Below are 56,505 nucleotides of genomic sequence, written 5' to 3'. Positions count from 1 at the left end.
TTTTGGGTATAGCGCCTTTCCCAAAGTTACAACTTCTAGCGATCGCAAAATCAATAATCTGCTTTTACTGATCGCTTTTGAGTTGTTCTAACTTTTGTTGTAGTTCTAGAACTTGCTGACGTAGGTGATCCACGTTTTCTTTTGGGGCTTCTTTGACAGTTGGTGCTTCATCTACCTCCAAAATTTCGATGCGACGAGGTTCAGAAGGGGCTGTTTTTTCCGTTGTTTCACCAGATGTTGGGGTCTGCTGGGCTTGCTTCATCATATCTTCTACGAAACGACGAGCTTCTTCTGTATTCATTTCGCCCTTAGCCACCATTTCGTCAGCCAGTTTTTGGACTTGCGATCGCAGTTCGGCTAATTTCCCCCCTGCTTTTTCACCAGCGTAAGAAGCCAAGCCTACACCAAGGTAAAAAGCCTTTTGAACAATATCTCCAAAACCAGGCATTGCTGCAAAGCACTCCTAAAAATGGGGCGACCCGGAGACTACGCCTACCACAAGCATCCCTTATTGCTGCTACCTTCCGGTCCTGACAAGATTTGGGCGTTGAAGTCGCATAGATCCAGGTCTTCCATCATCATAGCATTAAAATTTCATATTTGTGTGTCATTCCGTAACAATTCGCCATTCGTAAAGTTGATAAGTGACACAATCGTTCTGTACCAGGGGATCAGCCGCTACTATTGCCAGGGCTTCATCCATGGACGCTGCCTCAAACAGCATCATACCTCCACCCCGTTGCGCCCAATAGCCAGTTTTGGCTTTGTGGCCTTTATGTATCAATTCCTGTACATAGGCTGTATGGGCAGGTACATATTGATCAAAGGTTGGTTTATCTACTCTACCTGCTTCAATCTTTACAAACCAGGGCATATTAATTTGAAATTTTTGATTTAGGATTGAGAATAAATTATCATAATTTATTAACACATTTTGGGTTTTTTATCTGTTTAAGATATCATTTAACTCAATAATACTCATATTTTTTACTTTTCAAAAAAATCGTTCCTTTACTCCCCATTTAACAGTGACATTTCGGGACTTAACAAAACAGAATTTTCACGATGCTTGGACAGAGTTGAAAGAATGTCAGTTATATTTTGAATTTACCGCCACTTACAGCACTTTACTAATGCACGACGGTAAACGGTGGAACATCAAATCAGAGTTTTCTTTTTCGTCTCCAATTCAAAATCATTAAGATTAAATAAGCTGCTTTTTAAACTTTTTATACAGAATAGACGTATCTAGCAAAATAGGTTTTATGCTCTAGAGTGTCAAATCTTGATCAGGTAAATTCCTATGTCTGAACCTTTTATCGCTGAAATTAGGATGTTTGCTGGCAATTTTGCCCCCAGAGGTTGGGCGTTTTGTAATGGTCAAATTCTTTCCATCTCTCAGAATACTGCTCTGTTTGCTCTTATTGGGACAACTTATGGCGGTAATGGACAGACAACGTTTGCTCTTCCCGATTTGCGTGGTCGTACTCCTATTCATGCAGGTCAAGGACCTGGTTTAACTCCCCGCACCTTGGGAGAAGCAGGTGGTACAGAGGCAGTGACTCTGATAAGCAGCCAAATTCCCGCACATAATCATAGCTTACTGGCAGTTTCTACGGCTGCTACTTCAGGAGATCCAGGTCAGAACCTATTAGCACAATCTAGAGGTTCTGTTTACGCTGCTGGTAGTCCTTCTGCCACCATGAATCCGGCGGCTATTGGTATAGCAGGTGGCAGTCAGCCACATAATAATATGCAGCCATTCTTGACAGTTAACTATATCATCGCCTTAGAAGGAATTTTCCCCTCACGGGATTAGAGCATTTTTGCTTGTGATCGAGTGGTTGAATATCAATTTCCGTTCCCTATTATGTTCAATTTTGGCACTTTAGCTTTTCGTCCTGCTTCTCCAGAAGACGAATCATTCTTATTTGATTTGTATTCAAGCACAAGGGCTGAGGAGTTGAAAAGTTGGGGTTGGGATACTCAACAGCAGTCACAATTTTTGCGAATGCAGTTTAACGCACAGCAGCAATCTTACCGAGCCTACTTCCCTAATAATTACTATCAAATCATTATGAATGATGGTTGTTTAATCGGTAGTATGCTGGTGGTGAGAAATAAGAAAGAGATTCGCATTGCAGATATCGCACTGCTTCCGGCTTATCAAAACCAGGGAATTGGAACATATCTGATTCAAAATTTGCTGATTGAAGCTCAACATATAAAAAAACCTGTTTCACTCCAGGTTGTGAAGTGGAATCGTGCAGTTCATCTTTATGAACGACTTGGTTTCGAGAAGATTGATGATACTGGGATTTATCTGCTGATGGAGTGGCGTAAATTCAGTAATTAGGCTTTCAAAAACTGAAAACTATCTAAAATTAATAGGATTTACTTATGCGATCGCTCTGGCTCATACCTGCTTCAGTTGCTTTATCACTTTCTGCTACTCTGCCTTCTATGGCGCTTACAGTTAGTTTTACAGGGAATTTAACAGGACAACCTGTTTTTGATAGTCCAGATATAATCGGTACTGGTGTGCCAACTACCACCGTTGGTTTTGGTGATATTTTTCCCTATTCCAGTCAGCCATTTTATGTAAATACCAGTGGTAATTATAACTTTTTAAGCACCTCAGTCTCATACACTACCAATCCTAATAATAATCCCGCTCCTCTCTGGAATAATGTCACGATATTGTATCAGGGTAGTTTTAACCCAGCTACTCCTCTCAATAACGCCATAATTGCTAACAATGACTTCCCCACACAGGGATTGTCTGGTTTCAACAATGTAAACTTGACTGCTAACACTCAATATTATTTTGTCACTACAGTATTTAACCCTGACGATGGTTATGGAACATTTAGTAACAGTATCACAGGCGTTGCTCCCGTCTTGGGTACAGTTCCTACTATTCCCTTTGAATTCTCTCCATCACTAGGTTTATTAATATTCGGTGTTTCTGGTGCATTTATTCGATTAAGAAAACAGAAAAAACTATCATTATTGGCAAATAAATATGAACAGAAATCTAAATAGGGTTTGCTGAAAAAGTCTTCTCGTGTAGGCTGGCAAAAGGCAAGAGGCAAGAGTTTGGTCTATCTGTTGGTAACAAATTTTTCTATATTTCATCCTCAAAAAGCTCTATTTTGCCACTCCTACTTTCAAAAACCTTACACGATTTTAACTTAAATAAGCCTCAATCCCTTGATTTATTTATGTTTTGGTTTATATGGCTTACGCCACGCTCCGCTATCAGCATCCCCTAAATAAATGTGGTTGAATTATAATCTGAAGAGGCCTAATTTATCATATTAATTTCAATCATTTTAGTTTAAAATTCAGGATTTATATCCAACTTGAACCACTCTCGGAAAATTATCTTATCAAAGGGATATGACTATGGCAATCGAATTAATTCTCAATCCTAATGAAATTCTTAAATTAGGCTCAAAAGGAAAAAAAGTTGAGCAATTGCAACAAATATTAAAACAACTCAACTTAAACCCAGGTACTATAGATGGTGATTTTGGGAATAAAACTTTAACAGCAGTAAGACAGTTTCAACAAAGACAGGGACTTACATCTGATGGAATTGTGGGTGCAAGAACTCAGAAAGCTTTAAACAAAGCTGTCCAGAATACTGTCAATAATGCTGCCCAAAATACTGTTAATAATGTAAATACTTCCTCAAATAAACCTATTCAAATAAATAAACCTATTCAAACTTTAAGTGCTGGTACTTATGGTGGAGAATCTGGAAAACTTCCACTTCCAGGAGTTGCGCTGATCAAAGAATTTGAAGGTTTATATCTCAAAGCATATCCTGATCCTAGAACTGGAGGTAAACCTATTACGATTGGTTGGGGTTCTACTCGCAAAAAAGATGGTAGTGAGTGGAGATTAGGCGAAACAATTACCAAAGAAGAAGCAGAAGAGTTATTGATGATGCAGCTAGAGAAAAGCTATTTACCACCACTGCTAAGAATTCCTGTCTGGAACGAATTGAACACCAACCAACAGGGTGCTTTATTAAGTTTTGGTTATAACTTAGGTGCTAACTTCTATGGTGCATCTAATTTCCAAAGCATTACTAGAGTCTTGCAAAATAAGCAGTGGGATCAAATTGAAGAAACATTTGTTAAATATAGAAATCCTGGTAGTAATGTGGAAGCAGGTTTAAAACGCAGGAGACTTGCTGAGGCTAAACTGTTTTTGACACCGGTAGATTAGTTTGGCTTGAAAATATCAATTAAGGGGACGGTAAACTCTCAGATTAATCAAGAAGATTTAAGTTGAGATCGTCCCATGAATCATCCAATTGATAGAAAAACTGGCTTCCTATTTTGCTCTTTTGCAAGAAGTTACAAACGAATTCGATATAGCGGTATGCACTTGAATGAGGTACACAATTAACGTCAAAAATTCATACACTAAAAGACTTTCAACTCTGTTCCCTGTTCCCTGTTCCCTGCTATATTAAAATTTACTCATGCCACCAGAACGACGATAAAGCAACCAAATAAACAAGGGAGAACCCAGCAAAGCAGTGACTGAACCTACAGGAAGTTCTACCGCACCCAGTCGCGCTAATAAATCTGCAAACATGAGTAACCATGCACCAGCTAATGCGGAGAATGGTAAAACCAGACGATTATCTGTTCCTATAATTAAACGCACCGCATGAGGAACTAGTAAACCGACAAAACCGATTAAACCACCGATACTAACAGCACCTGCGGCTAATAAAGTGGCAATACCGCCAATTAATAAACGCGATCGCAATAAGGAAACTCCCAATCCTACAGTTAAATCATCACCTAATGCTAAAACATTGAGCGATCGAGCTAACAAACAACCGCACAATAAAGCCACAATAATATAAGGACTAGCTGTAGAAATTTCTGTCCAACCCCGACCATTTAAACTACCCACCAACCAGCTTAAGGCAATTTGTACCTGTCCATCTTCAGCCATTAATAACAACGTACTCTGCACAGAACCAAATAAAGCACTAACAGCAACCCCTCCTAAAATCAATCTTTCCACAGAAATTCCCCCACCAGCACGACCGAGAAAAATAACTATAGCAGAAGTCAAAATTGCACCCAACCATGCTGCAAAAGGAATGGCTATAGGGAAAACTTGTAAAACAATCATAATAATTACAATTAGTCCTGCACCTGCGGAAATTCCTAATATAAAAGGGTCAGCTAAACTATTACGTAACATTCCTTGCAACAATGCGCCAGACATTCCCAACGCCGCGCCAACAATTAATGCGGCGATAATGCGAGGTAGGCGTAAATCCCAAAGTATAGTTTGTTTAATTGGGTCGCCTTGGCGTGTCAGTGCTTGATAAAATTCAGAGATATTAAAAGTAACTGCTCCTTGGGAAAGGGAAAGTACAAGGGTGATTACCAAGGCGCTAGTAAGAAGTACAATTGCCCAGATGAGGCGATGTTTGAGAAAAATTGTCTGCATTTTTTATTTTCATTAAAGAGAGTTAATGTCAGTAGTTTGAGAAGTTATTTTTTCTCTGGATGCAAAAAATATGATATTATGTTAGGCTAAATACTTATCATTAAGTTAGCAAAATAAAGGGTTTTAGTTTTTTTGCACAGATTTGGGAATTATAACTAATTAGCTAGACATGAAATGAATCATAATTGGAATATCTCCCATTTCTGAAAATAATAGCTACATTTTAATTACAGATATCTTAAACTGTAAAGCACAGAACAGTTTTACAAAAATCAAATATGAGTTCTATAGACAGTTATTCATCAATACCAGGAATAATCTAAAGTTCTGTTATTTATAAAACAAAGTAATAATTCTTAAATGTACACTACTAGACATCAAAATCATTTCTTTTTATTTCATAATATTTAAAGAAAGCAAGGGTATTGAAATTATCATATTCCCTTGCTAATACTTGTCGGTTAAATGGGACAATGGCAAGAGTTTAAGGGAAATATAAAACCTGTAACTCGTAAACTTTAACCTTTTCCCAAGCCAAGTTATAATTCCAAGGTGCAGAACAAGCGTGCAGTATTGATTTTCTTTCTTGCTCTCTACTCATTCTAAAAGTTAAACTTTTAGTTTTTTGACAATTTATAAAAATTTACGTAACCTAAAACATAGGTCTAGTAAATCAAAGTCCCAACAGCGATTTAGTTTAGCTATATCGAAAATTGCTGTTGCAGAATGTTTTCATGGGCAGAGGAATTGACCTCAAATCATTCGCTACAAATTGCCGATAAATCACTGATCTAGCAATATAACTTTCACACCAGATTGACTGGATAGCCTCACACAGATATTCTCCACACTCTGGTTTAACTGTAATTGTTAGTAGTAATAGTGATTCAGTTATTTAGCAATTATGCAAGTTTGTTTGAGGAGTAGTAAACAAGTCCAGGAGAATTTTATGTTGGAGTCTTTAACGACACTTAACGACCACAATTTACCGTATCCAGATCCACTGCATCCTATCGTGGTTCACTTTGTAATTGCGATGATATTGTTTGCAGTTTTCTGTGATTTAATTGGCTTTTTAACTGGAAAAACTCGCTTCTTTGAAATAGGTTGGTGGAATTTATTTGTAGCCACAGTATCCATTTTCATTGCCATTATCTTTGGTCAATTTGAGGCTGGTTTAGCCAAGCCTTACAACCTAGTCAAATCAGTATTAAATTACCACACCTTAATCGGTTGGTCACTGTCAGGAATTCTTGCTGCAATTACAGCTTGGCGCTATGTACTTCGCAGTCGTGATCCACAAAGATTACCAATTCATTATTTAGCTGTGGGGCTACTTTTAACCATTCTTGTTGGTTTTCAAGTATATCTTGGTGATGAATTAGTGTGGGTTTATGGAATACACACAGTACCAGTTGTGGAAGCCGTAAAGGATGGAATCTTACCATGAATTCAGAATTAATTGATCAAGTCAGCGCCCAAATGGGAGCAAATGGATTACCTTACACAATTCCTATTCATCCTAACTTAGTTCACCTGACCTTGGGATTATTCATCATTGGTATTATCTTTGATGTCGCTGGTGTACTTTTTCCATTAGAAAACTGGCTGTTTAAATATTTGGGTTTAGCTGTTGAACGCGCCCAATTATTTGAAGTTGGTTGGTACAACATGGTAGCTTCAGCCGTGATCACTTTTTTCACAGTTGCAGCTGGTTTTTATGAAATGTTGTTAGCAACTCCACCAACAAACTTAAAAAGTTCTTGGGGTTTGCAAGCAATGGAAACCATGATGTGGCATGGTGTGGGCGGAGTTTTTCTATTAGCGTTGATGATTGGGATGACTTTTTGGAGAGGATGGCAACGTTATATTTCCTGCAAAGACTCAGATATACAAGTGCGCTGGAGTTATATATTTGCTGGAGTTTCCATCATGTTTGTGATGTATTTACACGGCACATTAGGAGCGCAATTAGCAGGTGAATTTGGCGTTCATAATACAGCCGATAACTTATTGAGAATGGGACAAGACATCAATAAAGTATTGGGAAATGGAAATTAGGAACTGGGGACTAGGGACTGGGATGAATACCCAATTACCAATCACCAATTACCAATTACCAACTACCAATTACCAATCACCACTGACCAATGACTAATTATGAACATCCGGCTGATTTTAAATCTTTTGACTTTGATGACGGGGGGTCTTGTCGTCACAATTACGAGTATTTTCATCGGTAAACAAGCTTATTTTTGGCTTCCCCCCCAAGCTGCGGCTGAATCGCATTTGATTGATGATTTGTTTAGCTTTTTGGTGACATTAGGTGCTTTCATTTTTTTGGCTGTCACCAGCACAGTTTTGTATTCTATTACTTTCCACCGCGCCAAAAATTACGACATGAGTGATGGTCCACATATTGAAGGTAATGTCACCTTAGAAGTGGTGTGGACAGCTATTCCTATCATGTTGGTGTTGTGGATTGCAGCTTACAGTTATCAAGTGTATGAGCAAATGGGGATTCAGGGACCATCTCACCTACTTCATCTGCATAATCCCATCCAAATACAAACTGCTGATGCACAAGAACAAGAAACACCAGTTGAAATTGTCAGTGAACCCTTAGAAAAAATTGACGTACTGGCCAAACAGTGGGCGTGGGTATTCCATTATCCTGAAAAGGGAATTACAAGTACAGAATTGCATTTACCGAGCGATCGCAGAGTCCGTTTAGCCCTACAATCAGAAGACGTACTCCACGGGTTTTACATCCCCGCTTTCCGCCTCAAACAAGACATCGTTCCCGGTAGAACCATAGACTTTGAATTTACACCCATTCGCCCCGGTAAATATAGTCTCACTGACTCCCAATATAGTGGTACATACTTTGCAACCATGCAAGCAAACGTGATTGTCGAAACTCCAGAAGAGTATCACGAATGGTTAACAAAAGCTGCAAGCCACATACCCACCCCCGCCAAAAATCAAGCAGCCAGCGAATACGCCCAAACCAGTAACCAAAGCATAAAAACTGGTTGGGAAACCGTCAAACCAGCTGCACCTCCAGTAGTTAACTTTTCGGGTTAATTCATTCTTCCTTTCTTTGCGTCTTTGCGTGAGACAAAAAAGAGGTTTCTTTCCGAGATTTCAGGATTTAGGTTGCTAGGATTTTTCCTAAATCTTAATTGTCTGATAGCGTAGCGTGGCGTGACGTAAGCCATATCAGGATGTCCAGGATTTAAGGATTTACAGGATTGTTATTAAATCTAAAATCCAAAGTCTCAAATCTAAAATCTAAAATCGCATGACAAACATCTCTCTTGAAATGACTGGTGAATCACATCACCAAGAACCGCCAAATAACTGGAAAACCTATTTCACTTTCAGCACAGACCACAAAGTAATAGGTATTCAATACCTCGTTACCTCCTTTATTTTCTTCCTCGTTGGTGGTATCTTCGCCATGATTTTGCGGGGTGAACTTGTCACCCCCGAATCTGATTTAATCGACCGTACAGTTTATAACGGAATGTTCACAATGCACGGTACAGTTATGCTGTTCCTGTGGACATTTCCCTCACTAGTTGGTTTAGCTAACTATCTCGTACCCATTATGATTGGGGCGAGAGATATGGCATTTCCTCGCCTCAACGCCGTTGCTTTTTGGATGGTTCCCGTAGTGGGAATTCTCCTCATGTCCAGTTTCTTCGTACCTGGTGGACCAGCCCAATCTGGTTGGTGGGCTTATCCCCCCGTCAGCTTACAAAACCCCACAGGTCACTTGGTCAACGGACAAGTTCTCTGGTTATTAGCAGTAGCTACTTCCGGTGTTTCTTCCATCATGGGCGCAGTGAACTTTGTCACCACCATTGTGAAAATGCGTGCGCCAGGAATGGGCTTTTTTAGAATGCCCTTATTTGTTTGGGCAGTATTTAGCGCCCAAATTATCCAATTATTTGGACTTCCCGCTTTAACTGCTGGTGCGGTCATGTTGCTGTTTGACTTAACAGTTGGAACTGCATTTTTTGACCCCAGCAAAGGTGGAAACCCAGTCATGTTTCAGCATTACTTCTGGTTTTATTCCCACCCTGCGGTTTATGTAATCATTCTCCCCGTCTTCGGGATTTTCTCAGAAATATTCCCCGTTTATTCCCGCAAGCCTTTATTTGGTTACAAGGTAGTTGCAATTTCTTCCATGTTAATTGCCGTAGTTAGTGCCATTGTTTGGGTACACCATATGTATGTCAGTGGTACCCCTGGTTGGATGCGGTTAATTTTCATGTTGACAACCATGTTTGTTTCCATTCCTACAGGGATTAAAGTATTTGCTTGGGTAGCAACAATTTGGGGTGGAAAAATCAGATTAACTACACCAATGATGTTTGCTTTGGGTGGTTTAATCATGTTTGTTTTTGCTGGTATTACAGGAATTATGCTTTCTTCTGTACCAGTAGATGTTCACGTTAACAATACCTATTTTGTAGTAGGTCATTTCCATTATGTTCTTTACGGAACAGTGACAATGGGAATGTATGCAGCCATCTATCATTGGTTTCCCAAAATGACAGGGCGGATGTTTAATGAAGGTTGGGGACAAATTCATTTTTGGTTAGCATTCATTGGTACTAACTTGAACTTTTTACCCATGCATCCATTAGGTTTGCAAGGGATGTTACGCCGAGTCGCTTCTTACGCACCAGAATATACATTTTGGAATGTTATCGCTAGTTTGGGTGCATTCTTATTAGGAATGTCTACCTTACCCTTCATTTTCAATATGTTGGTTTCTTGGACACAAGGTGAAAAAGCACCTAATAATCCTTGGAGAGCAATTGGTTTAGAATGGCTGATTTCTTCACCTCCTAGTGTTGAGAATTTTGAAGAAATTCCCATCATTATTAGTGAACCCTACGGTTACGGAAAATCAGAACCATTAACCGCTAACCTCGAAAACTACACAACATTAAACGACCCAGAATAATGCAGAGAAAAAGAAGGACGCAGAAAACTCTGCGTACCCTCTGTTTTGTAAGAGGTGACACTTAACAGGTGACAGGTGACGATGCTCAAAGTTTTTTAGGATGTCATTCTTAGGATTAGTTGATGTCCTAAATGCCTTATCTGTTTTTACAGCCCTGCATTTAAAACTCAAAAGGAGAATTTCACCAATGGATAGTTCTATTAACCCAGAAGAATTACATCATGTCTCCCATGAACATGAACACGATGAAGAAGGCAATAAAATGTTTGGTTTTATTGTTTTTCTATTATCAGAAAGTGTCATCTTTTTAAGTTTCTTTGCTGGCTATATTATCTACAAAACTACAACAGAGAACTGGCTACCTGCCGGTGTTGAGGGATTGGAAATTACAGCACCGACAATTAACACAATTATTCTGGTTTCTAGTAGCTTTGTAATTTACTTTGCGGAAAGATGCCTACAGAGACAAAATTTACAGGGTTTTCGCCTATTTTTGTTGGCAACAATGGTAATGGGTAGCTACTTTTTATATGGTCAAGCTGTGGAATGGAGTGAATTAAAATTTGGCTTTACTTCCGGTACTTTTGGCGGGATGTTTTACCTGTTAACTGGGTTTCACGGTTTGCACGTTTTGACCGGAATTTTGTTGCAGTTGATGATTTTGATTCGTTCTTTCATTCCCGGTAATTACGATACAGGTCACTTTGGTGTTAATTCAACTTCGTTGTTTTGGCACTTTGTTGATGTTATCTGGATTATTTTGTTTCTGCTTATCTACGTTTGGCAGTAGGCAAATTATGTATGGGTTTAGCATTGCTGAACCCTTATTTTTCTGACTTGGAGTATTCTCTAGCCTGAATATTTACACATTAATAAACTACATTTATAGTCAATCAAAAACAATAGTTCCTAACAATTAAGTACAAAAAAATAAATTATACACGCAAAATTTTAGCTTTTTATTGCATTTAAAGATTTTGTACAAGCTTGTGCGATCGCCTCAACTGGTAAAATCTGTACCGCTGCACCTAATTCTACTGCGGCTTTGGGCATACCATAGACTACACAGGTTTTGCTATCTTGAACTATAGTATGCCAGTCTGAATCCCTCAGTAATTTTAACCCTTGAGCGCCATCCCGACCCATACCGGTTAGTAATACTCCCACCCCTTTTCCCTGCCAATATTTAGCCACACTTGCAAAAAATACATCAACCGATGGATGGTAAAAACTATTTAGCGGTTCTTCTTGATAGTCGAGGGTTTGGTCAGAACGCATAACCAGATGATGATTTGTACCAGCAATTAATACTCTACCCAGTTTTGGTAAATCACCTGAGATAGCAAGATTGACAGGTAAGGAAATTTGTCCATTTAACCAGGTTGCAAACCCTTGAGTAAATTGAGCATCAAGATGTTGAACAATGACCACAGAGGCGTTTAAATTTTGAGGAAACTTGGACAGAATAGTAACTAATGCTTGGGGTCCACCTGTAGAAGAACCAATGATAATCAGGGGTGGGTGTTGTTGTGGGGAATTTTGGGGTTTGAGTGGTGAGTCAAATTGCGATCGCTGTTGTGAAGATTTACCAATTAATCTGGCAATAGTAGCGATTTTCTTCAGTAACCTGATGCTACTTTCTGTCTGTTCACCTAAACCCATAGCTGGTGTATTAACAGCATCTAAAGCTCCATAACCCATTGCTGCAAACACCTTGGCTGCATAGCGATTAACACTAGCTGTCACCATGACAATAGCGCAGGGAGATTGACTCATAATGCGCCGTGTCGCTTCCACCCCGTCCATATTTGGCATCAACACATCCATCAAAATCAAATCTGGGGTATCTTCTGCACACTTAGCGACAGCTTCCACACCATCATAAGCAATCCAAGCTAAATCATATTCTGGCACTTTCGCCAAAATCCGCCGTAGTGCTTCCACTGCAATAATTAAATCATTAACAATAGCAATTCTCATAAAACAGTCGTATTTGATTTGTCAACGAATTCATGAAAACATAGATCCAATAGCCAGTCTATTTTACAATTAACTATGTAAATCGCTGATAAAATATGCCAGATATTCTAACTATCTATTGAGGACTACATCTTTACACACAAATTCCGCGCATTGCGTTCTTACTTGATGCAAAAGTCTTAACAATAGCTCATGATAAGATTTTAGTCACAGAAGAAATTACTCGACGAGCAATAGAATTAACAACATTTAATATTAAAAAATTTGATGCTTTTCATCTGGCTTGTGCTGAAAATAACGCTGATGTTTTCTTAACTACTGATAGCCGTCTATTGTCAAAATCATTAAGCTATAAGGATAATATAAATATAATAGTTGCTAATCCAATGATCTGGTTAGCAGAAGCTACTAATAATATTGTACAAGGAGGAGAAAATGACCCCAATTGAACTATATAGGAAAGGATTTCAAGCTCTTGTAGATGCTTTAGGATATGTTGACGCTATCAGATTTATTCGTCAATTTGACAATGGTAGTGGAGACTATACAGAAGAACGTCATCAATGGTTAGATCAGGTAACAATGGATGAAATACTAGCAGATATTAAGAAACATCAAGAAAATATCTAGGTGAAAGAGATAAATAGGCTTTAATTTTTAATTCTTTAACCCAGGAGATTGTCTTATGGAAAGAATAAATTACTCGCTAATTATTCAAGATATTTTACGCAATCATTCTATTAATGATATAGCTAATGATACAGAAATTCAATTGCTTTTTGATACGCCACGTCATCATTATCAAGTATTAAATATTGGTTGGAAACAACAAATTAGAACCTATGGGGTGATTATTCATGTTGATATTAAAGATGATAAAATCTGGATACAAAGAGATGGTACAGAAATTGGTATTGCTAATGAATTAATAGCTGCTGGTGTACCTAAAGAAGATATTGTTTTAGGATTTCATGCTCCTTATAAACGGCAATTTACAGGTTTTGCGGTGGGATAATAATTTATTTCCATTTTTTACTGTTTTATAACAAGTTTATTCTTTATCAAGAATCAGACTAATACCACAACGAATTGTCGCTTCTGCTAACCGATTATCAAAGTAACTTTAACCGCAATGCTAATTCTAAATAAGCTGCATCATAAACATATGTGCCAGCAATTTCATTGTTTCCATTTTTTACCACCATTCTTAGGTACAGGTTGTTAATTTCTGTATTTCCATCAGCTTCTAGTCGCTGAATCACTATTCTTACTTTCATATTAATGCCTATTAATGCCTATCTTTTATCTCCGCCACAGAGCAATAGAAAAAGTATTATTTTTTACCCTATTTGTCCACAATAGATAAACTATGCTTGGTAACTCTGCAAAATGCGATCGCTGTGTGGATATAATTAGGGCGATCGCAGTTACTATATTTCAGTTGTTAGCTAATTCTAAGCCTCTCTGCTGATTGTTCATACTCTGAGGAGTCAGCTTTTGAGGGACAATCTGGATACCTCCAGTCTGGTTCTTGAAGCGACCATTTCCTCTCATCTTGCAAATGCTGATTCTCATAAAGAATATCTTCAACAGATACACTTATTCGGTCAACCAGATTAGGACAGTCTGGTAGAACAGCACGCAATAGTACCAGATCCTCACGCAGTTGCTGCCCTTGAAATTTTCTAGTGGTGAAGTGTGGATACTCAAAATTTGAGTTAGAATGTATAGACATGAGAAATCATCCTTGTAATTTTACAAGTGAAAATAGAATCTAAAACGGCTGAGTGCTTGGCGGCATAGCCGTTTTGAGATTTAGGTTTTTAAACAACGCTCACTGAACATCCCAAAAAAGTTCAGTGGGCGTTTGTTATATGAACATCATGCTAACACAGTCCTATAGAAAATAACAAGACTACAGTTAGTATGACGTTGACAATTTTTAGATGAAGTTCTATACTACTTAAGGTAAGAGAGAAAATAATAGCCCTAGACACTTCTTAACGAAATCTCTAGGATAAATCCCTATTAGGGATTGAAATATACTTACTGTAGTCTGTATTTTCTCTCTTAATCCCTCTGATCTGAATTGAAACTTTGCATTTCATCAGAGGGTAAACAACAATCCCTATTAGGGCTTATGGTTTATTTGTGCAAGCAATAAATATCTAGATGCTTGTTGTTTAAATCGTCCCTTTGACTATCAAACAGAGGAAAGTCATGACGAAAACTCAAAATGAAATCATCAAACAAGGTTATGATGCCTTAATTAACTCTCTAGGAATTACCGATACTATTCGGTTTATTCAATATTTCAGTCCTGGCAAGGGAGACTATACCAAAGAACGTCATCAATGGTTAGATGAAAAAACTTTAACAGAAGTGTTAGCAGAAATCAAACAATTGGAAACAGAAGATGCTAATCAATATGAAGAAATAATTGAGTAATAATATTCACTAAACAATCTAATTAATTCAACATAAATTAACTGGAATTAACTCAAATCCCTGACTTCTTTAATAAATCGGGGATGTTTTTGGATGAGCAATTATCAATTTAGCTGCATTTTCTAAGACTTTCATAGTTTGAGTCTCCAGATAGGGAAAATCATTAATAAACTCAGCTAAACCCCCCTCACTTTCGAGATAGTCAAACAATGTTTGTAAATGAACACGAGTTCCTACAAAAACCGGAACTCCACTCATAATTTCGGGATCAGAGTGAATAATACCTTGAGTTTCTAATAAGTTGTTTACTGTCATGTTTCCTTCAAGATATAACTCAATATCTTTATATTATAGCAGTGATATGTAAAGTTTTATGACTACTGTGAGGGAAGCGATCGCCTTTATTACCCTTCACCAATGACATCAATTACAGCTTTTAATAAGGTACTATCATGAAAACTGCTTTTAGTTAAATAATAGTTTGCTCCTGCTTCTAACCCTTGGATGCGGTCTTCTTCCCGGTCTTTGTAGGAAACAATAATCACAGGTAAATGTTTCAATTTGCCATTACTTCTGATTTGGGTGGTGAGTTCAAAACCATTCATACGGGGCATATCAATATCTGTTACTACTAAGTCATAATCACCACTGCGGACTGCGTTCCATCCATCCATACCATTAACTGCGACATCTACTTTATAACCATTATTTTCTAACAATTTGCGCTCCATTTCCCGCACAGTAATAGAATCATCCACCACTAAAATTCGTTTGTAGGTTTTGATAGCAGTTTGATTAGAGGACTGATTGATCTGACTTAGTTGCCCACTGGCCAGAACTTTGGTGATAGAACGGACTAAATCCTCAACATCGACTATTAATACTGGAGAACCATCATCCATCAAAGCAGCAGCACTCATATTAGGGACTTTTCCCAATCGGGGATCTAGGGGTCGAACTACCAAACTGCATTCTCCGAGAAAGCGATCTACAACTAATCCATAATGGTTGAGGCGATTATTGCCTGTGATGCGTGTTCCCCCATCGCTGATAATGACAATAGGTAAAAATTCTTTATCAACATTCTGTGCTGGCAATTCTAAAACTTGATGAGCCGATATCAGGCTTACTGGCTGGTCGTTGAGCATGAAAAACGGCTGATTTTCTGAGACAATAATTTCTGATTTTGGCAGCATTACTACTCGATCAATCCGTGCCAATCCAAAAGCATAGGCTTCATGAGCTATTTCTACTAAGAGAGTCCGCAATACCGACAAAGTTAGCGGCAGTTGTAAGTAAAATGTCATTCCCTGCCCTGGTTGGGAAACTGCCCGGAGAGTACCACCAACTTCTCGCACGGTGCTGTGTACGACATCCAAACCCACTCCTCTACCAGAAATTTCAGTGACAGTTTTGGCTGTAGAAAAACCTGGTAAAAATAAGAATTCCATTAACTCATTTTCGGTGAGTTGTGTGGCTATTTCTGGGCTGATATGGTTTTTTTTGATTACCTCTTGACGCAGAATTTCCATATCTATACCTCTACCATCATCGGAGACGGTAATTAATAGCATTCCTGCCCGATGCATGACTTCAATGCGGATGTGTCCCTCTTCTGGTTTGCCAACTGCTAGACGTTCTTGGGGTGTTTCAATGCCGTGATCTATGGCGTTGCGGAGGATATGGAATAATGGTGCTTCTAGACGTTCCAGGATGTCCCGATCTACAAGGGTGGATTTACCAATGATTTCTAGGTTGACTTGTTTACCTAATTCTCTGGCTAAGTCTCGCACCATACGGGGAAAACTTTGTCCTCTGTCGGCAAAGGGACTGGCATGAGTGGCGATAACTTGACGATATAGACGATCGCTCAGGTTAGAAAAACGCTGACAAAATAATTCTAGTTCGTTATGGCGATCGCTCAATAATTGGCGACATTCACTGGCTGTTTGCCGAGCAATACTCATCTTTTCTTCTATTTGCCCATTTCCATGATGCTGATTTCCGTTCTCTTCATTTTCCCATAACACCTGTAAGGCATCCAATAAGCTGGATAACTGGAGTTGATCTGCTTTGAGTTTCAGCAATGAATCAGCAAATTTTTCCAACCATTTGGCTTCAACTAAGGATTCCCCAGCTAAACCCATTAAACGATTGAGATTATCGGCATTGACCCGCACCACACGGTTCTGCACTATGTCTGAGGATTGGGGACTGGGTACTGGGGATTGGGTACTGGGGATTGGGGATTGGGTATTGGGGATTGGGTATTGGGTATTGGGGACTGTATAAGAGGCTATGGGAATTAATTCTTCTTTCTCCCCTACTCCCCCTACTCCCCCTACTCCCCCTGCTCCCCCTACTCCCCCTGCTTCCCCTGCTCCCCTGCTCCCCTGCCCCTCTGCCCCTCTGCTCCCCTGCTCCCCTGCCTCACTTGGATTTGAGATAATAGCAGCGATCGCACTCACTAAATCTTCTATACTGCGATCGTCAAATTGGGGTTCTGGGTTGCCAACACAAGTTTCAGCCATTTGTACTAGCAAATCCACCGCTTTGAGCAAAACATCAACATTAGCGGCAGTTAAAGCAATTGTCCCTGACTGAGCAGCTACAAAACAGTCTTCCATTTTATGAGCTAGGGTGACAGCTGGATCAATTTGCACAATTCGCGCTGCACCTTTAATTGAGTGTGCCGCCCGCATTAAGGCTGCTAATTCTTCTGTCGGGTTGGGTTTGGTTTCTAGTGCTAACAGGGAATCACTCAACATTGCACCCTGAGTTTTTACCTCCATGCTGAATAGATCCAGCAAGGAAAGATGGCTAAAGTCTGACTCTTGTGTCATGGCAACACCTTTCTTTTTAAGGACATGAATAATAATTGGTCATCAATGTAGCTGAGACTGCGTGATTGCCAATGAAAAAAGCCTTTTATATAGCTGTGACTTACTGAAGTTGCACTGTTTGGAGGATATCTTAATTCATCGTGACGAAATTGGTATAATCCATAAAATTCATCTACAGGAAAAACCCAACTATTGCCCCCTTTTTCAATTACTATCATGCGGGAATAAACGATTGGACTCAAGGGATCAGGCTGGGTTTCAGATGTTTCCAGATGCAATAAATGGCTCAAAGAAATACATAATTGCAGTTCTCCTCGGATATTGACTAATCCCTTTAAAATGTCGTTGCTGCGATGGGGTATGGTGTGAATTAAAGTTGGTGATATGGTTTCCTTTAATATTTGTGCCGACAGTGCCAACCATTCTCTCTGTAAACGAAAAATCCCTACTGTCAGGGTTTGTGTTGTGGCCAAGGAGTCAGATTCTGGTGTTACAAGCTGGTTTCCTGCCTCTATTTTTGTCTTTGAGAAAAACTTAGTCCATTCCTGCTGATAGTTCTCTGGGATGGAACGTTCTAGCAAGTTGCGTCCAGCAGAAGAGTAAACGGGACAATTACGACAGTGGATAAAATGGCATAATTCTGAACAAGTGCGATCGCCTGCAATTCCAATTACATTCCAGCATTTTTCCAAATTTGATTGTTCAGTAATGGAATTCATCATTAATTATCTCCAAGAAATCGGCTACTTTTCTCCATATATTGCCCTGCACCATCATTAACCTTAAAACGGCTCATTTCTTGACGCAAACCTTGAGCGACTTGATTAAGTTGAGAAATAGCCTGATTAATTTCTCGCAAAGAAGCCGCAGTCTGGACAGAATTACTACTCAACTGTGACATCGCATCACTAATTTGGATTGCTCCCTGAGACTGTGCTTCCATACCTTGACTCACTGCTTCATATCTTGGTGTTAAATCTTGTACTTGCTCAATAATTTCTCCCAATTGTGTACTAATATTCCTGACATCTTCCACACTTCTTCCCACTTCGGCTGCAAATTTATCCATTTCCATCACACCTGTAGAAACGGAAGATTGCATTTGTTTAACCATTTGTTCAATATCTATGGTTGCCACTGCGGTTTGATCTGCTAGTCTTCTGATTTCTCTGGCTACCACTGCAAAACCTAAACCATATTCTCCCGCTTTCTCTGCTTCTATTGCGGCGTTTAATGACAACAAATTAGTTTGGTCTGCCACTTTGGTAATCGTGACAACTATATTATTAATATTATTGGCTTTCTCGCTAATTACTCCCAATCTCCCAGCGATAGAATTTGTTGCTTCTACCAGTTGCTTCATAGTTGTTTCCATCTGCAATAAATCCTTCTGACTATCACTTGCTGCTACTGTTGTTCCTTGAGATAGCGCAGATACTTCTTCTACTGTTTTTACTAATTCTCTAGACGTTGCTGATATTTCTTTGGCTGCTACTGTTACTTGGTTTGTTGATGCTAATTGTTCTGTAATGCTGGTTTCTAATTGTTTTCCTGATGCTGCTATTTGGGTGGCTGATGAAGTTACCTGGATTCCTGATTGCTGTACTTGACGAATCAAATTACTTAAATTCTGCGTCATATTTTGAAAAGCATAGAGCAGTTGTCCAACTTCATCTTTGCTATTTGATGTACCTTCAATCACAGATTGAGTTAAATCTCCCGCAGAAATTTTTTCTGCTGCTTCTACAGTTTTGGCAATTCTATTACCTAAAAATTTAGTAATCAAAAAATTAGCAACTATCACAACAGATAAAGATAATATAGATGCAGCTAATGCGGCTACAGTTAGCAAGTCTATATAAGATTGTGTTGCCGTAATACTTCTTTGTAAATTTTCTTTTTCATATTGATTAAATTCATTACTTGTTTTCGTAAATTCATCAACAACATCCCTTGTAGAACTAAAAATCTTAATCAATTCATCTTTTTTTGTACCACTTACGGCACGACTCACTGTATTATCTTTTAAAGCATTATACTCATTATATAATTGCACCATCCTATCTATTTTTTCTTTCTGCTTTGCATCTTTAACTACAGTTTTAGCTTTTTCTAATCCTTTTTGAAACTCCTGCTGATGTTGTGCATATTCTCCTAGAGCATCTTGATATAAATTTGGATCAATAACATATCTTTGCAGACGACGATGCATATTTAATCCAGCAATTACCATTTCATTCTGTCCATCAATTGCTGTTTGAGCGAAATTAACTTGGTTTAAAGTTTCCCTAGTTTGATTAGAATTGGCATATACCATTAAACTGAACACAACCATCAAAACTGTTGGTACAGAGAAGCCTAACAATGTTAGATCTTTAATTTTCCAATTACTGAACATCTAATTATTTCCTAAATTTATGCTAGTTTGGTAATCTATCTTCTGATAAATATGATATAGCGATATGCGCTTGAATCAGTTACAAAATTCAACTAAAAAGCCACAACTACAATACTTTCAACCCTATTCGCTGCTATACATATTTTCACCTGTTATCATTAACTTTAAAACGGCTCATTTCTTGACGCAAACCCTGAGCAACTTGATTAAGTTGAGAAATAGCCTGATTAATTTCTCGCAAAGAAGCCGCAGTCTGGACAGAATTACTACTCAACTGTGACATCGCATCACTAATTTGGATTGCTCCCTGAGACTGTGCTTCCATACCTTGACTCACTGCTTCATATCTTGGTGTTAAATCTTGTACTTGCTCAATAATTTCTCCCAATTGTGTACTAATATTCCTGACATCTTCCACACTTCTTCCCACTTCGGCTGCAAATTTATCCATTTCCATCACACCTGTAGAAACGGAAGATTGCATTTGTTTAACCATTTGTTCAATATCTATGGTTGCCACTGCGGTTTGATCTGCTAGTCTTCTGATTTCTCTGGCTACCACTGCAAAACCTAAACCATATTCTCCCGCTTTCTCTGCTTCTATTGCGGCGTTTAATGACAACAAATTAGTTTGGTCTGCCACTTTGGTAATCGTGACAACTATATTATTAATATTATTGGCTTTCTCGCTAATTACTCCCAATCTCCCAGCGATAGAATTTGTTGCTTCTACCAGTTGCTTCATAGTTGTTTCCATCTGCAATAAATCCTTCTGACTATCACTTGCTGCTACTGTTGTTCCTTGAGATAGCGCAGATACTTCTTCTACTGTTTTTACTAATTCTCTAGACGTTGCTGATATTTCTTTGGCTGCTACTGTTACTTGGTTTGTTGATGCTAATTGTTCTGTAATGCTGGTTTCTAATTGTTTTCCTGATGCTGCTATTTGGGTGGCTGATGAAGTTACCTGGATTCCTGATTGTTGGATCTGAAGCATAAAATTATTCAAATTAAGAATCATGTTTTGAAAGGATATTAGCAGTTGGTTAATTTCATCTTGATTGTGAGAATCAGCAGTTATTTTTACATTTAAATTTCCTGTAGCAATTTCTTCGGCAAAACCAACTACTTTCACAACTCTATTAGTAATTTGTCGAGAAATCATCATACCTAAAACGATAGTAATTATTGTGCATAAAGCTACACCTAAAGAAATAAAAATCATACTATTTTTTACATCTTCTTCTGCTTCTTTACGAACTAAAAAAGCAAAATCTTGATTATTTTTGATTAAATTAAAAATAGTTTGATCACTAGCTAAAAATAATTCATTTCCTTCTGTAATTGAATATGCATTCAATTGACGATGCAATTTTATGGCTTTTTTAACTTCAGCCATTTCAGGCGAGTTAACTTTTCCTTGGATGATTAATTCTAATTCTTTTCTTTCTGGATCACGAAATCCGAACTGATATAAATCCGCCTCCCATTGCATAAATCTTTCATGAGATCGCTGCCAAACATTCCATTCATTTTTTAATTGTGTATATAATTCTTTATCTTTTTTGTTATTTTGGAAGTAATTATCATACTGTTGAAAACCTTCATTAATGCGCTTCCATGTTTTTTTAATTTCTACTAATGTAGTATTTCTTTGTGCTGCACTTATTTCTGGATTCAAGAGTATTCTCTGCAAGTTTTCAATTCTAGTTTGACCTTCATTTATTTTGCCAATAGCATCAAGATTAGGTACATTATTAGTTGTCAGAATTTGAATATGTTGTGTTAATTTAGAAGTGCTAACCCATCCAACTAGACCAACAAATAAAACAAGTAATCCTATGAATGAAAAGGCAGTAAGCAGACGTAATTGAAGATTCATATTTTTCATATAGAGATCCTATTTGAGTTAAGAAATTATCAGTGAGGGAAGGGAACAGGTAACAGAAAGTGTTCATGAATCATTTAGGACTGCTATAGTATTTAATTGTTCATATAGCGGTATGCACTTGAATGAGATACACAATTAACGTCCAAAATCCATACGCTAAAAGACTTTCAACTCTATTCCCTGTTAAGAGTTCCCTGCTATATTAACTAGATTATTTATTTAAATGGTTTTATAGCGGTATGCACTTGAATGAGATACACAATTAACGTCCAAAATCCATACACTAAAAGATTTTCAACTCTGTTCCCTGTTCCCTGCTATATCATTTATTTAAGTCTTACACAAGGTATTGTAAAAATCTCTAAATACAATATTTCTGAAATTAGGAAATTGATCAAAATTATTGTCAATGAACAATAAGAAACTTTAAATTGGGATGTTGTTTTTATTGATTAAGGTCGATGTTGAAGTCGCTGTATCCGTTGCCAAAGAATATTAGCACTTACTACATCTCCTTGATTTTCCTTGAGTAAAGCTAAATGAGTTAAGGCTTCTTGGTGAGTAGGTTGCAGATAAATTGCTTTTTGGAATGATTGTAAAGAGTCTTCATTTTTTCCCATTGCTTGTTGTAGTTGACCAAGCAGTACATAAGCTTCTACACTGATTTTATTTTGTTTAATATAGTCGTTACATAGTTCAATAGCTGCTGGTAAATGGCCTTGATCTGCTAAATTTTTGGCGTTTTCTAGTAAGTTGGTTGTACTAGCTTTGGGTGTGGTATTGGGTTTTAATTTATGGCTAATAATGGGACGTTTTGAGTGAATTACACGATGATTCTGGTGAGTATTTTTATGTTCTTTGGTTTTGATAGCAAGATGATCAAGAGCCGATTTACGATAAGCGAATGTTAAAGAATGACGTATGGAAACAAAGCGAGAATTCAGCAATGAAGATGCTTCTGCGTGTCCAACAAATAACAATCCATCTGGATTTAATAGCCTTTCTAAAATTCTAATTGTGCGTTCTTTTGCAGTGATATCAAAGTAGATTAATAGGTTGCGACAAAATATAATATTATATGGTGGCATTCCCATTAAAAAATCAGGTTGTGCTAGATTACCATGCATAAAATGCACCGTAGATTTTACTTGTTCGTGCAGATAATATCCTGTTTCATGGCGCTGAAAATAGCGTTCCTGAAATGAAAGTGGATTACCACGGAATGAGTATTGATTGTAAATTGCTCTTTGAGCAGTTAGCAAACACTTTTTGCTAATATCAATTGCATCAATGTGAAATCTAGCCGGATTCAACCCTGCTTCTAATAAAGCGATCGCTATCGAATAAGGTTCTTCACCTGTGGAACAAGGTACACTCAGAACCCGCAATACACTATTTTTGTGATTGGTTAACCATTCAGATGCTACATATTGCTGTAAATATTTGAAAGATTCACGTTCCCGAAAAAACCAAGTTTCAGGGATGATTAAAGCGTCAATAAGTGCATCCCATTCTTGGGGATATGTCTGAATTATTTCTAAATAACTATTAATATTGGTTATTCTACATTCTAACATTCGTTGTTCTATAGCTCGTGCGATCGCATCAGAACCGATTGAGTTAGGATCTAACCCAATTTTCTTCGTCAGTAAAACTTCGCCATCAGAATATATCATTGTTACAGCGATACATTAATTACAGCAGGGAACAGGGAACAGGGTTAAAAGTCTTTTAGTATATAGCTTTGTGCTTAAAATTTGTACTGTAATACGTTGTGTTATTTATGTTCACTATGAACTTCTGCTACCAGATAAGCTTGTTGCACCTCTGATAACAAGTATTCTACGTGAAGGCACTGAATCATGCCTTGCTCATCTACAATCATTTTACCCAAGTAAGGTGGTTTATCTATCTGAATATCAACATCAATTAAATCAATATCCGATTTTTGTAAAGTTTCTACAACTCTTTGAGCCATCAAACCCATAATTTGCGGTACAGTCTCCTGTGTAGCATCTCTACCCCAATGATTGACTAAAATAATCCGTGTACTTAAATGTTCAGAACACCTTTGACCAGTCATTAACTGACTAAGATCAATGACGGGAATAATTCGCCCTCGGTAATTAAATACACCTGCAAAATATTCGGGTGTATGGGGAAGTCTTGTCAAGTTGACAAGGGGTATCACTTCCACAATCTGCTGACTAGCTATGGCGTAACGTTCATTATTGATATGGAAGAGTAGCATTAACATTCACCCACCTCATCTTGGCTGTCAATAATACTAAATCAAATTCAAGAAGTCAGGGATCTGGTTGTTAACGAATGATATAGGAATGCTTGATATATGTATTAATTTATAATTAATTCAGTATAAATACTATATTGATGATGTTAATGTATTCTTAGTCGAACCATGAGTCCTTTACACGCCTAATGGAAGTCGAGGAATGGTATCAAAGAATAAATAGCGTCTTGTAGGGATATCGCCTTTATATTGAGATGTGGGGAAGCACGTTAGCGGTAACTCACCGTAGGTATCGCTTGCTAAAATAGAAGTAATTTAAAGTTACAGGAGAAACAAATAAATGATCACATTAGAAATGGCGATCGCTAAAATTAAACAATTACCTCTTGAACAGCGCAATGAAGTAATTAAATTTATCGAGTTCTTAGAATTTAAAGCCGGAAACATTGATCTTATTTCACAAGAAACAAAAACTACAAATAATTACCCACTGAGAGGAAAACCTATTACCATTGCCAGTGATTTTGATGAACCTATGCCTGAACTTTGGGAAGCATTAACAGAATGATTTTACTAGATACCCATATTTGGCTATGGTTGCTTCACGATCCTAGTCAACTATCACAAGCAACACAAGCAGCTATTCAACATGAAGAATCCCAAAATGGCTTATTAGTTTCTGCTATTTCTGTTTGGGAAGTAGCAGTTAAATCTAGTATCGGTAAATTAGTTTTACCTTTACCCATTGATGAATGGTATCAGTTAGCGCAAACTCATTCAGGTATAGTCATAAAACCTTTATCACCCATAGATGCAATTGCTAGTACACAATTACGAGACGATTTTCACAAAGATCCAGCAGACAGAATTTTAGTTACTATTGCAAGACGTTATGAAATTCCCCTTGTTACCTGCGATGCCAAGATTTTAAATTATCCCCATGTCAAAACAATTTGGTAAGTATGCGATCGCCTTTCTATTGAGATGTGGGAAGTGCAATCACAAATAGCTCATAAAAACTTTTGCGGTTATAATTATTAGCAATCTAGTAAGTTATATTGGCTACTATGACTAACTCATTACAATACATCTGTGATTCAGAAGGGCAAACAGTTTCCGTAGTTGTTCCTATTGCCCTTTGGCAAGAAATAATGGCTGAGAGAGAAACTGCTTATTTGTTGAGTAGTCCAGCCATGAAAGCGAGATTACTTACGGCTAGAAAACGTCTAGATGGAATTTCTTTGGAAGCAGCCTGTGAGAAACTTGGAATTTGATACAGATGCTTTTGAGGACTTAGCTTGGTGGATCGAAAGCGATCGGAAAAAAGCATTAAAAATCATCAAACTAATTCGTGAAGTACAACGTAATCCATTTGAAGGCACAGGACAACCTGAAGCACTAAAACACGATCTATCTAGTATTCAATCTGGATATGAACTACCAACGATTTGTACACCTTATGAACTTATGGGAGATTAACTATGTGGAAAGATGAAGTATTAGAAGAAATTTACAAAATTCGAGAAGAACACGCTAAATCTTTTAATTATGATTTGCATGAAATTTGTAAAGATTTAAGAAAAAAACAGGTAGCTAAAAACAGAAAAATTATTACTCAACCTCTGGTAACATTATCATCCTCAACTAAATAGGCGATAGCGAAGCGCGACCGAGGAATCGCCTTTTTTAGATGTAGGGAGTGCGATCGCTTTCAATTTATAATCATCGGTGTAGGAGTTTAGCTAAACCCCTACTACTTTCAACTATGACTAAAACTCCGCGCTTTGTGGTGTGCGGGGGAACGGAATTACATCCCGAATATTCCCCATACCCGTCATAAACTGTACCAATCGTTCAAACCCCAAACCAAAACCAGCATGGGGAACAGTTCCATAACGACGCAAATCTAAATACCACCACAAATCTTCAGGTTTCATACCTTGTGCTAAAACCCGTTTTTCTAAGACATCTAACCTTTCTTCCCGTTGAGAACCACCAATTATTTCCCCTATTTTCGGTGCAAGAATATCCATAGCGCGGACAGTTTTTTCATCATCACTCAACCTCATATAAAAAGCTTTAATTTGGGCGGGATAATCTGTCACAATTACAGGTTTTTTAAACAGTTGTTCTGCTAAATAGCGTTCATGTTCTGATTGCAAATCAGCACCCCAATTTACAGGATAGTCAAACTTCACATCAGCTTTTTCTAAAAGTTTCACAGCATCAGTGTAAGTTAACCGTTCAAATTGATTATTAATAATGTTATCTGCGGTTTCTAAAACAGTTTTATCAATCCGTTCATTGAAAAATTCCATGTCTTCGGGACAAGTTTCTAATACATATTTAAAAATATATTTGAGAAACTCTTCTGCCAAATCCATATCACCTTCTAAATCACAGAAAGCCATTTCTGGTTCAACCATCCAGAATTCTGCTAAGTGACGAGAAGTGTTAGAATTTTCTGCCCGGAATGTGGGACCAAAGGTGTAGACGTTGGTAAACGCCATGGCCATAATTTCCGCTTCTAATTGTCCACTAACTGTCAAATATGCAGGTTTACTAAAGAAATCTTGACTATAATCAATTTCTTGGTTTTCTGTGCGGGGAACTTTCTTTAAATCCAAATTAGTAACGCTAAATAATTCTCCTGCACCTTCACAATCACTAGCGGTAATAATGGGAGTATGTACCCATAAAAAATCCCGTTCTTGAAAAAATTGGTGAATAGCAGTCGCGCAAGCATTTCTCACCCGAAACACTGCACCAAAGGAGTTAGTTCGGGAACGCAGATGTGCAATGGTGCGGAGAAACTCAAAGGAATGACGTTTCTTTTGCAGGGGATAGGTTTCGGGATCAGCATCTCCGTAGATTTTCACAGCATCCGCTTTTAATTCTATCCGCTGTCCTTTCCCTTGGGAAGCCACCAGTACACCTGCTACTTCTACTGAAGCACCGGTATTGATTTGTTTTAATATTCCTTCGTAGTCTGGTAAATCTTGGTTGATGACAATTTGCAAATTACCTAATGATGAACCATCATTAACTTCTAAAAACGCAAAACCTTTTAATTCACGCTTTGTTCTTACCCAACCTTGAACTAATAGAGACTCATCAGGTTGACCACTTCTTAATATTTCTGCAATGCGACGATTTAGCATTTTTGACAATTTTTATTTTGTTAATTTATATAATAGTAATTTTCCTGGGAGATTGGGGATAGTCAACTGACAGATGATAACTAACGAATTAACTAATCCAAGACCTTAATAACCAACCGATGATCACGCCTAAACCACCAAAACGGACAACTTGCCAAAATGGTCTTTTCAGGCTATTCCAAGAAAATAGCTGGCTTTCTAAGTTTATTTCTAATACTTCTAACTTTTTTTGAATGCGTTTTAACTCTTCCTTAATTTCTGGTGTCTGATGTTTATTTTGTTGGAGATTTTTTAATTCTTGTTGCCATTGTGCCTTTTTCTGCTGGTCTTGTTGCACTTGGGCATATCTTTCTTTCAAGAGTCGGAGGTCTGTTTCTAGTTCCTCCAGTTCCTGGTCAAACTCTGGTTGCTGGTTATCTTCTAATTTAGTCATTGGTGATGAGTCTTTAGCTATGATGATTAAATCATAACTTTTAGTCTTACCTTCGCACTTAGTCTTATGTCTCTAACCAGTCAACTAAATGAAATCAGTACCCTAGAATTGGCGCAAGCCCTGATGGAAAGGCTAAGTATCTCTCCTAATGATTGGCATCGTCTCAAATCTAACCGTAATGCCCGTGCTAGTGAACAATTAGCGGCTGCTATGGTGTTTCTCCTCACAAATCAACCCCAAGAGGCACAAGCTAGGTTAGAACAGGCTGTAGGATGGCTAGATAAGTCAATTTCAGCCCCTCCCTGTCCGACTCATGGTAAAGGCTAAGGATGTAGGGAGAAGAAATTTAATTTCTGCCTGTTGTCTTTTGCCTATCACCGTCGTAAGGATAAAAGACGACGGGTTTCTAGTTGTTTACAAAGTCTGAGTTCTGTTCCTTTGCGGTTCCACTCTACTTGATCAAAGATTTGATGGAGAAGAGACATTCCTCGTCCACTTTCTGATTCATCCGGTGGTAGATATTCTGTGGGATCACAGTTGCAATCACAGGATGGAGTAAAGCCGTTGCCTTGGTCTGAGATAATCCACCAATACTGGTTATCTATCAAGGAAAACCGAACTACTACTAGTTTACTGGGATCAAGATTATTGCCATGTTTAGCTGCGTTTACTAGGGCTTCTTGAAGTCCTAATCGCAGTTCTGCTTGTAATTTTGTGGGAACATCTGCCAATAGTAAATCTAATATCGGACAAAGATAAAGAGTTGAGGCAAAACTAATAGTACCCCAATTACGTCCGACTGGACGGAGAGAAATGGTAATCACAAGAGAAACCCCGTAGCTTTTAATTAGCTAGACATCAGTTTGGTGTGACAGTCACCCTGATAAAAATTGAGGTGGTCATGCTGCTTTCAAACTTGCGTCTGTAAAACTAAATTTTGAAAAGGCTGCGGAGCATTGGCTCTACAGATAAGTTATTATTGCTTGATTAAAAATCGGCTGGAATCATGCTGCTGGTGCAACAAGCAATGTTGAAAATTGCTATTTTTGGTAAGAGTATGGGAATACTCGTTTGTGTTGCCGATTTGTAATTTAGACAACTTAATTCATCTTTATTAAGAGCCTATGCAACTTCAATTTTTTTAAAGAAAAACAATTTTTATTTTTGACTTAATTAGATTTTAGCATTATTGCTAACCACTGGACTACAAATTTCCCATTTAAGTTTTTGTAAAGAATTAATTACTCTGGGGTGATTGCGATCGCACCAGAAATGCTGCTGCTTCGACGTGAGCCGTTTGGGGGAAAAAGTCGGCGGGCTGTACTCTTGTAAGTTTATATAGTCCATGTTCACAAAGTAATTTCAGGTCGCGGGACAGGGTGGCTACTTTACAACTGACGTAAACAATCCGCGAAGGTTTCAGGCTAAGTAAAGATTTGATAACATTAGCTTCACATCCTTTACGTGGCGGATCAAGTAAGACGACATCTGGTATAATTCCCAAATTCGGGAGATTTTTTTCTACTGCTCCTACTTGGAATGTCACATTATGAATTCCATTATTTTGAGCATTAGAAATAGCCTGTTCCACTGCTGCTGATTGCACTTCTAAGCCAATAACTTGGCGTGATTGTTTTGCTAGGGGTAAGGTCAAAGTGCCGATACCACAATAGGCATCAACTAAAATTTCGTTACCTTGCAAATTGAGTTCTGACTGAATTACTTGTAACAGTGCTTCAGCAGTTTCGGTGTACACCTGAAAAAATGTTTCTGGGCGTACTTGAAATTCTATGTCCGCGAATTTTTCTCGCAGGTGAGGAATTCCAGCAATACAAACTGTTTCATTACCAAATATAACATTTGTGCGATCGCTATTGCGATTTAGACATACTCCCATCAGATGGGTATAACGCTGCAACCATTCCTGTGCCTGGGTTTCAATGCCTGGTAAATTCTTATCTTTCACCACCAAAGTCAGCAGCATTTCCCCTGTCCGGCGACCAATGCGTAAACCCAAATGGCGAATTGATCCTTGGTGACGAGTTTCATCATAAATTGACCAGCCGCGCTTTTGGATATCCAATTTCACCTCAGCCAATAAAGGATTTAAGCGTGAGTCTTGGACTGGACATTGATTTAAGTTAATTAATTGGTGGCTACCTTTTTGGTAATAACCGGCTTGTACCTGACCGCTAGGAGACATACCAAGGGGGTAAGTAACTTTGTTGCGATAAGCTAAAGAGGAATCAGCCACCAGCACCGGATCTACAGGTGGGTTAGTAAAACCGCCAATACGTTCCAAGGCTTGAATAACTTGATTTTGCTTGGCTGTAAGTTGGTATTCATCATCAATATGTTGCCACTGACAACCGCCACATTTATCAGCCACAATGCAATTGGGTCTAATGCGGTGTGGAGATGGTGCGAGGATTTGTTTGAGTGTCCCATGAGCATACTTAGGCTTAACGTGGAGTAGCCTGACAAGAATGCGATCGCCTGGAACTGTATCTGGAACAAAAACCACTCGCTGATCAAAGCGTCCCACCCCATCACCAGTGTCACTTAAATCAGAAACTTCAACTTCTATTATTTCACCTTGCCGCCAAACTTTATTAGTCATTAGTCATTAATCATTGGGAACAGGGAACAGGGAACAGGAAATAGGGAATAGGCAAAAGTTACAATATATTAATTTAATTTGCATAATTTACACCAATTACCAATTACCAATTACCAATTACCATCTTCCCACACCCTTCACTTCTGTACCGCGAACTGGTTAAACTAGCAAATAATATTATTTCGAGTGATTACATAATCATGACTGTAATTAGCCAAGTTATTCTCCAAGCCGATGACGAACTGCGTTACCCCAGCAGTGGCGAACTCAAGAGTATCAAAGAATATTTGCAAACAGGCGTACAGCGAACCAGAATAGCTGCTACCCTCTCCGAAAACGAGAAAAAGATAGTTCAGGAAGCAACCAAAAAACTTTGGCAAAAGCGCCCTGACTTTATCGCCCCTGGTGGTAACGCTTACGGTGAAAAACAACGTGCCTTATGTATCCGTGACTTTGGCTGGTACTTGCGCCTGATTACTTACGGCGTACTTGCTGGTGACAAAGAACCAATTGAAAAAATCGGTTTGATTGGTGTGCGGGAAATGTACAACTCTCTGGGCGTTCCTGTCCCTGGAATGGTAGAAGCTATTAATTCCCTCAAACAAGCCGCCTTAGATTTATTGGGTGCTGAAGATGCGGCTGCTGCTGCACCTTACTTTGACTACATCATTCAAGCAATGTCCTAATACTCAACTTGTAATGATTTTAGCAGTATCGGACATTAGCACTCGATACCGATAACATTCCTCATTTGATTATAACTTCCCCACACTTAGTAGTGGCTATGGCAAAATATTTGTCAAGTTATTAACAAGTAGTGGGGATATTTTATGAAAAGGGCAGGAGGCAGGAGGCAGGAGGCAGGAGTCAGGAGTCAGGAGTCAGGAGTCAGAAGGCAGAAGGCAGGAGGCAGGGGGTAGGAGGCAGTAGGCAGGAGTTCAGAAGGAATAGATTATTCTCTCCCCCATCTCCCTCATCACCCCCATCACCCCCATCTCCCCTGCTCCTCTGCTCCCCTGCTCCCCTGCTCCCTATCACCAACGACAAAAAACCGACAGGTATAAAGCTGTCGGCCATTAGTGTGTTCCCTATTAATGACTCGGCTAGAGTTCAGTTATCTGTGATTATGCCAAGATGCTCACTATTAGAGGAGGATCTTAATCATGTAAAATTGTGATTGGTATCATAAAATTAAGTGACTTTAATCACTTAATTTTTCCCGAAATAATGCTTAGATTTTAGCGATTTATTGAGCCAAATACACACCGTATTTATGGAAACGGGAACAGTAACAGCGAAACAAAAGTCATATCTATTTGTAACAACTAAAACGACTAATAGCAAATGTATATTGATTTTTTAAAAGTAATATCAAGCATACTTGTTTTAAGTTTAAATACTGCTTGTACAAATCAACTAGAAAACCAAGCTTTACGCGAAAATACCCTTAGCACTGAAAATACAAGCGTAGCAGCTAATCATAAATCTAAAAAAAATAGGCCGTCTCAAAAAACCACCACAATTACTATTGAAGGAGAAAATACTCCTGTAAAGTTGCAACTTTATCAAGCTGAAAATTTACTAACCACTTATTTTCCTGATCCAGATTTTATTGCTGAATCAGGATCTTCAGGTGAGGGACAATCAGTGAGATTTATTGCAAACTTTGGAGGTCAAAAAAACGAAAATGCTTATATTCATATCGCTTTTTTAAATGATTTAAAGAATCTAGAACAAGTAAGAAAATTTATTAATGATAAAAAAGGGTTAATAGCGTCTAATAAATGGCGTGTTGTGAGTCAGACAAAAAAAGTTCCCTATTCTTGGTCTAAGGAAAAGATATCTTTTAGTAAGGGGAAAGATATTATTGGTGAGATTTATTTGGGAGAACAAAAAGGCAAAGTATTTTACGTTATTACCCATTTACCAGTAGAATATGGAGATGGCTTTGGAGCAAGAGCAGATTTGATTTTAAAAAATCTGGAAATAGGTGGATAAAGCCAATAAAACCGTGTGATTTTTGGATATACCATGAGAGATTTTTAAAACATCCTCTAAGGGTAGCCATGCCCACAAAGGCTTTACAGACCCTATGTATCTTTTTAAGAATCAAAACGGATTTCTATAGCTGTGGATTTTTGATAAGTATTGACAATATAGTGTGTAATTTAATGCAGTAGGGTTTAAAATCTTCATGTTCTAAAAACCTGCAAGGTTATGAAGATTTTAATACAGGCTTATCGCTGGATTATTCTATTAGTTTGTCTAATTGCTGTTTTTGCTTGGTTTCAGGTCTTTGCTGGACAAATTCAACCACACAATGCGGTCATTTTTGTGACTGATGGTTTGCGGACGATGACTGTTAATGCTACTGACACACCGACTTTACAGTCAATTCGAGAACAGGGTGTGAATTTTGTTAACAGCCATTCTCTGTTTCCTACTTTTACCACAGCGAATGCTTCTGCTATTGCTACAGGCCATTATCTTGGTGATACAGGAGATTTTAGTAATACTATTAAAGTTAAAGCCCCTGTTAAAAATGCCAAAAATAGTTTAGTTCCATTTCTAGAAAATGACGCTGTTCTGAAAGAAGTGAACCAACAATTCGGTAAAAACTTTCTGAATGAAGTTAGTCTTTTAGCTGTAGCAAAAAAATCAGGTTTTAGCACTGCGGCTGTGGGTAAATTGGGTCCGGTTTTAATTCAAGATGTGACTCAAAAAAAAGGTGAGCCGACCATCATTTTTGATGATGCTACAGGGACATCAAACGGAATTCCACTGAATCCAGAAATTAGCAAACTATTAACCAAAAATTCTCTACCTTTAATAAGTCCATCGCGGGGAGAAAATGGCAAATCTGGTGATAGTAAAACTCCTGGTACAAAAGTTGCCAATATTGAACAGCAACAATATTTTTCTGATGTCACTAATAAGATAATTTTACCTCTTTTCAAACAACGAAAAAAACCTTTTTTATTGGTTTATTGGTCACGTGATCCGGATGGAACACAGCACAATCAAGGTGATAGTCTTAATCAACTTGTTCCTGGTATTAATGGTGTTACTGTTCAAGCTGCAAAGCGAAATGTTGATAATAATTTGGCACAAATTCGCGCTACAATCAAAAAATTAAATTTAGAAAAAACAACGAATATTTTTGTTACTGCTGATCATGGCTTTTCCACAATTAGTAAAGAAAGTAAAACCAGTTATGCGGCAAGTCTCAGTTATGAAAATGTACCGACAGGGTTTTTACCTCCTGGTTTTTTAGGAATAGATTTAGCTCATGATTTAGGACTTTCTTTGTTTGACCCAGATCATAAAAATGCGCCAGTTGAACCAACTCAGGGACAATTTTCTATCAGTAGCATTTTGGGTAAAAATTCTCAAAATCCAGATGTAATTATTGCTGGGAATGGTGGTTCTGATTTGATTTATTTACCCAATTCTAAAAATCAAAAAAATTACACACAAAAAATTGTTAATTCCCTACTCAAACAAGATTATGTTAGTGGTTTGTTTGTCAATGATGCGTTAGGAAATATTGCTGGTACATTACCCCTAAGCGCGGTTAAATTGCGGGGAACAGCACGAACTCCGACACCTTCAATAGTTGTGAATTTCCGTTCTTTTGATACAGGTTGTGGTATACCAACAGCTTGCGGTGTGGTTGTAGCTGATACTGCTTTACAACAAGGTCAAGGAATGCACGGGAGTTTTAGCCGTGCGGATACTTTTAATAACATGACTGTTATTGGACCCGACTTTAAAAAGCAGTATGTTGATGAAGCACCTGTGAGTAATGCAGATGTGGCTGTAACTTTGGCCAAGGTGCTAAATTTAAAAGTTCCTGCTCAGGGTAAGCTGGTGGGACGAGTGTTAAATGAAGCTTTGCGTGGTAGTTTGAATAAGGTAAATTTTCAGTCTCATGTTTTAGAATCTGCAATGTCTGAGAATGGATTGAAGACAATTTTGAAATATCAAACTGTGGGAGATACTCGTTATTTTGATGTTGCGGGATTTCCTGGGAGGACTTTGGGGTTGTAATTGTCAGCATCAGGATTTACAGAATTTAAGGATGAACAGGATAAGGCTATAATTGATTTTAGGAAGATTTCAAAAACCTCAGCTAGATATTTAATCATGTTCATGCTTTCATTTTGAAAATCCTACATCATGACAATAAACACTATGACTAAATCACCAGTTCAAAATCTTTATCAAACCGACTTTGCGCTGTGGATTCAAAACACAGTCAATAAATTAAAATCTCAAGATTTTAGTCATGTAGACTGGGAAAATTTAATTGAGGAGATAGAAGCTTTGGGGGGGAGAGATAGAAGAGAATTAGAAAGTCGCTTAACTACTTTATTTGAACATTTACTAAAACGTCATTATGTCAGTTTACCCGAATGTTATCGCGGTTGGGACGTAACCATTAGCCGTACCCAACAGGAACTAAAACGGATTTTTAGAGATTCCCCCAGCTTGCGTAATTATTATTTAACTGTCAGCGATGAATGTTATCAAGATGCAGTGAGAAATATGAGTAAGGAATATGATACTAAATTCCCTGAAGATTGTCCTTTTCCAAAAGAGATAGATAGCTTATTAACTACTAACTAAATTAATATCTGTCAGAATCAGGATTTAAGGATGAAGAGGATGAGAATTAAATAACCTTCTACATCCTGTTTATTCTTTCATTGTGAGAATCATAATTCAAACAAGGTTTAGTAAAATTTGTTACTTAATCCCTAGTCCAAAAAATAACTGTCTATACATTATCGGCTAGATAGAGATAAAATTGAGAAGTATCCGGCATTTACCTTCACGGAGATTTTGGCCTGATGTTGCTGTGCCTCAGAATTGAGAATTTTGCCCTCATCGACCAACTGGAGTTGGATTTTGGCGCTGGGTTGAATGTGCTAACAGGGGAAACCGGCGCGGGAAAGTCGATTATTCTGGATGCGATTGATGCGGTTTTAGGTGGGAAAGTCTCTAGTCGTGTGATTCGCACGGGGACTAGTCGCGCTTTGGTAGAAGGGACTTTTAGTATCAATCCTTTTTTGGCTGCTTGGTTGAGTGAACAGGAAATTGATTTAATTGATGATCAGGCGGTAGTTATTAGTCGAGAGATTGCTGCAACTGTCAGTAATATCCGCAGTAGGTCACGGGTAAATGGGGTGTTGGTGAATCGGCAAATCATGGGAAGTTTGCGCGATCGCTTGGTGGAAATTACCGCCCAAGGGCAAACTGTACAAGTAGGACAATCTGCCCAAGTCAGAGATTGGTTAGATTTATATGGTGGTGATTCTTTAATACAACAACGTCAACAGGTAGCTGTTGCTTTTAGTGCATATCAACAAGCACACCAAACTTTAGAAAAACGTCGCACTTCGGAAAGAGAACGCTTACAACAACTCGATTTATTGACTTATCAAGTTCAAGAATTGAGTGCAGCAAATCTCGATGATCCGCAAGAAATGGAACAATTAACCCAGGAAATGCAACGCCTGAATCATGTTGTTGATTTGCAGCAAATGAGTTACAAAGTTTATCAAGCTTTGTATCAAAATGAAGATGAAACTCCTACTGCTGCTGATTTATTGGGAGATAGTGAAACGATATTAAATCATATTGTTGAGTTTGATTCCCGAATGCAATCTATGTTGGAATTGGTGCGGGATGCAGTCGCAGCAGTGATGGAAGTAGGCAGACAAATTAGCATTTATGGGGAAAGTTTAGAAGCTGACCCACAGCGGTTGGAGGAAGTAGAGGAACGGATTCGGGAATTAAAACAAATTTGTCGCAAGTATGGACCGACTCTTACGGAAGCGATCGCTTATTTTGAACGCATCCAAATAGAGTTAGCAGAACTTAATAACCATGAACAATCAATTGAGACTTTAGAACAACAAGAACAGGTCTGTTTACAATATCTCAACCAAGTCAACCAAAAATTGACCCAACTGCGTCGTAAAACTGCGGCTAATTTAGAATCTCATTTATTGGCTGAACTCAAACCTTTAGCGATGGAAAAGGTAAAATTTCAAGTGGAAATTGTGCCTAGTTCCCCAACAGCTATGGGTGCAGATAAAATTACCTTTATGTTTAGCCCTAACCCTGGTGAACCAATACAACCTTTAACAGAAATTGCTTCCGGTGGGGAAATGAGCCGATTTTTACTAGCTTTAAAAGCTTGTTTTAATCAACATGATGGTGCGGAAACAATGGTATTTGATGAAATTGATGTGGGTGTGTCGGGAAGAGTTGCCCAATCTATAGCTGAAAAATTACACCAACTGAGTCAAAATCAACAGGTATTATGTGTGACTCATCAACCTTTAATAGCAGCAATGGCAGATCGACATTTTCGGGTTGATAAACAGGTGATTAATAAAAATGGTCATGCTGAACAGCGGACAGTTGTGAGAGTTACCAGCTTGGATAATTTAAGTACCCGTCGGGAAGAATTAGCACAGTTAGCAGGTGGAAAATCCGCAAATCAGGCGATCGCATTCGCTGAATCTTTATTATTACAAGCTGCTAACCACCGTCGTCAAGAACAAAGTTAAATTTTGAACCCAGGGTATATTTTGTGTATTATACATTGACCAAATTTAAATATACCTTTTTCATAACCCTGGGAGATAAGTTGTATGCAACGTTTCTACATCCTTTTTCACCAGATGTCTATTCCGTAAGTTCTAAAAATGGTGACGAAAACTGATAGCTAATAACCAGCCGATGAATACTTACTCAACAATTGCAAAGATATTTGACAAATATTCACTCTAATTATGACTTTTCTTAGAATAAAGATAATCAGAAAAATTCTGAAGTTTGTGAATCTTGAATTTTGAATCAATTTTCATCATAATCTTCAAAAAATGAGGTGTAGACAATGACTATCATTGCTCCACGTCGAGAAGAATTCGATTTCTTTGAACTATGGGATCGTTTTTGCGCTTGGGTAACTAGCACAGAAAATCGTCTATATATAGGCTGGTTTGGCGTTTTAATGATTCCCACTTTGTTAGCTGCCACCACTTGTTTTGTAATTGCTTTTATCGCTGCACCAGCAGTAGATATGGAAGGAATTAGAGAGCCAATTCGAGGTTCTCTGATGGATGGAAATAATCTCATTACAGCCGCAGTAGTACCAACTTCCGCTGCAATTGGTCTGCACTTTTACCCAATTTGGGAAGCAGCTTCCATTGATGAATGGCTTTACAATGGGGGACCATATCAACTAATTGTGCTGCACTTTTTGATTGGGATTTGGTGTTATTTAGGTCAATTATGGGAATTAAGTTACCGTTTGGGTATGCGTCCTTGGATTTCCATCGCTTATTCTGCACCAGTCATAGCAGCCACATCAGTATTGCTAGTTTACCCAATTGGTCAAGGTAGCTTTGCTGACGGTTTACCCCTTGGTATAGCGGGTACATTTCACTTTATGTTGGCATTCCAAGGAGACCATAATATTTTGATGCACCCCTTCCATATGTTGGGAGTTACAGGAGTATTTGGTGGTGCATTATTGAGTTCCTTACATGGTTCGTTAGTAACATCTACCTTACTGCGAAAAACGGACGAAAATGAATCTCCTAATGCTGAATATAAATTAGGTCAACGTCACGTAACCTATGACTATTTAGCAGGACATTATGGTTATCTTGGTCGCTTGTTGATTCCCTGGTTTGCAAGTCGAAATCACCGTTCATTTCATTTTTTACAAGCTGCATTACCAACAATTGGTATTTGGTTTGCCGCGGCCGGGGTGGTGAGTATGTCCTTTAATTTGAATGGTTTTAACTTCAATCATTCGATTTTAGATAGCCAAGGTGCAGTAATTAGAACTGATGCGGATATGCTCAATCGAGCTAATTTGGGTATTCAAGCAATGCACGCTCCTAATGTCCATAATTTCCCAGTCATTATGTCTAGCGGTGAACCTATTCCTGTTAATTTGGTTACGTTGTAGATATTTGAGGTGGGTTAGTTAGTGATTAACCCACCATTTAACTTTTCAAAGTTCGATAAAGTTTGATATTGTTTTTTAGTATTCCATGAGAATTTAAATCTCAACTAAAACTGACAAAAATTGATTAATTTCTTCCCCAGTATTATAGTGTGCTAATCCAATTCGCAGAAAGCCACCAGATGTTTCTACATCTAACTTTTCTGTGAGTTCAATAGCATAAAAATTACCATGCCAAGTAAAGATGCCTTTTTCTCCTAAAATCTTCGCTACATCTGCCGGATATTTCCCTTCAATTGTGATAGAAACCGTGGGAGTTCTCCATATAAAAAGGCTTGGATCAGTAATACCATAAACTGTGACACCAGGAATTTCTAACAACCCAGAAATCAACTTTTTACTTAATTCTCTTTCATATTGTTGAATAGCTGACATTGCAGCTAACAAAGCCGCACGACGACTATGATAAGCTGAAGCTAACTCATGACTAGGTTGTTCCGGTGAAGTGAGAAAACGGGGACAATGAAAAGTAGTTAAACCTTCCCTATCTGCTTCTATTAAAGAATCAAGTAATTCATTATCTAAAGTTGGAGATACGTGACAACCTAACTTTGCTAAATAATTAATTGTGGCTACCAAACCCGCTAAACCTTCATGGTTCAAAGTTCCGGTTTCCCATTTTGATGGAACTTCATTAGATGCAGGTCTAACTTTATAAGGAGTTAAACGAGTTAAATGTTCTCTTTTTCCATATAAAATCCCAACGTGGGGAGCGAAGAATTTATAAGCGGAACAAACTAGAAAATCACAATCTAAATGATGGACATTAATCGGTGCATGGGGGGCATAATGTACAGCATCCACAAAAACTAAAGCACCAACAGCATGAGCTAATTTAACTATTTTGGCAAGATCATTAATTGTCCCTACAGCGTTAGAAGCATAAGTGACTGCTACTAATTTGGTGCGGGAATTGATTTTTGCTGCTAAATCATTTAAATCTAGGGTGCAATCTTCAACATTAATATCCACAACGCGAACATTTACACCCTTTTCTTCTAAAGCATACCAAGGAGCAATATTAGCTGCATGGTCAAGTGTGGTAACAAGAATTTCATCACCTGGTTGCAGTTCTCTACCAATAGCACGACTCACACTAAAAGTGAGAGTAGTCATATTCGCACCAAATACCACCTCATCATTATCGCATCCTAAAAAATCTGCGATCGCAGCTCGTGCAGAATTAATCACCGCATCAGTTCGCACACTGGTAGCAAAATACCCATGAGCATTAGCATTAGACCTAACTAAATAATCACTTATCCCATCCAACACCGCACCCGGTACTTGAGTTCCACCAGGACCATCAAAAAAAATAGCTGGATGACCATTAATTATTTGTGTCAAAGCTGGAAATTGAGAGCGAATCCATTTGATATCTAGAGATTCCATAAACAAATTTCCTCATTTTTTAACCAACTATACAGAGGAAAAAGAAATTTTTTAACCGCAGATAGACGCAGATAAACACAGATAATTAATCTGGCATTTTCTCAATCACTCCTCTGCGTTCCTCCGCGTTTAAAACTTATTTCTTTTGTAAAGCAACATTCTTCAAAATATTCATTGGACCCATATCTTTAACTAGCTGCATTTGTTCAGAATTTCGCACCAACAAAGCACCAGCAAAACCTAACGAATTGACAGAAATTGACTCGAATTCTTCTTCAGAACGCGGTACAATTAACATCCATTCTCGCGTAGCTAAAAGATTATACGCTCCAGATTGTTTATTATTATCAACAGCCTCAATACCGACCATTCCTAGTAAAGCATAATATTTTTCTAACGTCACCTCAGCATTTTCATCCCAGTTGAGAGTTGTAAAAGCGTGTAAAAAAGGAAGTCCGGGTATGGTTGCAATAGAATCTTGAAACTTAGCCTCTTTTAATAATGGTGTAATGGGAATCTCGGTCGCGGAAATAGGGACAATTTGTAAATGTTTATGTCGCTGACTAGCACCTGCAAGTTTACCACCGTTGTAGAAGACTAAACCATCAAACTCGGCTAAAGTTGCCCACATTGCGGCAAAATCTTCTAAAGTAAGTAAGCTTTCTTGTTCTTCAAAAGCGCGAGTAATAATTAATAGGTGATAATCAACAACATTGAATTTATTTAAAATGCAGACATGGGTATCAGAGATATCTGCTACAAATAAATCTTGTTCGTAAGGTAAGAATGGATTAAATTCTTTACCAGTTGCAGCCGTTTGTTTGTCTTGTTTTTCCTTAGCTGCTTTTTTGCGGTTGAGATTAGATAATATTCTGACGAGGAATTTAACTCCGTCTTGTTCGACAAATTCAAATTCTGTAGGTATAGATTTGAGCGCACCACATTTTAAAGCGTGTTCGGTAGTTTGTTTGACTTTTGTCCATAGTATTCCTGGTTCGAGTAGTATTTTCCCCTGTGTCATCTGTTTCTATGATTTATGACTTTTAGTTACGCCAACGTTGAATAATTGCAATGATCATCAGAATAATTGCCAAAGCCAAGGCTACATTCCTGATTAAAGAATTATCCCAGTGTTTGAGAGCGATCGCAACTAAAGCCCAAACCGTTACTCCTGTGTAGGGAATATCCTGGTATTTGCTCACCATCACACTACTAATTGCTGCTGCTGCGAACAACATAATTACAGTCCATATTGTGTGAGTAATGCCCCAACCATTCCAGTTATAAAAATACAGCGCACAGGCAACATTAACAATAGTTGCTACACTAATCCAACTCAGATATATACTAATAGGGGCATGAAGACAATACTTTTTACTTCTACTCACTCGCTTGATGCCAATTTCTAACCGCTGGTGAATAATAATTAAGGGGATCAAAATTCCTACCATTGCTACTATTGAAAGCATAAAAAATCTAGCTAGGAATAAATACACCCAGATAGATTGAGCTACAGAAGCAATTACCAACAGATATGCAGTGTTGCGTAAATCGGTATCCTCTTTTTGACTGGGAATAAATTGGTAAATTCCTAAAGCAAATAAACCTAAGTAAATAATTCCCCAGATAGCAAATGCGTAGTTAGCAGGAATAATCAAAACATCTTTAAATAAGGTGTTGGAAATTGCTCCTATATTGAGTCCGTTGAGGGGGAAAATATTGGATACTACGTTGATCAAAAAAGCACCAACGATAGCACCCAATGTGGTAATCTGCCGAATAAAATCCTGATTATTGCCAGAAGATGATTGTTGCATGGGATAGTAGAATAAAGTCAATTATTGTCTACTTTTAGCTTACATCTTATTGACTGGACAGGAATTTTTTCGGCTGGCATTATACCATGATGAAAGTATTTTGTGGTCTTATGGTTCTAGCAAATCATAATTTTGACAAAGGGTAATGAGTTTTTGTTTGATGAGCGATCGCACATTCTCCGGTGAGACTACAATACAATCAGCGGAATATTGCATGATTTCCCGAATAAACCAAAATGTATTTGATACTCGTCTAATTACTCGCTTCACTTTTGGTTGATCTGGTATCCATTCCACTCTGTTATCTTCTGGTTTAGTTTGATATGCAAACGCTAAGTTGTTCAATATGTGCATTTCCACATCTATTGCATCTAAGCTAGTACGCCATTTTCCAGTAATTTCCGTAACTGCTGCTTCGTTAATTCTGTCTAAACGAAAACACCAGTTATGTTTTAATTCTGGGATGTCAAAATTTCCTTCTGTTTCTTCGCACCAACAATCAAGATATTGACGCTTTTCGTGAGGAGTAATTTTGGCAAAGCGGACTGTAAAATTAAATACTCTTTCTGCTGCATCTTGATAAGCTAGTTGAAAGGGTTGTTGACGCAATATATAGTGATCCACTTGTAACCGCCAAGATGGGAGAGCATGATTGAGGAAAGCTTCAATTTCTTTCCGCATTGGTACGGATAATTCGCTGCGTTCAAGTAACAAATTAGCGATGATTTCCGCTTGTTCAACTTGTCCGATGTCGGTTAATGCGCCTATACAGCGATGTAAGGCACGAATACGGGAATCCTGCCAGTCATGATTTTTACCAACGATTAACTCACGTTGAGCGATCGCTTTGATGAGTTTGGAGATATTGGGATCATCTCCCCACATCATACCGAATTCGAGTGCGATCGCTTCTAGTTCAGATTTGTCTCTTTCTGATACCGACAGGGTTATAGACTGACCTTTTCGACTCATTAAAAGTGTCCGTATACTTTATACTTGTTTTCTCTTGCCAACTTTTATTTTCAGTGCCATTATAGGTTTTAGCAACGAGTTACGGACAGTTTTTCAATCAATCACCGAATATAGAATAGTAAAAAGGGGTAAATAGGGAGCAGCAATAATGAGTACAAATAATTTACTTTCTCGAATTTCCATTGATCCAAATATTTGTTTTGGTAAACCTTGCATTAAAGGTCATCGGATTTGGGTAGCTTTAATTTTAGATTTGCTTGCAGGTGGAGAAACAATTGAGGAAATTTTAGAAGCATATCCTAGTTTAGAAAGAGATGATATTTTAGCTTGTATTGCTTATGGTGAAGATAAACAGTATGAAACACCGCTTGAAAGAGAGATTTTAGCAAGGCTTTTTCCATTTTTACAAGAAATGAGAGGTATGTTTGCCTTTATTAATAGTCAGTATTGCTTGAAAATAAATCATGAGGATTTTTTTATTGATTTGCTATTGTATCAACGTCAATTAAAGTGTTTAGTTGCTATTGATTTGAAAACTGGAGAATTTACACCTGATTCGCTGAATATAATGCAGTTGTATTTACCTGCTTTAGATAATGTATCTCGACTACCAGATGAAAATTCATCAATTGGTATTCTTGTTTGTAAATCCCAAAATGAAACCATTGTTAAGTATTTAATACCAGAATCAAGTAAAAGAACTTATAAGGTTGTTTCGGCATTGCCACAGGAATTTAAAAATCAGCTTCCTGAACCAGAGCAAGTTGCTAAGTTGTTAGAAGGAATTGAATTAAGTAAACATTTAGATTAAAAAAATGAGATTTATTGATATTTACTAATTTTTAAGCACTAAGATTAGTAATATCTACTCCAAAGGACTTTCTTTACTAAATAGCTGAATCATGAACGAACAAACATTATTAGACAGAATCACATTTAACCCTCAAATCTTTGGCGGTAAACCAATCATTCGTGGTCGTCGTCTCGCTGTTGAACATATTTTAGGAATGTTAGCAGCAGGAGATACCATTGAAACTTTATTAGAAGCATACCCCTGGTTAGAACGGGAAGATGTGCAAGCCTGTTTAATATATGCACGGAGATTAGTTGGTCATGAACGAGTTGAACCTTTATTGATAGAGTCTCCAAGATGAAAATACTGCTAGATACTTGCATTAATGCTAGGGTGCTTAACGATTTACAAACGGCAGAATATGATGTGATTTGGTCTGGAGACTGGCCACAAGATCCAGGTGATGAGGAGATTTTAGCAACTGCTTATCGTGAAGGTAGGATTTTAGTCACCCTTGATAAAGATTTTGGAGAGTTAGCAATTCTGCGGGGAAATCCTCACTGTGGTATCTTGCGCTTAGTTAATCTCTCAACCAAAGAACAATCAATAGTTTGTTTACGAGTTCTTCAGCTTTACGGAAATGAATTATTGTCTGGTGCAATTGTCACTGCTGAATTAGATAAAGTCAGAATTAGACCACCTGAAAATAGATTTTGAAATTAAATTACAATTTCCATCCTTTAATATGATTAAACGCGGTCGGCTTTTAAATCGTCCTCCTAAATCCTTGGAGGAAATTTATTTCAGTGAAATTCGCCCCCAGCTTTATGAAAATCATGCACATCATGATCAATATGGTGTGAGAAAGGGTACAACCCTTGCAGAACATTTAGACTCTGCTTGTCAGTTTATTTTGACAGTTAGCCATATAGCACAAGTACCAGAAGATAAACGACCCTTGTTATTAGCAGCGACTGCTGTTCATGACCTGAATAAATTAGATTCTCAAGGACGGAACGTTAAAACCTTAGCTAGAGATAAGGACTTTTTAAAAGAAGAATTGAAAAAGGCTTTTGTAATTGGTTTTGTAGCTACTGATGATGATTTAGAATTAGTCAGAAAACTAATTGAACGCCATTCAGGTCATAATGTTAGTGATGGGGCGAGATTTTTACCAGAAGACCCAAATATTGAACGTTGGGCAGCTATGCTTACTGCTGCTGATTTGTTTGATTTAGGTATTCCAGATGCTCAAAGATTTCGCAAGATAGAAACAGAATTAACCGTTGCTTTTAGCAGAAAATGTAATCTTTTTCGAGTGCGTTTATCAGAAGATAAAGGTTATATTACATCTCTGTTATTGGGTGCTTGTGAAGAAGTTTTACAAAAGTATGGCTTTCATCCAATCGCAATTTTTCCAGATAGTGAACTGTTTGAAGGGTCAAATTTACCAAATGTAGATTTAACAAAAGAAATCGCTGCTGTTTGGCAAAGTAAAATTGATCAAGTTTTTGGTAATAATATTGAGAAACTTGTCAGACCCACCAAAGATGGTATCAAAGTTACTTATCAGGCTATTCAACAAAATGTTGATGAAGTTTTGGTTAATATTCAGGCTCTTTTAGAAAGGAAAAAAGCTGGTTATAAATCAGATAAGATTGTTAAAGATGTAAGTAAATGGGGAGATAATGCAGGTGAAGATGCAATCAAAAAAGCTGCTGAACTAGGATTATTACCTGTAAGTAGTGCAGAAGAATTTGCTATATCTGAAGGTTTGAAAGCAGCTTATCTGAGTTATCGAGAAGCAGGTTTAACTCCTAAAGAAGCTTGGGATAAAATTGCTCATCATACTGGAATTTCTGAACATCAACGTCTTGCACTTGAACCATTTAATGGTCAGTATGGACGACCTTTATTTGCTGCAAAAGCCGCTATTAATGGCATTGAAGGTATTAACGAAGCTCTCAAAGAGTCTTTTAAATTAAGAAATAACAGTACAGAAAATTCTGAAGAAATAGAAGTATCTGAAGAAATGATTTTAGCAGTTAACAGAATAGTAAATTTTCCTTTTGCTAATCAGCTAATTGGAATTAATGAATTAGATGCTTATGTAGAAGCTAATCCTAGACAAAGATGTTCTTTAGGTGCTACATCCAGTGAAATAGATGAATTAATTTCCGCAAATATGCCTCCCGGAACAAAAGTACAGGCTTTTTCCAATCGTTTACCAGGTGGTATTAGTGCCGAACCAAAAAGACAAGCAGATTCTATTGCTGCTTTAGCTTATCAACTAATGACAGTGGGTGCAAATTTTCCTAAAGTTAGCAAACAAGAACCTCTTTATTTACATTTAGCATTACCAAAAGGTTCTGCACCCGAACTTTTAAGAATTTGGCGCGAACTGTTACAACAACTAGCTGCAATAAATACCGAAGGAGGTACTGTTACTGTTGATCAATTACAACTTTATCGAAATCATCAGCTTGAATTTAAAGCTAATAAGGTAGTTGGTGCAGCATTACCTAAACGACCAGATTTTGTTCATACATCTGTGATTATTCCTTTAGTTTGGGGAGATATTAATGCTTCTTTAGCTTTACTAAAATCACTGAGATTAGGATTAGAAATATCTTTATCTTTAGATATTGGTTTTCCTTTTACTTTAAGCAGCAATATGGAGGTAGATTTATTTGATGATGTGTATGGCAGAGTTGAAGGTATTCCTGCTGCACTGCAACCATTATTGGGAAATGGACAATATTATCAAAGCCAGGATGCCGAAAAAATTCTTGAAAGATTACGTTGTCTTGGAGAATTAGCAATATCTGTTGCCAGCATTCAGAAATCTGATGATTGTTTGTATGATTTGTCTCGTACTTGTGATAGACCAATTGAACTTTACTTTGTTTTGTTACGTTGGATTTTACGAGAACAAGATGAGCCAAATTTAAGTGTTATTTGGAGTCGAATTTGTCAGCCTTTAAATACATTAATGGAGAGCTTTATGCCTAATGATAATTCACTTTTAACTAAGTATTTGAAAGAAGCTGCTCAAATAGCAGCAGAAGCAAACCTCAAGGGAAGTTCTTTCAAACGTACTGCTCAAACAGAACCTTTCACAGCTTTTATTACTGCCGTAAAAAATCAAAAACCTTATTTAGATTTGGAGGTAATGTTTGCAGCTTTAACCGAACAATATTACATACGGTTAGACCGCATTAATCGTGAATATCATGTAGGAGTGAAAAAACTTGAACAAGTCAAGCGTTATTACCAGGTATTACGCAAGCTATATGAGGAGGTTTACTCTGCACGTCCAGAAAAGTTGTTATCTGATCAAAAGACTTTAGAAGCTGCTTATTTATTTTTCTTAGAAGAAGCACGTACAAAGCTAAAAAATAAATCAGAAGATGATTCTGATGAAACAAATACAACTGTTTAATTAATCATTAACTAACTAGGAGTTTATCATGTCAATTCAAAAGCTTTCCCCTGTTCTTGCGACTACCTACGAAAATTTCCCCAAAGGTCGGTTTATTACTTTAATTGTTCTCAGAACAACTCACTCAGAAACTATTTTTCGCACAGAAGGTTCTGGTGAGTCAATGTGTAATGAATTTGTTCAAGGCGGCGTGAATAATGATAATATTATTCAACGGTTGGTGATGACTAAACGTAAACAAGTAGCACCAGAAAGACGTTATGGAAGAGAACATTTAAGAGCGCACGAACTTTTATACACTAACGCCAAAGATGGCTCTATTTGCTCTTTAAATACTAATGCACCTTGTGAAATGTGTGTAGATTGTTTCCTTTATGGTTTTGCTGCTGGTGGAGGTGGCGCACAAAAAAGCCGTATTTGGACTGAGGATGCTTTTAGTATATTATCTGCTACTGATGTGGTAGGCGATCGCACTATTAACGCCATCTATGAAAACGGTACAATGCGCGATGAAAAAGGTAATGCCTCAACAGCTTTGAACACTAGCGAATACATCAAACCAGGAGTTCATTTTTTGGATGTTGTTACACTCAAAGATGTAACTGCTGATGAACTGCGCTATGTCATCGGAAATATTCTTTTTACCAGTCGTTATGGCGCTGTTTCCAGTCGTGTAGGAAGGATGGAAAATCAAATATTAGGTATTTTTGGCAGTATTACCGAATTACCTAGCTCTTTGGAACTTGTACAAGCTACATACAGTGCTTTAGGTGAACCTTTAGAGCATCCTTTAAATATTAATCGAGTCATCACAGCAACTAAACAAGTAATTACAAATTGGAAAAATAGAAGAGGGGTTTCTGTGCAACTATCTGATGAAGAATTAGCAAATCTAATTACTGATGTAGAAACCCATTGGTCAGAAGCAGAACGTGATACTTTTCTCAAACGTTTAAGTCAATCTTATGAACATTTTCGTCAAGTTCCATCTGAAAAAAATCCTCAACAAAACAAGGGTAAAAGCAAAGGTAAAGGTAAAAATACTCCAGTTGAAGTAGAGAATTAAATTATGTCAACAATTCCTTTTTCACAGGCAAAACTTATTGAATTAAAGTGTCTTGAACCAGTCTTTTTTGCCTCTAGGGAGTTGTCTGATACCTATTACACTGAGGGGTTACTTGGGAATTATGCTTTAACCTATGCTTTAGGTTGGGTAAATTCCCCCTATCGTCTCCAAGGTCAGGCTACAGGACGACCAACCTACAAAGAAGATTTTCAATCAATAGCGCAATCTTGCTACATTTTACCAGCTTCACCAATAGGCAGAATTACATTTAGATTTGAAAGATTTAACGCTCTTTCTGATGCTTATTGGTACACCATGACTAATAACCGTGTAGCAACTGCCAGAGAAGATTTACCATTACAACGTCAAGGTACAAAACCTAGTTCATTTAGAGCAAGTAATTTTCCTCAAACGGGAAGATTACGTATGATTGAAAGAGGTAATAAATTTCAAACGTTAGTATTTGGAAACCAGCAATTACCAGATTATATCCGTCTGGGAAAATTCGCTAGTAAAGTAAAGGTAAAAATTTTAAAAGAGTTTCCTATAACTTTACTCCCAGAAGGCGAATATAAAAGCCAATTTTATCTAAATGTTGCTGATTTACCAACACAAATAGAAGTATTTGCTTTTGATTTAATCTCTATACCTCCTGCACCGATATTAAAAAATCTTCACTTTCGAGGTGCAGCTTGGCAAATTGGCGAAATGATTGTACCAGCAGGTTTACATTATTGTGGTAGAGAAAACAGAAATGAGTAATCAAAAATTAGTTATCAGGTTAGAAGATCGGAGTATTTCAGCTTGTGCTTCTCCAGATAAACTATCTTTTATAAAGAATGCACTTAAACATCAAGTTGATGTATTTGAACAATCACAAGATGCTGATATTATCCTTGATTTAGCACCAACTGGCACAGGTAAAACTAAAGCTGGATTAACAGTTTTATTACATCAACCAAACCAAAGTGCTGTTTATATAGCTCCTACTAATGCTTTAATTGAACAACAAACAGAAGCTGCAACAAAGTTTATCAAGGATGCTAATTTGCCTCATGTAGTTAAATCAGCTTCTGCTAAAGATATTAAAAGTTGGCCAAGTGATAAAGTAGGGGGTCGTCCTGGAGAAAAGCTATATAATGTTTTGCGAAATCCAGCGACTGTGTTTAATGATGTTGATGCTAATACGCCTATTCTGCTAGTAACAAACCCTGATATTTTTTACTATGCAACTTTCTTTGCATACAATAAGCTAGATAGAGGTAATATTGCTAGTGGTTTTTACACTAAATTTTCCACAGTTATCTTTGATGAATTTCATCTTTATGATGCTAAACAGCTAGTAGGGATGTTATTTTATCTTGCTTATTCTCACGTTTTTAAATTTTTCCAGCATGGACGGAAAGTAGTATTACTGACAGCAACACCTGAACCAGCTTGTGAATTAGCATTAGAAAATTTACAAAATGCAGGTGTGAGAATAGCAAGAATTGATGGAGAAGCAAATAATGGTCAGCTTTTGCCGTCACAAACAGCCGTTAATTTAGAGTTACGACCTAAACCAGATAGTAAAGAAGAATGGATAACAGAATTAGCAGCAGAAGTTGTTCAACGTTTTCAAGATAACCCAAATGAAAATGGTGCAGTAATTCTTGATTCTTTGGATAATATTAATCGTCTATCAGATTTACTACAACAACAAGGACTTAGTAAGTATATTGGACGCATTACTGGACCCGCACCTCAAAAAGATAGACATAGGGCTATGCAATGTCAAATAATTTTAGCCACTAGCACTGTAGATGTAGGATTTAACTTTGAAAGACATCCTGCACCAAAGCGACAAAATTTAGATTGGTTGATTTTTTCAGTACGCGATCGCTCGGCATTTTGGCAGAGAATAGGTAGAGTAGGCCGTGTTTTAGGTAAATCTGAAACTAATATAGATTCAGAAGCCATTGCTTACTTACCTGCTGACGCTTGGGAACAAAATATAACTTCTCTTGATATTACTGGTGGACGTGCAGCACTAAAAGAGATATTAGATAATCTTACCTGTTTAGATAAACCTTTTTTAGCTGCTTACTGGCGTTCAGAAGCATTTTTAGAAATTGCCCGTCCTTTACTGGAACTAGAAGAACTTCTGGAAAATTTAACAGGGACTGAATTAATTTCTCAACTTTTTGAAACTTTAAGATCAGTTTTAGGTGGAAATAGAACTTGGACTGACTATCGTTACAGAATGAACATTTTAAGAGGTGCTGAAACTATTGCTAAAAAAACTCCCAAAGAAATTAAAAAAGATTGGAAATACATCAAAGGTGGTCAAGCTTTTGTAAAAAGATTTATCAAAGTAACATCGCCTGAAGAATGGGATGATCTGGAAACTGGACGTACAACGATAGAAGATTATGAAAATGTCTTTAAAAAGCATGATGATGTACTGGCTGATTTAAAAGAATTTGCTGAAATATTCAGTACCAGTTATGCACCTTTATTTAGTTTTCGCTCTAGTTTATTTGAAAGTTTACCAATTCGTGATCCTCGCGGATTTTTGCTAGATGAATCTGAAGAAACACAATTAGATCCTTTTCACTTATTACGCTATTACGAATTTGTGCAAAATGGTGATTATATTGAATTAACCCATCGTGCTAGTGAAACTTATCAATTGAGTTTTAGACTCAGATATCATGATAGATGGCAAGAATTTGTAAATACAGAATTAAACAAATTAACCGCTTTTAAAGATTGTCATATTACTCGCAGTGCTGGAGGTGCAATTCGACCAACACCATTAATACAAGCATTAAATAAATTTCTTTTACCAGGAGTAATTATTTGTCCCATTAACAACGCTGCGGTAATTTTCCAATTAAAGAAGCAAGGAATCATTTCTTATCCAATAACAATAGTTTGCGATGATTTAGAGAAAGAATATACATTCTTTGCTGGCTTGTCAGGAATCTTAACAATGGCTATGAAATTTAAACAGCTACGTCTTCCAGATGATGAAGTTTTTATCGCTTAATCAACAACCAATTAATTATGTCTGATAGTTAAGAAATAAGCAATACTCAGAAAGTAAGAGAATCAGACAATGCAAAACAAAACCCCCACAATTTTAGAACTTAAAGAACTTAGTTTACAAGTTTCCCTAGTTATACCTTATATAACAATGTTAGTCCTATTTGGCTCTAGGGCTACTGGTAATATTCGGGCAAATAGTGATTGGGATTTTGCTATTCTTTACGATAAAGAAAAATATGATATCTATCAAACATCTCATCCATTAGCTTTTTTTGAATTATACTGGCTATTTGGCGAATTATTCAAACTCAATTCGGATCATATTGATGTTGTTGACTTACATAAATGTTCTGAACTAAAATCTCATTTTGTAGCACGTGATGGAATTATGTTATTTGAAAAAACTCCTGGAGAATTTGAGGCTTTTCGCTTAAATTCATTAAAATCTGAATCTGAATTAAAGCAATTTTGCGAAAATCAATACCAACACATTGAAAGTTTTTTACAGAGGTGGGGTGTATAAGTAGTATTATAAACCCCAAGCTAATGCAATACCATTTTCGGAGTTAATTACTTACCAAAACCTTTACTGCTCTTTCTTTTTTGAGGAGGGTGTGAAGGCATTAATTCAGTTATCAAACTACCACGATTTTGTAACATTAACTTACGATTTCGTTCGCGTTGATAAGTAGCTATTTCTTCTGCATGGGGATGATCTGGATCTATTTTGAGATGGGTAATAGAAACTACATATTCTTCTTTATCTTGATCTTCGGGATTATTGTTTTTGCTGACTAGTTTGCACATAATCCCACCTTCATCTCCAGAATACGCTACCCAACTAACTTCAAATTCTTTCTCTGGATTTGCTATTTCTCCTCTTTTTTTCAACATCTTCAAGAATTCTTTTGCTGCTTTGACTTTAATTGGTAAGCTGGCTTTTAATTTTTCAGTTAGTGCAGTTGCTTCACGATAATTATCAACTTTCATCTGTTTTACGCTTTATGCAATCTTTATTAATTTATACAATTTATACTCTCAATCTCTCTTAACTTGCATTACCTATTTACAAATTGTGTCACTCATCAAAAAATATGCCTCACAGTCTCATCCTCAACATTACCCCCCAATCTCCCATTTACCCCAATTTCCTCACCGGCAGACATTACCACGCCTTATTCCTGAATTTGGTCAGTTCTGTTGATAGAAAATTAGGCGACTACCTACACGAATCAAACGCTGATAAAGCTTTTACTCTCTCACCTTTGCAGGTACAAAGTAGACATAAAACTCAATCTCACATCTTGCAATATGCCCATCAAAATCCTATTTCTGCTGGTACTTCTTGTTGGTGGCGTGTTTCTTTGTTAGATGACAATTTATTTAGTCAACTCACACCTTTGTGGTTGAATCTTAACCCGGAACAGCCTTGGCATTTGGGTTCAGCTAATTTATATATTACCAGCATTCAAGGTACTCCTCAATCTACTCAGCCTTGGGCGAATGTTTGTAGTTATAACCAACTTTATGAACTAGCAAGTGAAACAGACCGCAATCTTAATTTCATTTTTTCTACACCTGTAGCTTTTCGTCAAGGTGCTTTTGATAATGCTTTACCAACCAGGGAATCTGTGTTTAATAGTCTGCTGAATCGGTGGAATAAATATAGCGGAATTGAATTAACTAATATTCCCCTTGAATCTATTTATCCTAGTGCTTTTAATATCAGAACTGAAGTTATTGGCAACTATGAAAATAAGTTTATTGGCTGTTTAGGTGATATAAGCTATCGCATTCTTGGCAATGTGGAAACAATAGGAATTAAACAAATTAACGCTTTGGCTAATTTTGTTTTATATGCCGGTATTGGTAGAAAAACAACTATGGGAATGGGCATGGTGAGAAGAAGGTGACAGGAAACAGGTGACAGGTGACAGTAAAGAAGTAAGAAGTGAAGAGGAGTTATTTATGAAAATTGAATCACACCGAGATTTAATTGTTTGGCAGAAATCAATGGATATGGTAGTGAATATCTATCAATTAACGTCTGCATTTCCAAATACAGAAATTTATCGTCTTACGTCACAAATTACTCGCGCTGCTGCATCTGTTCCAGCCAATATTGCAGAAGGTCATGCACGAGGAACAACTAAAAACGACTTTGCACATTTTTTGTCTATAGCGAAAGGTTCATTGATGGAAACAGAAACTTTTTTAATGTTGGCAGTCAGGTTAAATTATCTCACTCAAGAACAAGCAAATCCTACTTTATGTTTGATAATAGAAATTAGCAAAATGCTCACCTCTCTTCGTTATCGAATTTTAAATACTCCCTGAATAATGCTCTTGATACTATTACTTGTAATCTCTTCTGATTAACTATGAGTGAACAAAAACTAACTAACTCTCTTCCCACTGTCACCTGTCACCTGTCAACTGTCACCTCTGATGATGATTACGTTAATATCGCCTCGTTAAATCAATATTCCTATTGTCCTCATCGTTGTTGGTTGATTTATTGTGCTGGAGAATTTATTGATAATCAATACACTATTGAAGGCACAAGTTTACATGAACGAGTCCACACTATGGGAGAAGTAAACCGTGATGATACTTGGCAAATACGCGCTATTTATCTGAAGTCTGATCAATATCAACTGATCGGTAAGTCTGATTTAATTGAGTTTGAAAATGGCGAGTTTTACCCTATTGAATATAAACGCGGACGTAAGGGAGAATGGGATAATGATGAATTACAAGTTTGCGCTCAAGCTTTGTGTTTGGAGGAAATGACGGGTAAAAATATCAATTCTGGCTATATCTATTATGCTCAAACTCATCAACGTAAATTAGTAGAAATTACGCCGGAATTACGTGCTAGTACAATCTCTGTGATTGAGGCTGTACAAATGTTGTTGTTTACAGGTGCAATGCCCAAAGCTGTAAAAACAAAACGCTGTGATGGTTGTAGTCTTTATTCTCGATGTTTGCCTCAAGCTGTTGATAAAGTTAGTCGTTATCAAGAAGCAAGTTAATTAACAGTGGTAATTGGTAATTAATTATTTACTGTCACCTGTCTCCTGTTCCCTGTCACCTAAAAACTTTCACCTATTTTGAGGATTTAATTATGGGTACGCTTTACGTTTTACAAAATGATTCGTTTATTGGTAAGGTTGATGAACGAATTCATGTCAAGTTTGAAAAGAAAACTCTTCAGGATATCCCGTTTATTCATCTTAAGGATGTGGTGGTTTTGGGACGGGCAACTGTTTCACCGGCTGTTGTTTCTGAGTTGATGACTCGTCATATTCCTCTTTCTTTTATTGATGAAAAAGGTCATTATTTGGGACGTTTAGAACCGGAAATGACTGGTAATATTTTCGTTCGTAAGGCACAATGGCAAGCAGCGGGAAATACACCTCAAGCTATTCATGTTGTACAATGTTTTGTCAGGGGTAAGTTGAAAAATTACCGTCAAATTTTGATGCGTTCTCAACGAGAATCTAATGTTGATTTATCTCTATATATTACTCGCATTGAGCAAGCGATCGCACCAATTGACTCAACTGATAACATCAACTCCTTGCGGGGCTTGGAAGGCGCTGGTAGTGCAGCCTATTTTGGGTGTTTTAATCAACTGATTCGTAACCCGGAATTTACTTTTACTAAGCGTGTGCGTCGTCCAGCAACTGATCCGGTAAACTCTTTATTGAGTTTTGGTTATTCTTTGTTGCGTCATGATGTGCAAGGTGCTGTGAATATTGTCGGTTTTGACCCATATTTAGGATACTTGCATTGCGATCGCTATAATAGACCTTCTTTACCTCTGGATTTAATGGAGGAATTCCGTCCTTTGGTGGTAGATTCGGTGGTTTTATCTATCTTGAATAAGCAACTATTAACACCAGCCGATTTTGTCACTGAACCTTTAAGCGGTGCTGTTTCCCTGACTCCTGAAGGACGCAAAACCTTTTTAACGTTGTACCAAAAGAAAAAACTATCAGAATTTAAACATCCGGTAATGGGGCGTAAATGTACTTATCAAGAAGCTTTTGAATGGCAAGCAAGATTACTAGCTAAATACTTAATGGGAACAACTGATAAGTATCCACCTTTGTTTTTAAAGTAGTGGAGAAGGTGACAGAAGAAGGTGACAGGGGACAGAAGAAGGTGACAGGGGACAGGTGACAGGTGACAGTGAATTAAAGAAGAGAAGAAGAGAAGAGGGAAAAGGGAATAAGTTGATGAATGTTGTGGTTTCTTACGATATTTCTGAGGACAAGCGCCGAACTAAAATCCATAATATCCTCAAATCTTATGGTCAATGGGTGCAGTATAGTATTTTTGAATGTCAGTTAACTGATACTCAATATGCTAAATTGCGATCGCGCCTCAATAAACTCATTAAGGCAGATACAGATAGTATCCGTTTTTACTTCCTTTGCGCTTGCTGTTTTGGCAAAGTGGAACGAATTGGTGGTGAACAACCCCTCGATGATACTATTTTCTTCGCTTAATGCGTGGATGGGTGGGTGTAAAAAATTCCGGTGAGCAAAAAATGTCTGAAATCACATCTATACAAGCCTTTCATGGCTTTTAAATTGTTCACCCATCCGCGCACCTTACACAGCAAGGGTTTCAGCTATTTTCGCTCTTGACACAATTCCTGAAATGGACTATCATCAGAGCATCCGCGCAATCGAACCTTGAAAACTAAATATATATAGGCTTTCAGGCTGCCGCAGTTGAAATTTCAATTAATCCCTATTAGGGATTGAAACATAAAGCATTACAAGGATGGTAAGCTGTCACTCAAGCAAGTTGAAATTTCAATTAATCCCTATTAGGGATTGAAACAACTAGATGACCCTCCGCACCTATGGCATTATCAAAAGTTGAAATTTCAATTAATCCCTATTAGGGATTGAAACACTTCGGTCTCAGTTGGGGATGAGGATCGGATTACTGGCTGTTGAAATTTCAATTAATCCCTATTAGGGATTGAAACACAGCCTTAACCGACTCATATTCAGTTTCAGTTAAGTTGAAATTTCAATTAATCCCTATTAGGGATTGAAACTTAGGTATCTCTTGTTGCGATTCTAAGTTGGGGGTTACTGGTTGAAATTTCAATTAATCCCTATTAGGGATTGAAACGTAAAAATAGCCACGAACGTAGCAGTTAAAAAGCTTACGTTGAAATTTCAATTAATCCCTATTAGGGATTGAAACAGCATTACCAGACAAGAAGCAGTAACCGAAAGTCTAGTTGAAATTTCAATTAATCCCTATTAGGGATTGAAACACTTTATTTATGGTGTGTTCTTCCTGACCACCCCTAGTCAGGTTGAAATTTCAATTAATCCCTATTAGGGATTGAAACCAGGATATTAGGGTTGCTGCGGAAACTAGAAACAAAGCATCGTTGAAATTTCAATTAATCCCTA

59 protein-coding genes, 1 other RNA gene, 1 pseudogene and 1 CRISPR repeat array (1 of these 62 running past the window's edge) are annotated in these 56,505 nt (G+C 37.5%); of the genes and pseudogenes, 38 read left to right on the top strand and 23 right to left on the bottom strand.

Features of this window, described 5'->3' with window-relative positions:
* Positions 1–64: 64 nt before the first annotated feature.
* The 3 genes from ACLLO5_RS04450 to ACLLO5_RS04440 form a co-directional block, all read right to left on the bottom strand.
* The gene (locus tag ACLLO5_RS04450; RefSeq protein ID WP_413174278.1) at positions 65–448 is read right to left on the bottom strand and encodes a phasin family protein; all 384 of its coding nucleotides are present in this window, start codon (positions 446–448) and stop codon (positions 65–67) included.
* Between the two features lie 25 nt (positions 449–473).
* Positions 474–570, bottom strand: an RNA gene (ffs, locus tag ACLLO5_RS04445) — signal recognition particle sRNA small type.
* Between the two features lie 37 nt (positions 571–607).
* Positions 608–874: a YciI family protein gene (locus tag ACLLO5_RS04440; RefSeq protein ID WP_413174277.1), complete on the bottom strand. Its 267-nt coding sequence runs from the start codon at positions 872–874 to the stop codon at positions 608–610.
* Positions 875–998: 124 nt separating this feature from the next.
* On the opposite strand from ACLLO5_RS04440, the pseudogene ACLLO5_RS04435 reads away from it, so the two are divergent.
* The 5 genes and pseudogenes from ACLLO5_RS04435 to ACLLO5_RS04415 form a co-directional block, all read left to right on the top strand.
* Positions 999–1,202: pseudogene (locus ACLLO5_RS04435) on the top strand (2'-5' RNA ligase family protein); the annotation flags it as partial.
* Positions 1,203–1,303: 101 nt separating this feature from the next.
* Complete coding sequence (locus ACLLO5_RS04430) at positions 1,304–1,819, top strand: phage tail protein (RefSeq protein WP_413174276.1); 516 nt, start codon at positions 1,304–1,306, stop codon at positions 1,817–1,819.
* A gap of 51 nt (positions 1,820–1,870) precedes the next feature.
* On the top strand, positions 1,871–2,356 hold the full coding sequence (locus ACLLO5_RS04425; protein ID WP_413174275.1) for a GNAT family N-acetyltransferase: 486 nt from the start codon (positions 1,871–1,873) through the stop codon (positions 2,354–2,356).
* Between the two features lie 44 nt (positions 2,357–2,400).
* A complete protein-coding gene (locus ACLLO5_RS04420; RefSeq protein WP_413174274.1) occupies positions 2,401–3,045 on the top strand; it encodes a hypothetical protein in 645 nt (214 codons plus the stop codon).
* A gap of 363 nt (positions 3,046–3,408) precedes the next feature.
* Entirely contained in the window at positions 3,409–4,239 is an 831-nt protein-coding gene (locus ACLLO5_RS04415) for a glycoside hydrolase family protein (RefSeq protein WP_413174273.1), read from the top strand.
* A gap of 246 nt (positions 4,240–4,485) precedes the next feature.
* Here ACLLO5_RS04415 and ACLLO5_RS04410 read toward each other — a convergent pair whose 3' ends face one another.
* Positions 4,486–5,490 carry a FecCD family ABC transporter permease gene (locus tag ACLLO5_RS04410; RefSeq protein ID WP_413174272.1) on the bottom strand — a complete coding sequence of 335 codons (1,005 nt, stop codon included), beginning with the start codon at positions 5,488–5,490 and terminating at the stop codon, positions 4,486–4,488.
* 949 nt (positions 5,491–6,439) lie between these two features.
* Here ACLLO5_RS04410 and ACLLO5_RS04405 point away from each other — a divergent pair.
* From ACLLO5_RS04405 to ACLLO5_RS04385, 5 genes are all read left to right on the top strand, one after another.
* Entirely contained in the window at positions 6,440–6,940 is a 501-nt protein-coding gene (locus tag ACLLO5_RS04405) for a DUF2231 domain-containing protein (RefSeq protein ID WP_413174271.1), read from the top strand.
* Entirely contained in the window at positions 6,937–7,551 is a 615-nt protein-coding gene (locus ACLLO5_RS04400) for a DUF2231 domain-containing protein (RefSeq protein ID WP_413174270.1), read from the top strand. Before ACLLO5_RS04405 ends, ACLLO5_RS04400 begins: the two co-directional genes overlap by 4 nt.
* A 99-nt stretch (positions 7,552–7,650) precedes the next feature.
* Positions 7,651–8,577 carry a cytochrome c oxidase subunit II gene (locus ACLLO5_RS04395; protein ID WP_413174269.1) on the top strand — a complete coding sequence of 309 codons (927 nt, stop codon included), beginning with the start codon at positions 7,651–7,653 and terminating at the stop codon, positions 8,575–8,577.
* A 217-nt stretch (positions 8,578–8,794) separates the two neighbouring features.
* Complete coding sequence (gene ctaD / locus ACLLO5_RS04390) at positions 8,795–10,471, top strand: cytochrome c oxidase subunit I (protein WP_413174268.1); 1,677 nt, start codon at positions 8,795–8,797, stop codon at positions 10,469–10,471.
* Between the two features lie 187 nt (positions 10,472–10,658).
* Positions 10,659–11,261: a heme-copper oxidase subunit III gene (locus tag ACLLO5_RS04385; RefSeq protein ID WP_413174267.1), complete on the top strand. Its 603-nt coding sequence runs from the start codon at positions 10,659–10,661 to the stop codon at positions 11,259–11,261.
* Between the two features lie 161 nt (positions 11,262–11,422).
* Here ACLLO5_RS04385 and ACLLO5_RS04380 read toward each other — a convergent pair whose 3' ends face one another.
* Positions 11,423–12,451, bottom strand: coding sequence for a chemotaxis response regulator protein-glutamate methylesterase (locus tag ACLLO5_RS04380; protein WP_413174266.1), 1,029 nt, complete (start codon positions 12,449–12,451; stop codon positions 11,423–11,425).
* 435 nt (positions 12,452–12,886) lie between these two features.
* On the opposite strand from ACLLO5_RS04380, the gene ACLLO5_RS04375 reads away from it, so the two are divergent.
* Both ACLLO5_RS04375 and ACLLO5_RS04370 read left to right on the top strand, forming a co-directional pair.
* The gene (locus ACLLO5_RS04375; protein ID WP_096567498.1) at positions 12,887–13,081 is read left to right on the top strand and encodes a hypothetical protein; all 195 of its coding nucleotides are present in this window, start codon (positions 12,887–12,889) and stop codon (positions 13,079–13,081) included.
* 55 nt (positions 13,082–13,136) lie between these two features.
* Positions 13,137–13,466: a XisI protein gene (locus ACLLO5_RS04370; RefSeq protein WP_413174265.1), complete on the top strand. Its 330-nt coding sequence runs from the start codon at positions 13,137–13,139 to the stop codon at positions 13,464–13,466.
* Positions 13,467–13,563: 97 nt separating this feature from the next.
* Here the strand turns inward: ACLLO5_RS04370 and ACLLO5_RS04365 are convergent, their stop codons facing one another.
* Together ACLLO5_RS04365 and ACLLO5_RS04360 are read right to left on the bottom strand one after the other, a co-directional pair.
* Positions 13,564–13,728 (bottom strand): hypothetical protein, encoded by a 165-nt coding sequence (locus ACLLO5_RS04365; RefSeq protein WP_413174264.1) that lies wholly within the window; start codon positions 13,726–13,728, stop codon positions 13,564–13,566.
* 167 nt (positions 13,729–13,895) lie between these two features.
* Positions 13,896–14,186, bottom strand: coding sequence for a hypothetical protein (locus ACLLO5_RS04360; protein WP_413174263.1), 291 nt, complete (start codon positions 14,184–14,186; stop codon positions 13,896–13,898).
* 485 nt (positions 14,187–14,671) lie between these two features.
* Here ACLLO5_RS04360 and ACLLO5_RS04355 point away from each other — a divergent pair, with 485 nt between their 5' ends.
* Positions 14,672–14,899: a hypothetical protein gene (locus ACLLO5_RS04355; protein WP_413174262.1), complete on the top strand. Its 228-nt coding sequence runs from the start codon at positions 14,672–14,674 to the stop codon at positions 14,897–14,899.
* Between the two features lie 69 nt (positions 14,900–14,968).
* Here ACLLO5_RS04355 and ACLLO5_RS04350 read toward each other — a convergent pair whose 3' ends face one another.
* The 7 genes from ACLLO5_RS04350 to ACLLO5_RS04320 all read right to left on the bottom strand — a co-directional run bounded on the left by ACLLO5_RS04350 (position 14,969) and on the right by ACLLO5_RS04320 (position 24,288).
* Positions 14,969–15,214 carry a DUF433 domain-containing protein gene (locus ACLLO5_RS04350; protein ID WP_413174261.1) on the bottom strand — a complete coding sequence of 82 codons (246 nt, stop codon included), beginning with the start codon at positions 15,212–15,214 and terminating at the stop codon, positions 14,969–14,971.
* A gap of 89 nt (positions 15,215–15,303) precedes the next feature.
* Complete coding sequence (locus ACLLO5_RS04345) at positions 15,304–17,742, bottom strand: response regulator (protein WP_413174260.1); 2,439 nt, start codon at positions 17,740–17,742, stop codon at positions 15,304–15,306.
* Positions 17,739–18,464, bottom strand: a complete 726-nt coding sequence (locus tag ACLLO5_RS04340) for a chemotaxis protein CheW (RefSeq protein WP_413174259.1) — start codon at positions 18,462–18,464, stop codon at positions 17,739–17,741. Before ACLLO5_RS04340 ends, ACLLO5_RS04345 begins: the two co-directional genes overlap by 4 nt.
* Positions 18,464–20,140 (bottom strand): methyl-accepting chemotaxis protein, encoded by a 1,677-nt coding sequence (locus tag ACLLO5_RS04335; protein ID WP_413174258.1) that lies wholly within the window; start codon positions 20,138–20,140, stop codon positions 18,464–18,466. Before ACLLO5_RS04335 ends, ACLLO5_RS04340 begins: the two co-directional genes overlap by 1 nt.
* 145 nt (positions 20,141–20,285) lie before the next feature.
* Positions 20,286–22,022, bottom strand: a complete 1,737-nt coding sequence (locus ACLLO5_RS04330) for a methyl-accepting chemotaxis protein (RefSeq protein ID WP_413174257.1) — start codon at positions 22,020–22,022, stop codon at positions 20,286–20,288.
* 461 nt (positions 22,023–22,483) lie between these two features.
* Entirely contained in the window at positions 22,484–23,707 is a 1,224-nt protein-coding gene (locus tag ACLLO5_RS04325) for a CheR family methyltransferase (protein ID WP_413174256.1), read from the bottom strand.
* 101 nt (positions 23,708–23,808) lie between these two features.
* Positions 23,809–24,288 (bottom strand): chemotaxis protein CheW, encoded by a 480-nt coding sequence (locus ACLLO5_RS04320; RefSeq protein WP_413174255.1) that lies wholly within the window; start codon positions 24,286–24,288, stop codon positions 23,809–23,811.
* A 334-nt stretch (positions 24,289–24,622) separates the two neighbouring features.
* Between ACLLO5_RS04320 and ACLLO5_RS04315 the strand changes: the two genes are divergently transcribed.
* The 5 genes from ACLLO5_RS04315 (at position 24,623) to ACLLO5_RS04295 (ending at position 25,934) form a co-directional block, all read left to right on the top strand.
* A complete protein-coding gene (locus ACLLO5_RS04315; protein WP_413174254.1) occupies positions 24,623–24,850 on the top strand; it encodes a DUF2281 domain-containing protein in 228 nt (75 codons plus the stop codon).
* On the top strand, positions 24,847–25,242 hold the full coding sequence (locus ACLLO5_RS04310; protein WP_413174253.1) for a type II toxin-antitoxin system VapC family toxin: 396 nt from the start codon (positions 24,847–24,849) through the stop codon (positions 25,240–25,242). The genes ACLLO5_RS04315 and ACLLO5_RS04310 overlap by 4 nt, the downstream gene beginning before the upstream one ends.
* Positions 25,243–25,349: 107 nt before the next feature.
* Positions 25,350–25,556, top strand: coding sequence for a prevent-host-death protein (locus ACLLO5_RS04305; protein WP_413174252.1), 207 nt, complete (start codon positions 25,350–25,352; stop codon positions 25,554–25,556).
* On the top strand, positions 25,513–25,761 hold the full coding sequence (locus tag ACLLO5_RS04300; RefSeq protein WP_413174251.1) for a type II toxin-antitoxin system YoeB family toxin: 249 nt from the start codon (positions 25,513–25,515) through the stop codon (positions 25,759–25,761). Before ACLLO5_RS04305 ends, ACLLO5_RS04300 begins: the two co-directional genes overlap by 44 nt.
* 2 nt (positions 25,762–25,763) lie before the next feature.
* A complete protein-coding gene (locus ACLLO5_RS04295) occupies positions 25,764–25,934 on the top strand; it encodes a hypothetical protein (protein ID WP_413174250.1) in 171 nt (56 codons plus the stop codon).
* Between the two features lie 117 nt (positions 25,935–26,051).
* Here ACLLO5_RS04295 and asnS read toward each other — a convergent pair whose 3' ends face one another.
* Together asnS and ACLLO5_RS04285 are read right to left on the bottom strand one after the other, a co-directional pair.
* Positions 26,052–27,443 (bottom strand): asparagine--tRNA ligase, encoded by a 1,392-nt coding sequence (gene asnS / locus ACLLO5_RS04290; RefSeq protein WP_413174249.1) that lies wholly within the window; start codon positions 27,441–27,443, stop codon positions 26,052–26,054.
* Between the two features lie 88 nt (positions 27,444–27,531).
* Positions 27,532–27,876 (bottom strand): hypothetical protein, encoded by a 345-nt coding sequence (locus ACLLO5_RS04285; protein WP_413174248.1) that lies wholly within the window; start codon positions 27,874–27,876, stop codon positions 27,532–27,534.
* Between the two features lie 66 nt (positions 27,877–27,942).
* Here ACLLO5_RS04285 and ACLLO5_RS04280 point away from each other — a divergent pair, with 66 nt between their 5' ends.
* Entirely contained in the window at positions 27,943–28,203 is a 261-nt protein-coding gene (locus ACLLO5_RS04280; protein ID WP_413174247.1) for a DUF6439 family protein, read from the top strand.
* Positions 28,204–28,250: 47 nt separating this feature from the next.
* Here the strand turns inward: ACLLO5_RS04280 and ACLLO5_RS04275 are convergent, their stop codons facing one another.
* Together ACLLO5_RS04275 and rlmD are read right to left on the bottom strand one after the other, a co-directional pair.
* Entirely contained in the window at positions 28,251–28,700 is a 450-nt protein-coding gene (locus tag ACLLO5_RS04275; protein ID WP_413174246.1) for an ATP-binding protein, read from the bottom strand.
* 413 nt (positions 28,701–29,113) lie between these two features.
* On the bottom strand, positions 29,114–30,496 hold the full coding sequence (rlmD, locus tag ACLLO5_RS04270; RefSeq protein ID WP_413174245.1) for a 23S rRNA (uracil(1939)-C(5))-methyltransferase RlmD: 1,383 nt from the start codon (positions 30,494–30,496) through the stop codon (positions 29,114–29,116).
* A gap of 200 nt (positions 30,497–30,696) precedes the next feature.
* On the opposite strand from rlmD, the gene apcD reads away from it, so the two are divergent.
* The 6 genes from apcD (at position 30,697) to ACLLO5_RS04240 (ending at position 38,489) form a co-directional block, all read left to right on the top strand.
* Positions 30,697–31,182, top strand: a complete 486-nt coding sequence (gene apcD / locus ACLLO5_RS04265; protein ID WP_413174244.1) for an allophycocyanin subunit alpha-B — start codon at positions 30,697–30,699, stop codon at positions 31,180–31,182.
* A 658-nt stretch (positions 31,183–31,840) separates the two neighbouring features.
* On the top strand, positions 31,841–32,494 hold the full coding sequence (locus ACLLO5_RS04260) for a hypothetical protein (protein ID WP_413174243.1): 654 nt from the start codon (positions 31,841–31,843) through the stop codon (positions 32,492–32,494).
* Between the two features lie 219 nt (positions 32,495–32,713).
* A complete protein-coding gene (locus ACLLO5_RS04255) occupies positions 32,714–34,546 on the top strand; it encodes an alkaline phosphatase family protein (RefSeq protein ID WP_413174242.1) in 1,833 nt (610 codons plus the stop codon).
* A gap of 129 nt (positions 34,547–34,675) precedes the next feature.
* Positions 34,676–35,125 (top strand): DUF29 domain-containing protein, encoded by a 450-nt coding sequence (locus ACLLO5_RS04250; RefSeq protein ID WP_413174241.1) that lies wholly within the window; start codon positions 34,676–34,678, stop codon positions 35,123–35,125.
* A gap of 224 nt (positions 35,126–35,349) precedes the next feature.
* Entirely contained in the window at positions 35,350–37,077 is a 1,728-nt protein-coding gene (recN, locus tag ACLLO5_RS04245) for a DNA repair protein RecN (RefSeq protein WP_413174240.1), read from the top strand.
* A 329-nt stretch (positions 37,078–37,406) separates the two neighbouring features.
* A complete protein-coding gene (locus ACLLO5_RS04240; protein ID WP_413174239.1) occupies positions 37,407–38,489 on the top strand; it encodes a Photosystem Q(B) protein 1 in 1,083 nt (360 codons plus the stop codon).
* A 93-nt stretch (positions 38,490–38,582) separates the two neighbouring features.
* On the opposite strand, the gene ACLLO5_RS04235 is transcribed toward ACLLO5_RS04240, so the two are convergent.
* From ACLLO5_RS04235 to ACLLO5_RS04220, 4 genes are all read right to left on the bottom strand, one after another.
* Positions 38,583–39,938: a cysteine desulfurase-like protein gene (locus tag ACLLO5_RS04235; RefSeq protein ID WP_413174238.1), complete on the bottom strand. Its 1,356-nt coding sequence runs from the start codon at positions 39,936–39,938 to the stop codon at positions 38,583–38,585.
* 136 nt (positions 39,939–40,074) lie between these two features.
* Complete coding sequence (locus ACLLO5_RS04230; protein WP_413174237.1) at positions 40,075–40,959, bottom strand: ATP adenylyltransferase family protein; 885 nt, start codon at positions 40,957–40,959, stop codon at positions 40,075–40,077.
* 22 nt (positions 40,960–40,981) lie between these two features.
* The gene (locus ACLLO5_RS04225) at positions 40,982–41,755 is read right to left on the bottom strand and encodes a tryptophan-rich sensory protein (protein WP_413174236.1); all 774 of its coding nucleotides are present in this window, start codon (positions 41,753–41,755) and stop codon (positions 40,982–40,984) included.
* Between the two features lie 108 nt (positions 41,756–41,863).
* The gene (locus ACLLO5_RS04220; protein WP_413174235.1) at positions 41,864–42,727 is read right to left on the bottom strand and encodes a helix-turn-helix transcriptional regulator; all 864 of its coding nucleotides are present in this window, start codon (positions 42,725–42,727) and stop codon (positions 41,864–41,866) included.
* 148 nt (positions 42,728–42,875) lie between these two features.
* On the opposite strand from ACLLO5_RS04220, the gene ACLLO5_RS04215 reads away from it, so the two are divergent.
* The 8 genes from ACLLO5_RS04215 to mntA all read left to right on the top strand — a co-directional run bounded on the left by ACLLO5_RS04215 (position 42,876) and on the right by mntA (position 51,581).
* A complete protein-coding gene (locus ACLLO5_RS04215) occupies positions 42,876–43,538 on the top strand; it encodes a PDDEXK nuclease domain-containing protein (protein WP_413174234.1) in 663 nt (220 codons plus the stop codon).
* Positions 43,539–43,629: 91 nt separating this feature from the next.
* Entirely contained in the window at positions 43,630–43,881 is a 252-nt protein-coding gene (locus tag ACLLO5_RS04210; protein ID WP_413174233.1) for a DUF433 domain-containing protein, read from the top strand.
* The gene (locus ACLLO5_RS04205) at positions 43,878–44,237 is read left to right on the top strand and encodes a DUF5615 family PIN-like protein (protein WP_413174232.1); all 360 of its coding nucleotides are present in this window, start codon (positions 43,878–43,880) and stop codon (positions 44,235–44,237) included. The genes ACLLO5_RS04210 and ACLLO5_RS04205 overlap by 4 nt, the downstream gene beginning before the upstream one ends.
* Before the next feature lie 28 nt (positions 44,238–44,265).
* On the top strand, positions 44,266–46,962 hold the full coding sequence (locus ACLLO5_RS04200) for a CRISPR-associated protein Csc3 (RefSeq protein WP_413174231.1): 2,697 nt from the start codon (positions 44,266–44,268) through the stop codon (positions 46,960–46,962).
* 28 nt (positions 46,963–46,990) lie between these two features.
* The gene (cas7d, locus tag ACLLO5_RS04195; protein WP_413174229.1) at positions 46,991–48,028 is read left to right on the top strand and encodes a type I-D CRISPR-associated protein Cas7/Csc2; all 1,038 of its coding nucleotides are present in this window, start codon (positions 46,991–46,993) and stop codon (positions 48,026–48,028) included.
* A gap of 3 nt (positions 48,029–48,031) precedes the next feature.
* Entirely contained in the window at positions 48,032–48,790 is a 759-nt protein-coding gene (cas5d, locus tag ACLLO5_RS04190) for a type I-D CRISPR-associated protein Cas5/Csc1 (RefSeq protein WP_413174228.1), read from the top strand.
* The gene (gene cas3, locus ACLLO5_RS04185; RefSeq protein ID WP_413174227.1) at positions 48,783–51,059 is read left to right on the top strand and encodes a type I-D CRISPR-associated helicase Cas3'; all 2,277 of its coding nucleotides are present in this window, start codon (positions 48,783–48,785) and stop codon (positions 51,057–51,059) included. The genes cas5d and cas3 overlap by 8 nt, the downstream gene beginning before the upstream one ends.
* A 69-nt stretch (positions 51,060–51,128) precedes the next feature.
* A complete protein-coding gene (gene mntA, locus ACLLO5_RS04180; protein WP_413174226.1) occupies positions 51,129–51,581 on the top strand; it encodes a type VII toxin-antitoxin system MntA family adenylyltransferase antitoxin in 453 nt (150 codons plus the stop codon).
* 47 nt (positions 51,582–51,628) lie between these two features.
* Here the strand turns inward: mntA and ACLLO5_RS04175 are convergent, their stop codons facing one another.
* Positions 51,629–52,048 carry a hypothetical protein gene (locus tag ACLLO5_RS04175; protein WP_413174225.1) on the bottom strand — a complete coding sequence of 140 codons (420 nt, stop codon included), beginning with the start codon at positions 52,046–52,048 and terminating at the stop codon, positions 51,629–51,631.
* A 104-nt stretch (positions 52,049–52,152) separates the two neighbouring features.
* Between ACLLO5_RS04175 and cas6 the strand changes: the two genes are divergently transcribed.
* The 5 genes from cas6 to cas2 all read left to right on the top strand — a co-directional run bounded on the left by cas6 (position 52,153) and on the right by cas2 (position 55,575).
* Positions 52,153–52,971 carry a CRISPR-associated endoribonuclease Cas6 gene (gene cas6 / locus ACLLO5_RS04170; protein ID WP_413174224.1) on the top strand — a complete coding sequence of 273 codons (819 nt, stop codon included), beginning with the start codon at positions 52,153–52,155 and terminating at the stop codon, positions 52,969–52,971.
* Between the two features lie 55 nt (positions 52,972–53,026).
* Positions 53,027–53,395, top strand: coding sequence for a four helix bundle protein (locus ACLLO5_RS04165; protein WP_413174223.1), 369 nt, complete (start codon positions 53,027–53,029; stop codon positions 53,393–53,395).
* 44 nt (positions 53,396–53,439) lie between these two features.
* On the top strand, positions 53,440–54,093 hold the full coding sequence (gene cas4 / locus ACLLO5_RS04160) for a CRISPR-associated protein Cas4 (RefSeq protein ID WP_413174222.1): 654 nt from the start codon (positions 53,440–53,442) through the stop codon (positions 54,091–54,093).
* A gap of 92 nt (positions 54,094–54,185) precedes the next feature.
* The gene (cas1d, locus tag ACLLO5_RS04155) at positions 54,186–55,187 is read left to right on the top strand and encodes a type I-D CRISPR-associated endonuclease Cas1d (protein WP_413174221.1); all 1,002 of its coding nucleotides are present in this window, start codon (positions 54,186–54,188) and stop codon (positions 55,185–55,187) included.
* A 115-nt stretch (positions 55,188–55,302) separates the two neighbouring features.
* Positions 55,303–55,575, top strand: a complete 273-nt coding sequence (cas2, locus tag ACLLO5_RS04150; protein WP_413176010.1) for a CRISPR-associated endonuclease Cas2 — start codon at positions 55,303–55,305, stop codon at positions 55,573–55,575.
* Between the two features lie 227 nt (positions 55,576–55,802).
* Positions 55,803–56,505: a CRISPR direct-repeat array (repeat unit 37 nt; unit sequence GTTGAAATTTCAATTAATCCCTATTAGGGATTGAAAC); it runs 319 nt beyond the window's last position.

The organism is Anabaena azotica SJ-1, assembly GCF_047275885.1.
In the GTDB taxonomy this organism is placed as follows: domain Bacteria; phylum Cyanobacteriota; class Cyanobacteriia; order Cyanobacteriales; family Nostocaceae; genus Trichormus_B; species Trichormus_B azotica_A.
The sequence above is the reverse complement of the archived record's forward strand: the minus strand, read 5'-3'. Positions and strand labels throughout refer to the sequence as shown.

What these genes read in the sequence shown, in the direction of transcription:
- ACLLO5_RS04320 (WP_413174255.1), bottom strand. Translation starts at nt 24,288, where the DNA reads ATGTTAATGCTACTCTTCCATATCAATAATGAACGTTACGCCATAGCT.
- ACLLO5_RS04355 (WP_413174262.1), top strand. Translation starts at nt 14,672, where the DNA reads ATGACGAAAACTCAAAATGAAATCATCAAACAAGGTTATGATGCCTTA.
- ACLLO5_RS04280 (WP_413174247.1), top strand. Translation starts at nt 27,943, where the DNA reads ATGTCTCTAACCAGTCAACTAAATGAAATCAGTACCCTAGAATTGGCG.
- ACLLO5_RS04165 (WP_413174223.1), top strand. Translation starts at nt 53,027, where the DNA reads ATGAAAATTGAATCACACCGAGATTTAATTGTTTGGCAGAAATCAATG.
- cas1d (WP_413174221.1), top strand. Translation starts at nt 54,186, where the DNA reads ATGGGTACGCTTTACGTTTTACAAAATGATTCGTTTATTGGTAAGGTT.
- ACLLO5_RS04340 (WP_413174259.1), bottom strand. Translation starts at nt 18,464, where the DNA reads ATGATGAATTCCATTACTGAACAATCAAATTTGGAAAAATGCTGGAAT.
- ACLLO5_RS04255 (WP_413174242.1), top strand. Translation starts at nt 32,714, where the DNA reads ATGAAGATTTTAATACAGGCTTATCGCTGGATTATTCTATTAGTTTGT.
- cas2 (WP_413176010.1), top strand. Translation starts at nt 55,303, where the DNA reads ATGAATGTTGTGGTTTCTTACGATATTTCTGAGGACAAGCGCCGAACT.
- ACLLO5_RS04230 (WP_413174237.1), bottom strand. Translation starts at nt 40,959, where the DNA reads ATGACACAGGGGAAAATACTACTCGAACCAGGAATACTATGGACAAAA.
- ACLLO5_RS04360 (WP_413174263.1), bottom strand. Translation starts at nt 14,186, where the DNA reads ATGTCTATACATTCTAACTCAAATTTTGAGTATCCACACTTCACCACT.
- ACLLO5_RS04240 (WP_413174239.1), top strand. Translation starts at nt 37,407, where the DNA reads ATGACTATCATTGCTCCACGTCGAGAAGAATTCGATTTCTTTGAACTA.
- ACLLO5_RS04345 (WP_413174260.1), bottom strand. Translation starts at nt 17,742, where the DNA reads ATGACACAAGAGTCAGACTTTAGCCATCTTTCCTTGCTGGATCTATTC.
- ACLLO5_RS04260 (WP_413174243.1), top strand. Translation starts at nt 31,841, where the DNA reads ATGTATATTGATTTTTTAAAAGTAATATCAAGCATACTTGTTTTAAGT.
- ACLLO5_RS04210 (WP_413174233.1), top strand. Translation starts at nt 43,630, where the DNA reads ATGAACGAACAAACATTATTAGACAGAATCACATTTAACCCTCAAATC.
- ACLLO5_RS04295 (WP_413174250.1), top strand. Translation starts at nt 25,764, where the DNA reads ATGTGGAAAGATGAAGTATTAGAAGAAATTTACAAAATTCGAGAAGAA.
- ACLLO5_RS04325 (WP_413174256.1), bottom strand. Translation starts at nt 23,707, where the DNA reads ATGATATATTCTGATGGCGAAGTTTTACTGACGAAGAAAATTGGGTTA.
- ACLLO5_RS04430 (WP_413174276.1), top strand. Translation starts at nt 1,304, where the DNA reads ATGTCTGAACCTTTTATCGCTGAAATTAGGATGTTTGCTGGCAATTTT.
- ACLLO5_RS04315 (WP_413174254.1), top strand. Translation starts at nt 24,623, where the DNA reads ATGATCACATTAGAAATGGCGATCGCTAAAATTAAACAATTACCTCTT.
- ACLLO5_RS04335 (WP_413174258.1), bottom strand. Translation starts at nt 20,140, where the DNA reads ATGTTCAGTAATTGGAAAATTAAAGATCTAACATTGTTAGGCTTCTCT.
- ACLLO5_RS04305 (WP_413174252.1), top strand. Translation starts at nt 25,350, where the DNA reads ATGACTAACTCATTACAATACATCTGTGATTCAGAAGGGCAAACAGTT.
- cas3 (WP_413174227.1), top strand. Translation starts at nt 48,783, where the DNA reads ATGAGTAATCAAAAATTAGTTATCAGGTTAGAAGATCGGAGTATTTCA.
- ACLLO5_RS04385 (WP_413174267.1), top strand. Translation starts at nt 10,659, where the DNA reads ATGGATAGTTCTATTAACCCAGAAGAATTACATCATGTCTCCCATGAA.
- ACLLO5_RS04300 (WP_413174251.1), top strand. Translation starts at nt 25,513, where the DNA reads ATGGAATTTCTTTGGAAGCAGCCTGTGAGAAACTTGGAATTTGATACA.
- mntA (WP_413174226.1), top strand. Translation starts at nt 51,129, where the DNA reads ATGCAAAACAAAACCCCCACAATTTTAGAACTTAAAGAACTTAGTTTA.
- ctaD (WP_413174268.1), top strand. Translation starts at nt 8,795, where the DNA reads ATGACAAACATCTCTCTTGAAATGACTGGTGAATCACATCACCAAGAA.
- ACLLO5_RS04250 (WP_413174241.1), top strand. Translation starts at nt 34,676, where the DNA reads ATGACAATAAACACTATGACTAAATCACCAGTTCAAAATCTTTATCAA.
- cas6 (WP_413174224.1), top strand. Translation starts at nt 52,153, where the DNA reads ATGCCTCACAGTCTCATCCTCAACATTACCCCCCAATCTCCCATTTAC.
- ACLLO5_RS04415 (WP_413174273.1), top strand. Translation starts at nt 3,409, where the DNA reads ATGGCAATCGAATTAATTCTCAATCCTAATGAAATTCTTAAATTAGGC.
- ACLLO5_RS04205 (WP_413174232.1), top strand. Translation starts at nt 43,878, where the DNA reads ATGAAAATACTGCTAGATACTTGCATTAATGCTAGGGTGCTTAACGAT.
- ACLLO5_RS04405 (WP_413174271.1), top strand. Translation starts at nt 6,440, where the DNA reads ATGTTGGAGTCTTTAACGACACTTAACGACCACAATTTACCGTATCCA.
- ACLLO5_RS04220 (WP_413174235.1), bottom strand. Translation starts at nt 42,727, where the DNA reads ATGAGTCGAAAAGGTCAGTCTATAACCCTGTCGGTATCAGAAAGAGAC.
- ACLLO5_RS04370 (WP_413174265.1), top strand. Translation starts at nt 13,137, where the DNA reads ATGGAAAGAATAAATTACTCGCTAATTATTCAAGATATTTTACGCAAT.
- ACLLO5_RS04380 (WP_413174266.1), bottom strand. Translation starts at nt 12,451, where the DNA reads ATGAGAATTGCTATTGTTAATGATTTAATTATTGCAGTGGAAGCACTA.
- ACLLO5_RS04395 (WP_413174269.1), top strand. Translation starts at nt 7,651, where the DNA reads ATGAACATCCGGCTGATTTTAAATCTTTTGACTTTGATGACGGGGGGT.
- ACLLO5_RS04420 (WP_413174274.1), top strand. Translation starts at nt 2,401, where the DNA reads ATGCGATCGCTCTGGCTCATACCTGCTTCAGTTGCTTTATCACTTTCT.
- ACLLO5_RS04200 (WP_413174231.1), top strand. Translation starts at nt 44,266, where the DNA reads ATGATTAAACGCGGTCGGCTTTTAAATCGTCCTCCTAAATCCTTGGAG.
- cas5d (WP_413174228.1), top strand. Translation starts at nt 48,032, where the DNA reads ATGTCAACAATTCCTTTTTCACAGGCAAAACTTATTGAATTAAAGTGT.
- ACLLO5_RS04225 (WP_413174236.1), bottom strand. Translation starts at nt 41,755, where the DNA reads ATGCAACAATCATCTTCTGGCAATAATCAGGATTTTATTCGGCAGATT.
- ACLLO5_RS04330 (WP_413174257.1), bottom strand. Translation starts at nt 22,022, where the DNA reads ATGAATCTTCAATTACGTCTGCTTACTGCCTTTTCATTCATAGGATTA.
- ACLLO5_RS04285 (WP_413174248.1), bottom strand. Translation starts at nt 27,876, where the DNA reads ATGACTAAATTAGAAGATAACCAGCAACCAGAGTTTGACCAGGAACTG.
- ACLLO5_RS04310 (WP_413174253.1), top strand. Translation starts at nt 24,847, where the DNA reads ATGATTTTACTAGATACCCATATTTGGCTATGGTTGCTTCACGATCCT.
- asnS (WP_413174249.1), bottom strand. Translation starts at nt 27,443, where the DNA reads ATGCTAAATCGTCGCATTGCAGAAATATTAAGAAGTGGTCAACCTGAT.
- ACLLO5_RS04425 (WP_413174275.1), top strand. Translation starts at nt 1,871, where the DNA reads ATGTTCAATTTTGGCACTTTAGCTTTTCGTCCTGCTTCTCCAGAAGAC.
- ACLLO5_RS04450 (WP_413174278.1), bottom strand. Translation starts at nt 448, where the DNA reads ATGCCTGGTTTTGGAGATATTGTTCAAAAGGCTTTTTACCTTGGTGTA.
- apcD (WP_413174244.1), top strand. Translation starts at nt 30,697, where the DNA reads ATGACTGTAATTAGCCAAGTTATTCTCCAAGCCGATGACGAACTGCGT.
- ACLLO5_RS04410 (WP_413174272.1), bottom strand. Translation starts at nt 5,490, where the DNA reads ATGCAGACAATTTTTCTCAAACATCGCCTCATCTGGGCAATTGTACTT.
- cas7d (WP_413174229.1), top strand. Translation starts at nt 46,991, where the DNA reads ATGTCAATTCAAAAGCTTTCCCCTGTTCTTGCGACTACCTACGAAAAT.
- ACLLO5_RS04375 (WP_096567498.1), top strand. Translation starts at nt 12,887, where the DNA reads ATGACCCCAATTGAACTATATAGGAAAGGATTTCAAGCTCTTGTAGAT.
- ACLLO5_RS04215 (WP_413174234.1), top strand. Translation starts at nt 42,876, where the DNA reads ATGAGTACAAATAATTTACTTTCTCGAATTTCCATTGATCCAAATATT.
- ACLLO5_RS04175 (WP_413174225.1), bottom strand. Translation starts at nt 52,048, where the DNA reads ATGAAAGTTGATAATTATCGTGAAGCAACTGCACTAACTGAAAAATTA.
- cas4 (WP_413174222.1), top strand. Translation starts at nt 53,440, where the DNA reads ATGAGTGAACAAAAACTAACTAACTCTCTTCCCACTGTCACCTGTCAC.
- rlmD (WP_413174245.1), bottom strand. Translation starts at nt 30,496, where the DNA reads ATGACTAATAAAGTTTGGCGGCAAGGTGAAATAATAGAAGTTGAAGTT.
- ACLLO5_RS04365 (WP_413174264.1), bottom strand. Translation starts at nt 13,728, where the DNA reads ATGAAAGTAAGAATAGTGATTCAGCGACTAGAAGCTGATGGAAATACA.
- ACLLO5_RS04235 (WP_413174238.1), bottom strand. Translation starts at nt 39,938, where the DNA reads ATGGAATCTCTAGATATCAAATGGATTCGCTCTCAATTTCCAGCTTTG.
- ACLLO5_RS04400 (WP_413174270.1), top strand. Translation starts at nt 6,937, where the DNA reads ATGAATTCAGAATTAATTGATCAAGTCAGCGCCCAAATGGGAGCAAAT.
- ACLLO5_RS04350 (WP_413174261.1), bottom strand. Translation starts at nt 15,214, where the DNA reads ATGACAGTAAACAACTTATTAGAAACTCAAGGTATTATTCACTCTGAT.
- recN (WP_413174240.1), top strand. Translation starts at nt 35,350, where the DNA reads ATGTTGCTGTGCCTCAGAATTGAGAATTTTGCCCTCATCGACCAACTG.
- ACLLO5_RS04440 (WP_413174277.1), bottom strand. Translation starts at nt 874, where the DNA reads ATGCCCTGGTTTGTAAAGATTGAAGCAGGTAGAGTAGATAAACCAACC.